56 protein-coding genes and 2 other annotated features (1 of these 58 running past the window's edge) are annotated in these 57,671 nt (G+C 41.5%); of the genes, 12 read left to right on the forward strand and 44 right to left on the reverse strand.

The window, feature by feature from the left end:
* The first annotated feature begins 14 nt into the window (after positions 1 to 14).
* Positions 15 to 1,658 carry a M4 family metallopeptidase gene (locus PFZ69_RS01000; protein WP_442865071.1) on the forward strand — a complete coding sequence of 548 codons (1,644 nt, stop codon included), beginning with the start codon at positions 15 to 17 and terminating at the stop codon, positions 1,656 to 1,658.
* Between the two features lie 100 nt (positions 1,659 to 1,758).
* Positions 1,759 to 2,562: an SDR family NAD(P)-dependent oxidoreductase gene (locus PFZ69_RS01005; RefSeq protein WP_270179178.1), complete on the forward strand. Its 804-nt coding sequence runs from the start codon at positions 1,759 to 1,761 to the stop codon at positions 2,560 to 2,562.
* A gap of 41 nt (positions 2,563 to 2,603) precedes the next feature.
* On the opposite strand, the gene PFZ69_RS01010 is transcribed toward PFZ69_RS01005, so the two are convergent.
* Positions 2,604 to 3,395: an SDR family NAD(P)-dependent oxidoreductase gene (locus PFZ69_RS01010; RefSeq protein WP_270179179.1), complete on the reverse strand. Its 792-nt coding sequence runs from the start codon at positions 3,393 to 3,395 to the stop codon at positions 2,604 to 2,606.
* Positions 3,396 to 3,411: 16 nt separating this feature from the next.
* Positions 3,412 to 4,380 carry an MBL fold metallo-hydrolase gene (locus PFZ69_RS01015; protein ID WP_270179180.1) on the reverse strand — a complete coding sequence of 323 codons (969 nt, stop codon included), beginning with the start codon at positions 4,378 to 4,380 and terminating at the stop codon, positions 3,412 to 3,414.
* A gap of 146 nt (positions 4,381 to 4,526) precedes the next feature.
* Positions 4,527 to 4,737, forward strand: a binding site (T-box leader).
* Positions 4,738 to 4,785: 48 nt separating this feature from the next.
* Between PFZ69_RS01015 and proC the strand changes: the two genes are divergently transcribed.
* On the forward strand, positions 4,786 to 5,622 hold the full coding sequence (proC, locus tag PFZ69_RS01020) for a pyrroline-5-carboxylate reductase (protein ID WP_270179181.1): 837 nt from the start codon (positions 4,786 to 4,788) through the stop codon (positions 5,620 to 5,622).
* Positions 5,623 to 5,636: 14 nt separating this feature from the next.
* Here the strand turns inward: proC and PFZ69_RS01025 are convergent, their stop codons facing one another.
* Positions 5,637 to 5,900: an HPr family phosphocarrier protein gene (locus PFZ69_RS01025; protein ID WP_270179182.1), complete on the reverse strand. Its 264-nt coding sequence runs from the start codon at positions 5,898 to 5,900 to the stop codon at positions 5,637 to 5,639.
* 265 nt (positions 5,901 to 6,165) lie between these two features.
* Here PFZ69_RS01025 and PFZ69_RS01030 point away from each other — a divergent pair, with 265 nt between their 5' ends.
* Positions 6,166 to 6,474 (forward strand): MerR family transcriptional regulator, encoded by a 309-nt coding sequence (locus tag PFZ69_RS01030; protein ID WP_270179183.1) that lies wholly within the window; start codon positions 6,166 to 6,168, stop codon positions 6,472 to 6,474.
* Between the two features lie 107 nt (positions 6,475 to 6,581).
* Entirely contained in the window at positions 6,582 to 6,968 is a 387-nt protein-coding gene (locus PFZ69_RS01035) for a DUF302 domain-containing protein (RefSeq protein ID WP_270179184.1), read from the forward strand.
* A gap of 29 nt (positions 6,969 to 6,997) precedes the next feature.
* On the opposite strand, the gene PFZ69_RS01040 is transcribed toward PFZ69_RS01035, so the two are convergent.
* On the reverse strand, positions 6,998 to 7,324 hold the full coding sequence (locus tag PFZ69_RS01040) for an MGMT family protein (protein ID WP_270179185.1): 327 nt from the start codon (positions 7,322 to 7,324) through the stop codon (positions 6,998 to 7,000).
* Between the two features lie 146 nt (positions 7,325 to 7,470).
* Between PFZ69_RS01040 and PFZ69_RS01045 the strand changes: the two genes are divergently transcribed.
* Both PFZ69_RS01045 and PFZ69_RS01050 read left to right on the forward strand, forming a co-directional pair.
* Positions 7,471 to 9,132, forward strand: a complete 1,662-nt coding sequence (locus PFZ69_RS01045) for a BCCT family transporter (RefSeq protein WP_270179186.1) — start codon at positions 7,471 to 7,473, stop codon at positions 9,130 to 9,132.
* An 81-nt stretch (positions 9,133 to 9,213) separates the two neighbouring features.
* Positions 9,214 to 9,421 (forward strand) — a binding site (T-box leader).
* A gap of 62 nt (positions 9,422 to 9,483) precedes the next feature.
* Positions 9,484 to 10,827 (forward strand): sodium-dependent transporter, encoded by a 1,344-nt coding sequence (locus tag PFZ69_RS01050; protein WP_270179187.1) that lies wholly within the window; start codon positions 9,484 to 9,486, stop codon positions 10,825 to 10,827.
* A gap of 39 nt (positions 10,828 to 10,866) precedes the next feature.
* Here the strand turns inward: PFZ69_RS01050 and PFZ69_RS01055 are convergent, their stop codons facing one another.
* From PFZ69_RS01055 to PFZ69_RS01070, 4 genes are all read right to left on the reverse strand, one after another.
* Positions 10,867 to 12,897, reverse strand: coding sequence for a peptidoglycan D,D-transpeptidase FtsI family protein (locus PFZ69_RS01055; RefSeq protein WP_270179188.1), 2,031 nt, complete (start codon positions 12,895 to 12,897; stop codon positions 10,867 to 10,869).
* A 156-nt stretch (positions 12,898 to 13,053) separates the two neighbouring features.
* Complete coding sequence (gene cls, locus PFZ69_RS01060) at positions 13,054 to 14,499, reverse strand: cardiolipin synthase (RefSeq protein WP_270179189.1); 1,446 nt, start codon at positions 14,497 to 14,499, stop codon at positions 13,054 to 13,056.
* Between the two features lie 205 nt (positions 14,500 to 14,704).
* A complete protein-coding gene (locus PFZ69_RS01065) occupies positions 14,705 to 14,911 on the reverse strand; it encodes a heavy-metal-associated domain-containing protein (protein ID WP_270179190.1) in 207 nt (68 codons plus the stop codon).
* Positions 14,912 to 14,996: 85 nt separating this feature from the next.
* The gene (locus PFZ69_RS01070; RefSeq protein WP_270179191.1) at positions 14,997 to 16,613 is read right to left on the reverse strand and encodes a M20/M25/M40 family metallo-hydrolase; all 1,617 of its coding nucleotides are present in this window, start codon (positions 16,611 to 16,613) and stop codon (positions 14,997 to 14,999) included.
* A gap of 153 nt (positions 16,614 to 16,766) precedes the next feature.
* Here PFZ69_RS01070 and PFZ69_RS01075 point away from each other — a divergent pair, with 153 nt between their 5' ends.
* On the forward strand, positions 16,767 to 17,552 hold the full coding sequence (locus tag PFZ69_RS01075) for a glycerophosphodiester phosphodiesterase (protein WP_270179192.1): 786 nt from the start codon (positions 16,767 to 16,769) through the stop codon (positions 17,550 to 17,552).
* A gap of 71 nt (positions 17,553 to 17,623) precedes the next feature.
* A complete protein-coding gene (namA, locus tag PFZ69_RS01080; protein ID WP_270179193.1) occupies positions 17,624 to 18,643 on the forward strand; it encodes an NADPH dehydrogenase NamA in 1,020 nt (339 codons plus the stop codon).
* An 86-nt stretch (positions 18,644 to 18,729) separates the two neighbouring features.
* Here the strand turns inward: namA and rnz are convergent, their stop codons facing one another.
* A complete protein-coding gene (gene rnz / locus PFZ69_RS01085; protein ID WP_270179194.1) occupies positions 18,730 to 19,650 on the reverse strand; it encodes a ribonuclease Z in 921 nt (306 codons plus the stop codon).
* Between the two features lie 89 nt (positions 19,651 to 19,739).
* Between rnz and PFZ69_RS01090 the strand changes: the two genes are divergently transcribed.
* Positions 19,740 to 20,339: a CPBP family intramembrane glutamic endopeptidase gene (locus tag PFZ69_RS01090; RefSeq protein WP_270179195.1), complete on the forward strand. Its 600-nt coding sequence runs from the start codon at positions 19,740 to 19,742 to the stop codon at positions 20,337 to 20,339.
* 154 nt (positions 20,340 to 20,493) lie between these two features.
* On the opposite strand, the gene PFZ69_RS01095 is transcribed toward PFZ69_RS01090, so the two are convergent.
* The 6 genes from PFZ69_RS01095 to PFZ69_RS01120 all read right to left on the reverse strand — a co-directional run bounded on the left by PFZ69_RS01095 (position 20,494) and on the right by PFZ69_RS01120 (position 27,701).
* The gene (locus tag PFZ69_RS01095) at positions 20,494 to 21,771 is read right to left on the reverse strand and encodes a DNA polymerase IV (RefSeq protein ID WP_270179196.1); all 1,278 of its coding nucleotides are present in this window, start codon (positions 21,769 to 21,771) and stop codon (positions 20,494 to 20,496) included.
* Between the two features lie 96 nt (positions 21,772 to 21,867).
* Complete coding sequence (locus tag PFZ69_RS01100) at positions 21,868 to 22,356, reverse strand: MarR family winged helix-turn-helix transcriptional regulator (protein ID WP_270179197.1); 489 nt, start codon at positions 22,354 to 22,356, stop codon at positions 21,868 to 21,870.
* Between the two features lie 141 nt (positions 22,357 to 22,497).
* On the reverse strand, positions 22,498 to 23,616 hold the full coding sequence (locus tag PFZ69_RS01105) for a M20/M25/M40 family metallo-hydrolase (RefSeq protein WP_270179198.1): 1,119 nt from the start codon (positions 23,614 to 23,616) through the stop codon (positions 22,498 to 22,500).
* A 25-nt stretch (positions 23,617 to 23,641) separates the two neighbouring features.
* Entirely contained in the window at positions 23,642 to 25,189 is a 1,548-nt protein-coding gene (locus tag PFZ69_RS01110) for an acyl-CoA carboxylase subunit beta (RefSeq protein ID WP_270179199.1), read from the reverse strand.
* The gene (mce, locus tag PFZ69_RS01115) at positions 25,189 to 26,025 is read right to left on the reverse strand and encodes a methylmalonyl-CoA epimerase (RefSeq protein ID WP_270179200.1); all 837 of its coding nucleotides are present in this window, start codon (positions 26,023 to 26,025) and stop codon (positions 25,189 to 25,191) included. The genes PFZ69_RS01110 and mce overlap by 1 nt, the downstream gene beginning before the upstream one ends.
* 17 nt (positions 26,026 to 26,042) lie before the next feature.
* Positions 26,043 to 27,701 (reverse strand): acyl-CoA mutase large subunit family protein, encoded by a 1,659-nt coding sequence (locus PFZ69_RS01120; protein WP_270179201.1) that lies wholly within the window; start codon positions 27,699 to 27,701, stop codon positions 26,043 to 26,045.
* A 201-nt stretch (positions 27,702 to 27,902) separates the two neighbouring features.
* On the opposite strand from PFZ69_RS01120, the gene prli42 reads away from it, so the two are divergent.
* Complete coding sequence (gene prli42 / locus PFZ69_RS01125) at positions 27,903 to 27,995, forward strand: stressosome-associated protein Prli42 (RefSeq protein ID WP_270179202.1); 93 nt, start codon at positions 27,903 to 27,905, stop codon at positions 27,993 to 27,995.
* A gap of 26 nt (positions 27,996 to 28,021) precedes the next feature.
* Here the strand turns inward: prli42 and PFZ69_RS01130 are convergent, their stop codons facing one another.
* From PFZ69_RS01130 to PFZ69_RS01180, 11 genes are all read right to left on the reverse strand, one after another.
* Positions 28,022 to 28,534: a L,D-transpeptidase gene (locus PFZ69_RS01130; RefSeq protein ID WP_270180585.1), complete on the reverse strand. Its 513-nt coding sequence runs from the start codon at positions 28,532 to 28,534 to the stop codon at positions 28,022 to 28,024.
* Positions 28,535 to 28,600: 66 nt separating this feature from the next.
* Entirely contained in the window at positions 28,601 to 29,569 is a 969-nt protein-coding gene (locus PFZ69_RS01135) for an aromatic acid exporter family protein (protein ID WP_270179203.1), read from the reverse strand.
* A gap of 122 nt (positions 29,570 to 29,691) precedes the next feature.
* Positions 29,692 to 30,120, reverse strand: coding sequence for a BrxA/BrxB family bacilliredoxin (locus PFZ69_RS01140; RefSeq protein ID WP_270179204.1), 429 nt, complete (start codon positions 30,118 to 30,120; stop codon positions 29,692 to 29,694).
* Positions 30,121 to 30,247: 127 nt separating this feature from the next.
* Positions 30,248 to 31,549, reverse strand: a complete 1,302-nt coding sequence (locus PFZ69_RS01145; protein ID WP_270179205.1) for a dihydrolipoamide acetyltransferase family protein — start codon at positions 31,547 to 31,549, stop codon at positions 30,248 to 30,250.
* Positions 31,550 to 31,575: 26 nt separating this feature from the next.
* Positions 31,576 to 32,559 (reverse strand): alpha-ketoacid dehydrogenase subunit beta, encoded by a 984-nt coding sequence (locus tag PFZ69_RS01150; protein ID WP_270179206.1) that lies wholly within the window; start codon positions 32,557 to 32,559, stop codon positions 31,576 to 31,578.
* 12 nt (positions 32,560 to 32,571) lie between these two features.
* Complete coding sequence (locus tag PFZ69_RS01155; RefSeq protein ID WP_270179207.1) at positions 32,572 to 33,573, reverse strand: thiamine pyrophosphate-dependent dehydrogenase E1 component subunit alpha; 1,002 nt, start codon at positions 33,571 to 33,573, stop codon at positions 32,572 to 32,574.
* A 27-nt stretch (positions 33,574 to 33,600) separates the two neighbouring features.
* Complete coding sequence (gene lpdA / locus PFZ69_RS01160) at positions 33,601 to 35,022, reverse strand: dihydrolipoyl dehydrogenase (protein ID WP_270179208.1); 1,422 nt, start codon at positions 35,020 to 35,022, stop codon at positions 33,601 to 33,603.
* A gap of 24 nt (positions 35,023 to 35,046) precedes the next feature.
* Positions 35,047 to 36,156: a butyrate kinase gene (gene buk, locus PFZ69_RS01165; protein WP_270179209.1), complete on the reverse strand. Its 1,110-nt coding sequence runs from the start codon at positions 36,154 to 36,156 to the stop codon at positions 35,047 to 35,049.
* 13 nt (positions 36,157 to 36,169) lie between these two features.
* Entirely contained in the window at positions 36,170 to 37,267 is a 1,098-nt protein-coding gene (gene bcd / locus PFZ69_RS01170; RefSeq protein WP_270179210.1) for a branched-chain amino acid dehydrogenase, read from the reverse strand.
* Positions 37,268 to 37,291: 24 nt separating this feature from the next.
* Positions 37,292 to 38,191, reverse strand: coding sequence for a phosphate butyryltransferase (gene yqiS / locus PFZ69_RS01175; protein WP_270179211.1), 900 nt, complete (start codon positions 38,189 to 38,191; stop codon positions 37,292 to 37,294).
* A 135-nt stretch (positions 38,192 to 38,326) separates the two neighbouring features.
* Entirely contained in the window at positions 38,327 to 40,378 is a 2,052-nt protein-coding gene (locus tag PFZ69_RS01180; RefSeq protein ID WP_270179212.1) for a sigma 54-interacting transcriptional regulator, read from the reverse strand.
* 186 nt (positions 40,379 to 40,564) lie between these two features.
* On the opposite strand from PFZ69_RS01180, the gene PFZ69_RS01185 reads away from it, so the two are divergent.
* The gene (locus tag PFZ69_RS01185; protein ID WP_270179213.1) at positions 40,565 to 40,819 is read left to right on the forward strand and encodes a DUF2627 domain-containing protein; all 255 of its coding nucleotides are present in this window, start codon (positions 40,565 to 40,567) and stop codon (positions 40,817 to 40,819) included.
* Between the two features lie 23 nt (positions 40,820 to 40,842).
* Here the strand turns inward: PFZ69_RS01185 and spo0A are convergent, their stop codons facing one another.
* The 18 genes from spo0A to spoIIIAE all read right to left on the reverse strand — a co-directional run.
* Positions 40,843 to 41,643 carry a sporulation transcription factor Spo0A gene (gene spo0A, locus PFZ69_RS01190; protein WP_270179214.1) on the reverse strand — a complete coding sequence of 267 codons (801 nt, stop codon included), beginning with the start codon at positions 41,641 to 41,643 and terminating at the stop codon, positions 40,843 to 40,845.
* A gap of 241 nt (positions 41,644 to 41,884) precedes the next feature.
* Positions 41,885 to 43,180, reverse strand: coding sequence for a SpoIVB peptidase (gene spoIVB / locus PFZ69_RS01195; RefSeq protein WP_270179215.1), 1,296 nt, complete (start codon positions 43,178 to 43,180; stop codon positions 41,885 to 41,887).
* 124 nt (positions 43,181 to 43,304) lie between these two features.
* Positions 43,305 to 44,993, reverse strand: coding sequence for a DNA repair protein RecN (gene recN, locus PFZ69_RS01200; RefSeq protein ID WP_270179216.1), 1,689 nt, complete (start codon positions 44,991 to 44,993; stop codon positions 43,305 to 43,307).
* A gap of 27 nt (positions 44,994 to 45,020) precedes the next feature.
* A complete protein-coding gene (ahrC, locus tag PFZ69_RS01205) occupies positions 45,021 to 45,470 on the reverse strand; it encodes a transcriptional regulator AhrC/ArgR (protein WP_270179217.1) in 450 nt (149 codons plus the stop codon).
* 151 nt (positions 45,471 to 45,621) lie between these two features.
* Complete coding sequence (locus PFZ69_RS01210) at positions 45,622 to 46,428, reverse strand: TlyA family RNA methyltransferase (protein WP_270179218.1); 807 nt, start codon at positions 46,426 to 46,428, stop codon at positions 45,622 to 45,624.
* Positions 46,429 to 46,434: 6 nt separating this feature from the next.
* Positions 46,435 to 48,327, reverse strand: coding sequence for a 1-deoxy-D-xylulose-5-phosphate synthase (gene dxs, locus PFZ69_RS01215; RefSeq protein WP_270179219.1), 1,893 nt, complete (start codon positions 48,325 to 48,327; stop codon positions 46,435 to 46,437).
* A gap of 29 nt (positions 48,328 to 48,356) precedes the next feature.
* Positions 48,357 to 48,956: a hypothetical protein gene (locus tag PFZ69_RS01220; protein WP_270179220.1), complete on the reverse strand. Its 600-nt coding sequence runs from the start codon at positions 48,954 to 48,956 to the stop codon at positions 48,357 to 48,359.
* A 756-nt stretch (positions 48,957 to 49,712) separates the two neighbouring features.
* A complete protein-coding gene (locus tag PFZ69_RS01225; protein WP_270179221.1) occupies positions 49,713 to 50,594 on the reverse strand; it encodes a polyprenyl synthetase family protein in 882 nt (293 codons plus the stop codon).
* On the reverse strand, positions 50,591 to 50,839 hold the full coding sequence (locus PFZ69_RS01230; protein ID WP_442865072.1) for an exodeoxyribonuclease VII small subunit: 249 nt from the start codon (positions 50,837 to 50,839) through the stop codon (positions 50,591 to 50,593). The genes PFZ69_RS01225 and PFZ69_RS01230 overlap by 4 nt, the downstream gene beginning before the upstream one ends.
* On the reverse strand, positions 50,826 to 52,184 hold the full coding sequence (gene xseA, locus PFZ69_RS01235; RefSeq protein ID WP_270179223.1) for an exodeoxyribonuclease VII large subunit: 1,359 nt from the start codon (positions 52,182 to 52,184) through the stop codon (positions 50,826 to 50,828). Before xseA ends, PFZ69_RS01230 begins: the two co-directional genes overlap by 14 nt.
* Positions 52,185 to 52,212: 28 nt before the next feature.
* Positions 52,213 to 52,599, reverse strand: a complete 387-nt coding sequence (gene nusB / locus PFZ69_RS01240; RefSeq protein ID WP_270179224.1) for a transcription antitermination factor NusB — start codon at positions 52,597 to 52,599, stop codon at positions 52,213 to 52,215.
* Between the two features lie 129 nt (positions 52,600 to 52,728).
* On the reverse strand, positions 52,729 to 53,124 hold the full coding sequence (locus tag PFZ69_RS01245) for an Asp23/Gls24 family envelope stress response protein (RefSeq protein WP_270179225.1): 396 nt from the start codon (positions 53,122 to 53,124) through the stop codon (positions 52,729 to 52,731).
* An 11-nt stretch (positions 53,125 to 53,135) separates the two neighbouring features.
* Positions 53,136 to 54,503, reverse strand: coding sequence for an acetyl-CoA carboxylase biotin carboxylase subunit (gene accC / locus PFZ69_RS01250; protein ID WP_270179226.1), 1,368 nt, complete (start codon positions 54,501 to 54,503; stop codon positions 53,136 to 53,138).
* Between the two features lie 12 nt (positions 54,504 to 54,515).
* Positions 54,516 to 55,004 carry an acetyl-CoA carboxylase biotin carboxyl carrier protein gene (accB, locus tag PFZ69_RS01255; protein ID WP_270179227.1) on the reverse strand — a complete coding sequence of 163 codons (489 nt, stop codon included), beginning with the start codon at positions 55,002 to 55,004 and terminating at the stop codon, positions 54,516 to 54,518.
* Between the two features lie 328 nt (positions 55,005 to 55,332).
* Complete coding sequence (locus PFZ69_RS01260) at positions 55,333 to 55,884, reverse strand: SpoIIIAH-like family protein (RefSeq protein ID WP_270179228.1); 552 nt, start codon at positions 55,882 to 55,884, stop codon at positions 55,333 to 55,335.
* Between the two features lies 1 nt (position 55,885).
* A complete protein-coding gene (gene spoIIIAG / locus PFZ69_RS01265; protein WP_270179229.1) occupies positions 55,886 to 56,521 on the reverse strand; it encodes a stage III sporulation protein AG in 636 nt (211 codons plus the stop codon).
* A gap of 5 nt (positions 56,522 to 56,526) precedes the next feature.
* Positions 56,527 to 57,126 (reverse strand): stage III sporulation protein AF, encoded by a 600-nt coding sequence (gene spoIIIAF, locus PFZ69_RS01270; protein ID WP_270179230.1) that lies wholly within the window; start codon positions 57,124 to 57,126, stop codon positions 56,527 to 56,529.
* Positions 57,127 to 57,137: 11 nt separating this feature from the next.
* Positions 57,138 to 57,671 carry the 3' end of a stage III sporulation protein AE gene (gene spoIIIAE, locus PFZ69_RS01275; protein ID WP_270179231.1) on the reverse strand. The gene runs 651 nt beyond the window's last position, so only the last 534 of its 1,185 coding nucleotides appear in the window; the start codon falls outside the window, past its right edge — the gene reads right to left on this strand; it ends in the stop codon at positions 57,138 to 57,140.

Here is a 57,671-nt window from a genome sequence, read left to right on the forward strand (position 1 = left end):
AAAGGAGGATTCAAATGAGAAAGAAAAAACTTTTAGCATTAGGATTATCTGCAGGGCTTGTAGGAAGCATGCTTGCACCACCCTCATCGTTAGCAACTAACGTACATAACAAAAAAGAAACACCATCGTTTGTATCAGGCCAGTTAACAAAGGCCTCCGCAAAAAATCCAAACGAGGTGCTGTTCGATTACTTAAACGAAAACAAAGATTACTACAACTTCAGCGGAAAGACAGCCGAGCAATCCTTTGAAATTTTATCGCGTGAGAAAGATGATCTCGGGTTTACCGTATTTCGTCTCCAACAGTTACATGAGGGGACGCCAGTTTACGGCTCTACCCAAACGGTTCACGTAAATAAAGATGGCGTATTAACAGCTGTCTCAGGGCAAGTCATTTCAGATCTAGAATCAAAGAAAGAACTAAAGAAGGCAGCTAAATTTAAAAAGCAAGATGCAATTAAAAAAGCGGAGGAAGCTCTTGGTTTCACGCCTGATTACGAACAAAAACCAGAGTCAGACCTTGTCGTATATCCACAGGGGCATACTGCTAGTTACGCCTATCATGTAACACTTAACTTCCTATCCCCTGAGCCAGGAAATTGGAATTATCTTATCGATGCTGTGACAGGAGAAGTGCTAACAAGCTTCAACGCGATTCACGAAGCCAAAAAACAAGGTGTCGGCAAACCGGGCGGCGGTGGTGATATCACTGGCACGACAACAACCGGGACAGGCACTGGAGTCCTTGGTGATACGAAGTCATTCAACACACTCCTCTCTTCATCAACCTATTACTTAAAAGATACGACGAGAGGTGGAGGCGTCTTTACCTATGATGCATCGAATCGAACAAAACTACCTGGGTCCCTTTGGTCAGATTCAGATAATCAGTACCATGCGAGCTATGATGCCGCTGCAGTAGATGCACATTACTACGCAGGAGCAACGTATGATTATTTCAAACAAGTCTTTAATAGAGACAGTTATGATGGTAACGGCGCACCGCTAAAATCGACTGTACACTACGGCAGAGACTACAATAACGCTTTCTGGAATGGTAGTCAGATGGTTTATGGAGACGGTGACGGCTCTACATTCGTTTCTCTATCAGGCGGAGAGGACGTCGTGGCGCACGAACTAACTCACGCGGTTACGGACACTACTGCCGATTTGATCTATCAAAATGAGTCTGGAGCTTTGAACGAATCGATGTCTGATGTATTCGGAACGCTTGTTGAATTTCATGATAACAATAACCCCGATTGGCTAATCGGAGAAGATATTTATACCCCTGGGACATCTGGTGATGCGCTTCGATCTATGGCAGATCCTACTCAATTCGGAGATCCAGCTCATTACTCAGAACGCTATACGGGGACACAGGATAATGGTGGTGTACACATCAACAGCGGAATCATGAACAAAGCCGCTTACCTACTGAGCGAAGGTGGAACATTTTATGGCGTGACCGTATCAGGTATCGGTAAGGACAAGCTCGGTGACATCTATTACCGCACGTTAACGCAATATTTAACAGCTTCTTCCGACTTCAGTCATATGCGTTCTTCAGCAGTACAAGCTGCTACAGATTTGTACGGTGCAAGTAGTTCAGAAGTACAATCCGTTAAACAAGCATTCGACGCTGTCGGCGTACAGTAAGGCATTTTCAGGTAGCTTTTCTTAAAGCTACCTGTTTTCATGTTTTAGTAAAGAGATAGCGGGAATGATGACGTTAAATTATTTGCAAGGAGGATAACACATGCAGCTATTCAAGGAAGACGCTTTAAATAACCAACATATCTTGATCACTGGAGCTACCGGTGGAATCGGATATGTGACAGCGAAAGTAGCGGTACAAACAGGTGCAGCCGTAACGATTACAGGACGTAATGAAAAAAAGCTTTCAGAATTACAAAAAGAATGCGAGGAACTAGTGGAGAGTACAAACGTCACGAGTATTGTTGCTGACCTAACGAACGCAGAAGATCGTTCGCATCTTATCAAGAAAGCTGCAAAGGAAAACGGACCGATCACTGGACTCGTAAATTCAGCAGGTATTGGCGGTGGAGATACGCTAGATCACTTACAGGAAGAAGATTTACGTAACGTGATGGAGCTGAACTACACTGCTACAGTGCTTCTTACGCAGCTCGTTTATAACCACATGCGTAACGAGGGTAAAAAAGGTGGAATCGTGAACCTCTCTTCACTTTCAGGATTAAGAGGTACATACGGAAACACAGCATACAGCGCATCAAAATTCGCAATAACTGGATTCACACAATCATTCGCCCACGAAGCGATCAAGCACGGCATTCGCGTTAACGCCGTATGCCCTGGATTTGTCGACACCGAAATGGGAAGAAATGCAATAGAAGCTAAAGGAAAGCGGGAAGGTAAAAGTTACGAAGAAGAATTACAAGCGGTTGAAGAAGGATTACCTTCTGGACGAATCACGCAGCCAGAAGAAGTAGCAAACAGCATCATCTACCTCTTATCGAGCGCATCCGAAAACATTATTGGAGAGTCATTAAAGATCTCTGGTGGTAGTGTGATGAGATAAAACAAAACAAGGAAGCATCAAAAGGATTGATGCTTCCTTGTTTATTTCTGATTAAAAAATCGTCCGCCCACTTTTTCAATTAGACCAGGGGCTGCGTGATAAATCTTCGCTCCGGCATTCATCCACCCAGGAAGGTTCACTTCTCGTTTGCCTTTTTCAATAGCTGATAAGATCTCACCCGAAACCTTTTCAGGAGTCAGCATCATTTTTTCTACGTTCTTTGTATAATTGCCACTGCTGTCAGCCACTTCAAAGAAATTAGTCTTAATCGGCCCAGGATTGACGGTCATTACGTTGATTCCATAAGGCTTCATCTCTAACCTTAAGCTATTTGAAAACCCAAGGACCGCATGCTTTGTAGCGGAGTAAGCAGCTGATTTAGGTGTCGCGATTTTTCCAGCTTGTGAAGCAACATTGATGACTAGGCCTTTTTTCGCTTCTACCATGCCTGGTAAAACATTCGCGCAAAATCTCATCAATCCTATGACGTTCACATCGAACATCGTCTCGATTTCTTTCATATCGGCATCGACGAAATTGTCAAACTTACCGAAGCCAGCGTTATTGATCAGAATGTCGATCGGAGGCATTTCTTTTAATAATTGAGGAAGGAGTTGATCAACTCTCTCCCCATCTCCAACATCCATCGGCCATACGGCAGGAGGATAGCCACCTTCCGATTCAATTTGCTCTTTCAACCTAAGCAACGTTTCCTCGGTTCGCGCGACGAGGATAAGTCTTGCGCCTTCTTTAGCTAAATCCAGAGCTAACTGGCGGCCTATTCCACTTGAAGCCCCGGTTATAAGTATAACTTTGTTCTTAATATTCTTCATGACTCTCTCCTAACGATTATTGATGTCTATAGAGATCGACTTCTCCACTTTTAACTTGAGTTATCATCCCTTCAGATTGTAAGTAATCTAACTGACCGATGGTCTCAGAAAGAGTAAGACCAATCTGCTTCTTATAAATACCTGGAAACAGCTTTTGACAAACTTGAAAAGCGGTTAGCGGCTCTTGTTTTAATAACGCTCCAACTTTCTTGGCTCGTTCTTCCTGCTGTCGCAGACGATCCTTGATTAACACCTCGACATCTTCAATCGGATCACCGTGGCCTGTATAAACAAAAGACGGTGCTAATTCTAGCGTTTTGTAATACGATTCGCGCTGTTGCAGCAGTGGCTTCGGACGATTTGGCTCCCCGTTGTACGGAGGCTCCAGTATAGGATTCGATGAGATATTCTTAATGAGGTGATCCCCTGCTATCATCGTTCCAGTCTGTTCATGGAGAAGAGAAATATGACTCTGTGCATGACCAGGAGTTTCGATTACCTTCCATCCCTTACAGCCAGGAACCTCATCGCCTTCAGTAAGGTGGACATCACACGTAGCCCGATCTGTAAAGGAGAGATATTCTTTTACATCATGGACATGATGTAAAAAACGATCATGGACGCCCGCACTTTGATAGATGCCTCTCATAAACATCTCGTGCTCTTGCAAAAAGCTATCTTTCATTTCAAGCCAACGATCATTTTTCCAGTGACCAAGCACGTTCTTACCCATCTCTCTCATCAATCCCGCTAACCCGATATGATCAGGGTGATGATGTGTTAAAATCACTTGATCAACGTCTTCCAAAGAAAACCCATGGTCCTTCAGCTGCGATACAAGAACTTCTTTCGCTCGTGATGTTCTGGGACCTGTATCAACCAGTGTTACCGCATCACCCTTGATTAAAAAACAATTCACAGGCCCGACTAAAAATGGCGTCGGTACTGTGAAGGAGAGTATTTCATCTGCCATCGTCGCATTCATCGCTCCACCGCCTATCCTTGATTTCCTAACTCCATTCTACTCTTCATCCTACTTTTTGTCATTATATCAGTATAATTAAGTCAGAAAATTATAAAAACTCATTGACAATTTTTTTAATTCGTAGCATACTATGTAAAACTAAACGACCTTTAGCTACGAACGGGAATAGTAGAAGTAAAAGCATAGTTCAGAGAGAGGAATCCAAGGGCTGAAAGATTCCTTACTACCTGCAAACTTTGAACCTACCCATGAGCTAGCTGTGGAAACACGGCCGTCCCCCCACGTTATAGGGGTTTTGAGGATATCTTAGATATCAAATGAAGGTGGTACCACGGATTACGCCCATTCGTCCTTTAACTATAGGATGAGTGGGCGTTTTAGATTGAAAGGAGAGGAAAGGGTATCATGAACTCGCTGCACATAGGTTTTCTCGGAGCCGGATCGATGGCCGAATCGATGATCGAAGGTATGATTGCAAAAACATTCATTACGCCAGAGCAAATCATACTGCTAAACCGCATCGATATCAAAAGACTTGAAGATTTACAAGTCAAATATAACGTTGAGACGACGCAGGACTATGAAAACATCGTAACGAAGTCGGACGTTATCATTCTGGCTATGAAACCAAAAGATGCCGAGAATGCACTTATGAGCTTAAAGCCTTATGTTACGGAAAATCACCTGATCATATCTGTTATTGCCGGGATTACAACAACCTATATTGAAGCGTGCATTGGACCGAACATACCAGTGATAAGAGCGATGCCAAATACATCTGCAGCAATCGGCCTTTCTGCTACAGCTATTTCATCTGGACACTATAGCAACACTGAACAGGAGAGTTTTGCTGCGAGTCTATTCGAAACGATCGGCACCATCGTTCATGTGTCAGAAGATCAACTAGACACGGTGACAGGTTTATCTGGAAGCGGCCCTGCATATTTTTACTACATGGTCGAATGTATGGAGAGAGCAGCGAACCTGAATGGATTAGATAAAGAAACCGCTCGTGACTTAATTATCCAAACGATGACAGGTGCTGCAATGATGTTGAGCCAAACGAAGCAATCCCCTTCTCTTCTTAGGGAGAAAGTGACCAGCCCTGGTGGAACTACTCATGCCGGACTGTCGATTTTAAAAAACTATAAGTTCGACGAAGCCGTTCTAGAAAGCATCACAGGTGCTAGAAAACGTTCAGAAGAACTCGGTCACTCACTCATTAAAGAAAAGAGAGTGTAAGCACGACTGCCATGTTATATCGTTCTTTTTTGAAGTTCTAAGAAATAATTACTTAACGTCTCTAATGCCTCTTTACTATCTGTACCGACAGCGATAACAACTAGTGATCCTCTGTAACCATTCAAAGCACTCATGCTCAATAAGCTCTTAACATTTAAAGTGGTATTAGAGATTTCAACAACGATGTAGCTTGAAAAAAGGTTTGCAGTCTTTACCACATGCATCAAAAAGGCTGTCGTTATCTTTTCAGTTAATAGAAAGGTTTGTTGAGACTTCAATTAGCCACCTCCTAATAAAAATCCGTACAACCGTTTGCACAATTTTATTCTCCCACCTTTGTGACTGTTTCTCAAGGTGCATGACACCTTTTCTGACACACTCTTTCAAACCAACTCATACAATATGTTAGATATTCTAACACCCTTCTGACGAATCGTTGTCGTGTATGCTATACTAAATAGAAGATTATGAGTTTGATAGATGAATTTTATAGTATATGAAACCATTACAACAATATGAACGAGAGCGTGGGAGTGAATAATAATGTCTTACAAAGAGAAAAAAGTTCTTCCGATCGGATCAGTCAGTGAATTAACAGGTTTATCACTCCGCAAAATCCGGTATTACGAAGAAAGAGGATTAATTCTTCCTGAACGATCAGGCGGAGGCACGAGAAAGTTTTCATTTAACGATGTGGAAAAACTCATGGACATCGCAAACCAAATTGAAGATGGCATGCAAACGTTCGAAATAAAGAAAATGTACAAAAAAGATAAGCAAAAGGATAAAGGTAAGATTAGAGATGAGATGATTCGCGGACAGCTTAATGCTGCGTTTAAAATGTCTAAATAAGTTCATTTAAGTAGTCGTGTCATTTCTTTTAATATTGTCCGTTTAATCTATACGTTACAGGGTATAGAACGAGTAGATGCAAAACGTACAAGAAGGGAGATTTCATAGTGAGTTTTCATTACACAATTGACACGACGAAGACGATTGATAAAGCAGTGGAGGATTTAAGTGCTTCATTACAAGAAGAAAGTTTCGGGGTGCTTTGGGACTTTGATTTAACTTCAAAGCTCCAGGAAAAAGGAATGGAATTCAATACACCTTTTCGCGTATTAGAGGTATGTAACCCGAAGGAAGCTGATCGTGTTCTTAAAGAAAATAAAACCGTAGGGTATTTTCTTCCATGTAAAATCGTCGTTTATGAAGATAATGGCCTAACAAAAATAGGCATGCCGAAACCAACCACCTTGCTCGATCTAACTGAAGATGATCGACTTAAAGGCATCGGTCTAGACATTGAAGACCGATTGATCTCTTGTATCGAAAACAGTAAATAGCTAATAGAAATGACTCCCTACCAAGGGAGTCATTTTTCATGTGCTTCTTCATCCGGGTGATGCTGGTATTTATTCAAGCTCACCTTATTATTCTCAGAAAACGTTATTCCTTCGTCTTCTAAAGCTACTCGTTGTATGAACACGCCTTCTTCTTCACGTAAACCGATTTCCCCTTTTGCATTGATCACTCGATGCCATGGTAACCCATGCTTCTTACTCATAGAATGTAGGATCCGAACGACTTGTCTTGCACCTCTCGGACTCCCCGCTATCCTGGCGATTTGACCGTATGTCATCACACGTCCTCGCGGAATTTCTTTTATAATGCGAACTGCGTTTTCAGTAAACCTTTCCACAAAGCTCCCTCACTTTAACCTAACGATTTCTTCTCCATCATAACAAATATCTCTTCATTTCACCGCTCTCCCACTCACCTGCGAATAAAATGCACAAGTTAACTAAAACTAAAACGGCACAAGTTCTCGTAAAGGAGTTAAAGTTGATGAACAAACGGTTAATCGATTGGCCTACGTTTTTCGGAGCGCTATTCTTGTTGTTACTAGTAACTGTTCCACTCGTTCTTTTTCCTGAAGCTGGTAAAGTGGTCGTTGATAAAGCAAATACATTTATGACGACAAGGTTTGGTGTCCTCTATTTACTTGTTGGACTCGGAATATTTTTATTCTTGATATATGTTGCATTTAGTGAGAATGGCCGGGTACGACTCGGAGACGAAGGTGAACGCCCGGAATTTAATAACTTTTCATGGGCGGGGATGCTTTTTTGTGCAGGTATAGGTTCGAGTATTCTTTACTGGGCAACGATTGAATGGGCTTATTACTTTCAAGGGCCACCATTTGGACTTGAACCAGGTACGAAGGACGCCATACTGTGGGCTAGTACATACGGTATCTTTCACTGGGGACCGATCGCATGGGCAATCTATACATTACCAGCTCTACCCATCGCGTATTTCTATTACGTTAGAAAAAAGCCTGTCCTTAAAATAAGCGAGGCGACGAGACCTTTAATCGGAAATCTTGCTGACGGACCTTTAGGTACAATCATCGATGTATTATTCATGTTTGGACTACTAGGTGGTGCGGGAACTACTCTCGCTCTTGGGACGCCGATGATTGCTGAAGGGATCAATATGTTGACAGGACTCCCTGTAAACATGGTCTTAAAGACAATGATACTCGTTCTCGTCACTTTAATCTTTGCAATAAGCGCCTATTCTGGCCTTAGAAAAGGAATAAAAGTTCTTTCTGACTTGAACCTCGTTTTAGCCATATTCCTATTGCTATTCGTATTGATCTTCGGACCAACACGATTTCTCGTTGAGACAACAACGAATAGTATCGGTCTCTTGATGGATAACTTCTTTCATATGAGCACGTGGACAGAGCCGTATAATACTCTTGGTCCATATGAAAAGACCGGTTTCCCTGAAAGCTGGACAGTGTTTTACTGGGCATGGTGGCTCGTTTACGCTCCGTTTGTTGGGCTTTTCGTAGCAAAGATCTCTAGAGGACGTTCAATTAAACAGATGATTCTTGGTACGATTTCATACGGAACTTTCGGAAGCTTGTTGTTTTTCGGTATCCTTGGAAACTACGGGCTTCACATGCAACTTACAGGTAAATTCGATGTGATCAGCGTATTGAACGATGAAGGAGCACCAAGAGCAATTCTAGAAACGATCGGACAGCTCCCATTACCGTGGCTGATGATCTTTGTATTTACGGTGCTAGCGATTATCTTTCTTGCGACAACATTTGATTCGAGTTCCTATATTCTCGCTTCGGTAGTACAAAAAGAAGTGGAAGATGAGCCGATACGTTGGAACAGACTATTCTGGGCATTCGCATTATGTTTGATGCCACTCACGTTAATGTTCATAGGCGGCCTCGGTACACTTCAAACCGCAAGTATCGTTGGAGGGTTTCCACTACTCTTTATCATGATTATGCTCGGCTGGTCATTTATGAGAGCATCTTCTCAAGACATTAGAGCTTCTGAGCACTATGAGCCAAAAGTGTATTCATTAAATTACAAAAAAATATTACAAACGCTAAGAAGAAAAAAGAAAGACAGAAAGCAAAAAGGACCTGTGGACGCTCATTTCGAGGAAGAAGATCACAACAAGGATGAACAGGATTAAGCGAAATATAAGAGATTTAAGAAAAAACATGATTGACACTCCCTCTTGTTCATGATAAAAATTGTATAACCAACTACACATGAAATTGCTTTGAAGGAAACTTAGTAGCCTCCCTTTCCCTGGAAAAGAGAGCCGATGGTCGCTGCGAATCGGTGCATAAAGGAACGGTGAATTTCATTTCTGGAGCTTCTTTTGCTTCGGCAAAAGACGGTGAAGATCGTTAAACATACAAAGTGGTGAGATTTTTCTCACAACCAGGGTGGTACCGCGATATTCAATCGTCCCTACGGATTCCGTAGGGACGATTTTTTATTGCAGCGAGTCTTTACCCATGAATGAAAGGAGAAAAGTATGAGTCAGAAAGAACAATGGTCATCAAGACTGAGCTTTATTTTAGCTGCTGCAGGATCCGCAATCGGCCTCGGCGCAATTTGGAAATTCCCTTATACAGCTGGACAAAACGGAGGAGGCGCATTTTTCCTCATCTTTATTTTATTTACTTTAATACTAGGACTACCTCTTCTTCTTGCTGAGTTCTCGATTGGTCGAACCGCTCAAAGCAATGCGGTAGATTCCTACAAGACGATCGCCCCTCAGTCAAAATGGTATCGCGTCGGTATTCTAGGTATGGTTACTTCGTTTATTTTACTTTCTTTCTATAGCGTTGTTGGCGGATGGATCATCGTTTATCTCTATAAGGCGATAACCGGGCAAATGTATGGACTATCCTCTGATGAATACATGCAGATTTTTGGATCAACGATCGCAAATCCACTTATCAGTGTTGGTGTCCAGCTCCTCTTTATTTTGATGACGATATTCGTCGTTTCAAGAGGAGTAGAGAAAGGGATTGAAAAGGCAAGCAAAATCATGATGCCAGCACTTTTCATTCTTTTTATCATTTTAGTGCTAAGAGCTGTCACACTCGATGGAGCAATGGAAGGCATACAATTTTTACTACAGCCTGACTTCACGAAAGTAACGTCTCAAACCATCCTAGAAGCAATGGGACAATCGTTCTTTACACTGAGCGTCGGCGTCTCTGTTATGGTGACGTACAGCTCTTATTTACCAAAAACTCAAAGTTTACCACGTTCAGCGATGTCGATCGTGTCTTTGAATATTCTTATCGTGCTACTAGCCGGGCTCGCAATTTTCCCAGCAGTCTTTTCGTTTGGACTTGAACCAGGTGCTGGTCCCGTACTGTTGTTCAATGTATTACCGACTGTCTTCAGTCAACTGCCGTTCGGCATGCTGTTTTTCATTGCGTTTTTAGTACTTTTCTTATTTGCAGCACTGACATCTGCATTTTCAATGCTTGAAATTATCGTATCTGTTATTTCAAAAGGAGATTTAGAAAAGCGTAAAAAATGGGCGTGGATCATCGGTCTTGCTATCTTTGTTGTAGGAGTTCCTTCCGCCCTCTCATACGGTGTACTAGGAGATGTAACGCTATTTGGAAAAACCATTTTTGACCTTGCTGATTATACAGTCAGCAACATCTTACTCCCTCTAGGCTCATTATTGATCGCAATTTTCGTTCCACTAAAAATGAAAAAGACGGATTTATATGAGGAGCTTAAACGTGGAGGAGGACTTAAAAAAGGACTGTTCGAAACGTGGTATTATCTTATCCGTTTCGGTGCGCCACTCTTAATCCTTGCCGTTATGCTTGATGCATTAGGACTTATTTAACAAACAACCCCTCACCACGTTGGTGAGGGGTTGTTAATTTCACTCTTCCTCTTCAGCATTACTTTCAGGGGCTGAAGGCTTAGGCTTATCTTTCAGATCAAAATATGCGTCAAAAAGTTGTCTTCCGATACGTGTATTCACATGATTACCATCATCGTTCATGTTCGGAACGATGACAGAGATGGCGATCTCAGGATTATCGTATGGCGCAAAACCAACAAATGAGAGATTATAGCGATCATCCTTCACCTGTGCAGTCCCAGTTTTCCCCGCATGTGAATAACTTGTACCACTAAATTCATTTCTTGCCGTTCCTCTGTTCCCATTCGTTACAAGCCGTAAGCCATTTCGGACTCTATCGATATCGCTGTTGCTCATCTGTATGGTGTTTAACACATTCGTATCGAACTGCTCAACAACAATGTTTGAAAGTCCACTCACGTTTGATGGCTCATGAACTTCTTTTAGAAAGTGTGGCTGAATTCGGTTTCCACCATTGGCGATTGTGGAAATGTATTGAGCCATTTGCAAAGGCGTATACGTATCGAACTGTCCAATCATCAAGTCCATAAGTTTACCAAGAACATTATATCCACCGTTGATTCCAGACGTTTCGATCGGCATATCGATTCCTGTTTTCTTTCCAAGCCCAAACTGATTAAAATTGTACCTGACCGTGTCATAAGCACTGGGATTCCATGGAATTCCACCCGTATTCGGCTGATAGTCGTAGCCCGCAATCATCATCGCGATCCGGAACATGTACACGTTAGAAGAGCGTTCGAGTGCGGTTAAATCGTTAACGTATCCCATGTTCGTGTAAGAAGCTTTTGTTGGTGTCATAGGGATTTGGATGGGTGTATCGTATAGAACCGTTCCATGCCCGATAACTCCAGTCTCATACCCCGTTAAAACAGATGCACCTTTGACAGCAGACCCCATTTCGTACGCTTCTGAAAGCGTGCCATAGGAATACTCGATATAGTCATTTTCACTCGAGTCGTATTTCGTTCCACCAAATGCTAAGATGTCGCCTGTCATCGGGTCCATCGCTATGGCATAAGCGCGATCAGCGCTAGGATTGCCACTCGCTCTCGCCCCTCGTAGCTCGTTTGCAAGAATAGATTCAAGCTCCTTCTGCAAATCAATATCCACCGTTAGTACAAGATCGTTTCCTCGCTTACCAGGTGTTACGACCGGTTCGCCAATCGGTTTACCAGATTTGTCGGTAATATATTTTTTTTTTGCTTTTTGACCTTTTAATAATTCTTCATATTCTTTTTCAAGGTAACTGACCCCTACAAGATCGTTATGATCGTAACCTCTCATTTTATAGGTATCGATATTTTCTTGAGGAATCTGCCCAAGGTTTCCGAACATCGTTTCAAGGGTGTTGCCATAAGGATAAATACGCTCAGCGTCCGCTTGGATGTCTACACCTGGAAGGATATCTAGATTTTCACTCACAGTCGCGATTTCTTCACGTGTAAGACCCTTTTTTATCGATTGAGAAGACAGCGCATAGCCTGTGTCCATCTCACGTTTGATCGCAGCAACCTTCATTTCTTCTGGATCTTCGGTTATTTCCTTCAAATCTTTCTCATCGATGCGATCAATTTGTAGCTGGTAGGCGTCTTTCGGTTGGAGCTCGCCCCATTCCTTGTCAGAGAGCTTTGCCTTCGCTTTGTCAGGCTGCGTTAAAATCCAGTAGTCTTTCAGGTCTCGTTCCGTAACGTTGTCCGTTTCTACTTCAATAAAGTTCGCTAGCTTTCTCGCTACCTCTAACCTTTCGTTCGATTTGGTATTCTGAGTACGAATATATGTAAGGGTAAACGTAGGTTCATTATCTACAAGGACTCTACCATAACGATCAAACATCTTCCCTCTTGGCGCAGATGATTTCGCCGTCACGTTCTCTGTTTGTTCCGTCAGTCGCTCAAAATCTTCACCCTGTACGATTTGAATGACACCTAACCGCAACACAAGAGCAGAAAACAAAAGAAAAACACAGAGGAATAGTATATTTAATCGAAAAGGCACATGTGTCTTTTTTATGTTTTTCTTTATCAATTCGTGCCTCTCCCTTCAATATTTTCCTTATCTTCCCAATCATTTTAACACATCATCTTGTCATGTTGTTCTACAGAGTTTGAATTATTTAAATTTTTCATGAACATTTTTTGTATAAAAAAGAGGCACCATAAATGGTACCTCTCATACGGCTTACTATAGAATTGGAGAAAGCAATCTTGATATAGATTCTTTAAACCTTATCCACGTTGAGCGATCGTAATATCCTTCCGCTGTCAATTCATCACTTTTACTCATATCTTCTAAGAACGTTTTTTCTAGCTGCTTGGCGATATGTTCATTATAAATAAAGGCGTTCACTTCAAAATTCAGCTTAAAGCTTCTTACGTCGATATTCGCTGTCCCTACGGATGATATTTCACCATCTACCGAAATGGTCTTTGCATGGATAAAACCGTTTTGGTAAATGTAGATCCTTGCTCCTGCTTTTAAGAGCTCACCAACATATGAATACGTTGCCCAGTAAACAAACATATGATCAGGCTTATTCGGTATCATGAGTCTGACATCAACTCCACTTAGAGCCGCAATCCGAAGCGCATCGAGCAAACTTGCATCAGGAATAAAATACGGTGTCTGAATGTAAACCGTTCTTTTGGCTGAGGAGATTAATTTGATATAGCCGTTTTTGATCTGCTCCCATTCTGAGTCTGGACCACAGCTTACGATCTGTACGCCAGCGTCTCCAATCGTCGGTAAAACAGGAAAGTAATTTGCTTCGTATCCCACTTTATTACGCGCTGCATGGTTCCAATCAAGAAGGAACCTCGTCTGCATGGCATGAGTTGCACTTCCTTCCATTCGAAGATGCGTGTCTCTCCAATAGCCAAACTTCTTGTTAAGGCCAAGGTATTCATCACCAACGTTAAACCCACCTACATAGCCGATACGGCCATCTATAATAACAAGTTTTCTATGATTGCGATAGTTCAAACGTGGGTTTACATATGGTATTCGTGAAGGGAAGAACACTTCGACTTCTCCGCCAGCCTCAATCAGCTCTCGGAAAAAACGTTTCCTTGTTCTTCTTGAGCCCATCTCATCGTAAAGAACCCTGACTTTAACACCTTCTCGTGCTTTTTCGGTTAGCTTTTGAGCAATTTTTCTTCCAAGATTATCTTTGCGAAAGATATAATACTGAAAATGGATATGATCTTTCGCATTCTCAATATCACGTAAGACAGCTTCAAACTTTTCTTCACCATCCGTAAACACTTTTATATCGTTATCTTGTGTAAGCACAGCATCATCGTTAACAAGGTGCATGTAGATAATGTCCTTGTGCCTCGCAATTTCTTCGTGGCGAAAAGGGTAGATGCCTTCTTTAATCTCACTGACCTGTTCTTGGATAAGGTCTTCGATGCCTACTTTTTTAATGTTCTCCCAATCAAAGAGCCTCCGTCTACTTAAGTTTTGTCCAAAAATTAAGTACATAATAAAGCCTAGGAGAGGGATAAAAAGTAATACCATCAACCAGGCCCATGTTGCACCAGCATCTTTTCGCTCAAGAAAAATAACGACGGCTGCTAACACTAAGTTAAGAACAAACAGAATTCCAAGTAAAATAGATATGATATTCATAACGGTATCTCCTTTGAACAACCACTTAACGAAAGGCGGTTGGAAACATCATCTTACAGTTTACATGAATTACCTGTTTATTTTAAGACATATTTAATCCACTTTTATAAATAAACCGGAACCATCCAGCTTAGTTAACGCAGATGACGTCTCAAAAAAACCAGCCAAACCTCAGCTGGTCGATCGACACTATTGAGTTGGAGCTTTAATTCACTTCATACCCTCTCTTTTTGATGGTAGAAGTGAGCTCATTTACGCTTACTTCCTTTTCATCATATGCTACGACGCCTTTCCCTTCATCAAGGTAAACTTCAACAGCAACCACGCCGGTTAAGTCGAGTAATGCACTTCGAATAGAAGACTTACATTGATGACTGGTCATTCCCTTAATGACAAATGTCGTTTCCTTCACCCTCTTCACACCTCTCTTATTAAAACGATACTCCCTTTTCATTAAAGTATACCCATACGTTTGTTAATAAGACAGTCGTGTGACATTACCGCAGCAATTGTTTAATCGTGAATGGAAGCATATCTAATAGTGTTTCGAATGAGTATGTTAATTCTAACCTTTCAGTCCATTTGTGTGCATCTTTCCCTTTAGGTCCAAGGTTCATGACAGGCACTTTTAATTGCTCGAGTGCTTCCAATGGAAGGTTATATGATTGTCCAAACAACGGCATGTTATCACTCAATGGTTTAATTGTTTCTTTTGTCCTTTCAAGGCCAACGAAGCTAAGATCAGATAGTCCCGGGAAATAGTTCTGATGCTTCAATACAACATTGTGCTTGTTCGCGCTATATGAGATGACCTCTTTGATCGTTTCTTGGATAAACGTATCATTACGCGAAGAGACTGCAGGATAGAAAGGCGGATTGTAAAATAGGATGATCATCGGCCCATCCTCCTTGCATAGAGAAGCGAGGTCAAACACCATTCTCGTTGATAAATCTCGGTCACCTAGATCTTTATAGTTCGCCATGATATAGTCCTGTCGCCTTTTAATTTCAGGCTCTCCGAAAAGTTCTACTGCTCTATTAAGCAATTGATGGTAGGAGAGGACGCGTACGTGGAATGGTTCAGGTCGAAAGGACTGAAGCTTAGAGAATGAACGAGCTCGATCTAAATAGTGGGTCTCGATTCGCTTAGCTGCTTTTTCTGCAGACTTAAATAATTTATCGGTTATCTCCTGAATACTGCTCTCCATTCCAAGCACATTAAAAAGCGTGACACCTACATGGGGAATCTGTACAGAATACTCTTCCTTCAAATCTTTTTGCATCAAATTTGTAGGAGGCGGCGTGACTTCCCCTTCAACAATTTCACTAAAATCCTGATTTAGCTCGAGCTCCCTTGTAACTTCTGCAGCCATATAATTTGCATTCAATCCAGAAAATGGCTCACCTACATGCGTTTCTTGCCCAAAACAGAAGAATCCCGGAAGCAATTTTCCGATCGATCCTGAGTAGACATACATATTCTGGTCGCCCGGATATTTAGTGAACACCGGCTCTGAGTTTAAGCAGGCTGTATACTTCAAATCATATTGTTCTGCAAGTTCGACAAGAATAGGAACAGCTTCGATCATGCCAATCGAATTCGCTTCTTCATCTGGTACAGTCAAGAGTAGAATATTGCCATCGAATTCTCCAAGGCTGGCTTTTTCTAACATACTCATTTGTAGAGCTAAACCAGATTTCATATCCATGACTCCACGTCCGAACAACCATTCTCCATGATTGAGGTCTTGTTGGACATCAAGTGGCAGCTTATCGCTATTTTTATAAAATTCTTCAGTTAGATCATACGGGCTGAACGCAAGGTTCTTCCACTGTCCATAATCTTCAACGTCGACAACATCAAAGTGGCTGATCAAGATAACAGTTTTCCTCGATGTTCCATTCTTTACTAGACCAGTTACAAAAAAACGGCCATCACTTGTTGGGTGAAGAGCAAGCTGCTCGGGATTTTTCTTAAAGTAAGGGAGGTCTTGCAGCTGTAGATGGATATATTCGGCAAGTGCTATTTCAGGATAAGATCCTGTGACGCTTTGGTGATCAACTAGTCTTGTTAACAAGTAAAGTAGCGTCTCTTTTGTTTGCCATTTTCCCATGAGAATGCCCTCCTTCATCTCTCTATCGTTTTGCAAATGAAACCCGTTTTTGGTAGGTTATATGAGAATCGAAAGACTTTTTAAAACATTTAAACTGTATATAATATTTTATACATACTGCTCTCGAAAAGACCAGCAAGAATGGAGGAAAACATGACGATTATCTTTGCACACCGAGGCGCAAGTAAACAGTGTCCAGAGAATACGATGAGTGCATTTAAACGAGCTGTTGAGCTAGGTGCCGGAGGGATTGAACTTGACATCCAGCTTTCTAGTGACCACGTGCCTGTCGTCATTCATGACAGGACGTTAAAGCGTACAGCTTCCGGTCGAAGCATCGTTACCGAAACATCGTTTTCAGACTTAAGAAAGCACGATGCTGGAAGCTGGTTTTCACCATCGTTCAAAGGAGAAGTAATCCCTTCACTCGAAGAAGTACTGATTTTCGCAAACGAGTTCCCTGACCTGTGGTTAAACATTGAGCTAAAGTATTATAGTGATACGAATACGGAGCTCGTAGAAAAAAGCGTACCACTCATTAAGAAACATCGTTCAGAAAAAAACACCGTCATATCAAGCTTTGCACACAACCGGCTCGTCGATGTTCATAAGCTATGGTCGAAAGTGGAAACGGCTCCGATCTATAAGGCAAACTTAGAGGAACCGTGGGACTACGCAAAACAAATAAAAGCAAAAGCAATTCACCCTCAATTCCGTGCTGTTAATCGAGCACTTACAAAAGCATCACAGGCTCATGGAATTAATGTAAGACCCTATACCATTAACGATGAACGGCTCATCAAACAGTTCTTGGAATGGGAAGCGGATGGCATCATTACAGACGTTCCAGATGTTGCACTAAAAATTATGAAGAACGAGCATATCCCTCAAGAAAGACGCAAGTGGTGGAAGGTGCTCTGGCAATACATTGTAAGGTAATCCTGATCTCAGATTTATTAATTGATCCGTGCTATACTTCAAATATTGTAATGAAAAGGAGCGAAAATGAAATGACAGCAGCACTATTTACCCCTTATTCGATCAAAAACGTTACATTTGCAAACCGAATCGTTATGAGTCCTATGTGTATGTATTCCTGCGAAGCGCAGGATGGGAAGGCTACGGATTTTCATTATACGCATTATACATCACGAGCGATGGGGAAAGTAGGACTCATCTTCACTGAAGCCGCTGCAGTTACGAAGCAAGGGCGTATTTCACCTGAAGACTTAGGAATCTGGAGCGATGAGCATATCGAAGGTCTCAAGAAAATTGTTCACCTCTCACAGGAACATGGAGCAAAGGTAGGTATTCAAATTGCACATGCAGGACGAAAAGCTAGGGTCGATGGCCCCATTCTTGCTCCATCGGCAATTCCATTCGACGATGGCATGAAAACCCCTGAAGAAATGACCAAGCAGCAGATCAATGAAACGATCGATGCCTTTAGGGAAGGTGCTAGACGTGCGAAAGAAGCTGGCTTCGATGTCATTGAGCTACACGGCGCTCACGGTTATTTAATCAGTGAATTCCTATCCCCTCTTACGAATAACCGAAATGACGAATATGGCGGCTCACGTGAAAACCGTTATACGTTCCTACAGAGAACCATCGATTCAGTTAAAGAAGTGTGGGACGGCCCGTTGTTTGTTCGTATTTCTGCAGATGAGTATAACGAAGAAGGAAATAAGATCGATGACTTTATTTATTTTGCATCTGAAATGAAGAAGCAAGGCGTGGATCTCGTCGACTGTAGCACTGGTGGAATCGTGCCTGCAAAGATTAATCCGTATCCTGGATACCAAGTTACGCATTCTGAACAAATTCGTCATGGCGCTAAGATCGCTACTGGCGCAGTTGGATTGATCACTCACCCGCTTCAAGCTGAAGAAATCATTCAAAACGGACGAGCAGACCTCGTGTTTTTAGCGAGAGAGCTACTACGTGACCCATACTGGCCAAGAAAAGCTTCAGTTGAGCTGAATGCCGAACTTGAACCACCTAAGCAATATGAACGCGGTTGGAATTAATTTCACTAAAGATATACAAAAGACCCTAAGAAGCAGTGATTTCACCTGCTACTTAGGGTCTTTTACTAAAAGGAAACTTCTTCCACTCACTTGTTACGCTGTTTGATGGTTATCGAACTATGGTCCATCACGATCTGAGTGTTCGGAAATATTTCTTTCGCTTCCTCTACCATTCGATCGAGATCTTCTTCTTGATACCGTGAACTAATGTGAGTAAGTGCGAGCTGACTAACTTCTGCATCGCGCGCAATTTTCGCTGCTTCTACAGTAGTAGAATGAAAATAATCGTAAGCAAGTGTTTCTTTCTCATTCGAGAACGTTGCTTCATGTACAAGTAAATCTGCTCTGCGCGCTAATGTAATGGTTTTTTGACTATACCGAGTATCTCCACAGATTACGATACAACGACCACTTATAGGCGGCCCCGTAACCTCTTCTGGTGTTATCGTTTTTCCATCATGTTCGATCTGACCACCTGCTTTTAATATTCGATAAGATGGCCCTGGTTGAACGCCTAGCTTTTTAAGTTTCCTTACATCTAATCGTCCTGGTTTGTTGGATTCTTGAATTCTATACCCGAAACTAGTTATGCCGTGCTCTAGTAGAGCTACTTGGATTGTATAGTCGTCAATATGAATTTCAGTATCCTCATTAACCTCGATGACGGTAAGAGGGTAACGAAGGTATGTACCACTTACTTTTAAGGAAGCTTGTATAAATTCTTCTAGCCCTGCTGGTCCATAGATCGTTAGTTCGGATTCTCCGCTCTGGAAGGAGCGACTCCCAAGTAGACCTGGCAAGCCGAAAATGTGATCGCCATGTAAATGCGTAATAAAAATCTTTGTAATTTTACTCAACGTGATAGTTGAGGTCAATATTTGATGCTGTGTAGCCTCACCACAGTCGAAAAGCCATATCTCTCCGCTTTCAAGACGCAGAGCCGATGAGCTCACGTTTCGTTTCGTGGATGGTACGCCAGCACCGGTACCAAGAAATAGAAGCTCCACTTAACTCTCTCCTTTCGAACACCTTTTGTCGCAAATCGATGTTTTATCCTTTAAACTAGTTAGTATACTACAATCCTAGGAGTACACTCATGCTTAGAAATAGAAAGGTTATTATTTCGATCATCATTGCTCATTTGCTGCTTTTCTCAAGTTTCTTCCTGCTTTCTGACTTGTTCTTTTGGCAAGCTTTCACTTTATCCTTATTCCTATTGATCTTGTACTCATATCGATCTGCATCATGGAAAAAGGTCACATATAATCACGTTCTCATCGGTGTTGGAAGTGGTGTCCTTCTCTACCTTATCTTTTATATAGGGAAGCAAATAATGCTCATGTTGTTCCCTGATATGATCGCAAGTTTGCAATCGTTGTATAACCTGATTTCACCAAAAGAAACGTGGCATTACATAAGTCTTATTCTAATCATCATCCCTGGAGAAGAGTTATTTTGGCGAGGGTTTGTACAAGGTAAAATGGATAAAACTCAAAGTACTTCTTCAATTCTATTGGCTACTGTACTGTATGCGAGTGCACACATCTATGCAGGCACGTTTTTATTGATAGTCGCTGCTCTACTAGCAGGCTTTACTTGGGGATACCTCTATAATCGAACGAGAACGATGACTGTTCCGATTTTGTCACACCTCGTATTTGACTTGATGCTTCTCGTTTTCTTTCCTCTTCTTTGACCGTTTCATCTCATGCATGAGGTTCTTTTTGAAAGCATAAGAACCTCTTCTTTTTCTACTCTATATTGTGTGCAACTCGTTCGCATACCCATGTTAAAGTAGGAAGCAAGCGTTCAAAATTTGATAAGAGAATTGCCTGAAACCAAAAAGAATTCTATTTCTTATTCTTATATTTCCAAAGAAAATCTCGATCTAGACTTGTTCCTCTTCTTTTTTCATCACGTAGTTTGTGACTTCCGTCTTTTTGCAGCTGATTTCCCTTTAGCAATGAACCCTCACCGAATTTCTTTCTGATCGAACCGATCGTGTCATATAGGTCAGCTCGCTTAGAATCTTCCTCAAAGGAAAACAGATCGAGCTGTACTGTCGCTTCATCACGGTCGACGAGCTGTTGACCAGTTATGCCTAGCAAGCGGATCGGCTGACCAGACCAGTTCTTTGAAAAAAGGTATTTTGCTGCCTCTAAGATGTCTGCTGATTTCGAGATTGGGTTTTGTAATTTCCTGCTTCTCGTAATCGTTGTCCTGTCACTATAGCGAATGGTTAACTGCACATTGAAACTTAAAACACCTTTTTGCTCCATCCGTTTTGCGACTGAGTCTGAAAGATTTGTGAGCGCAGTATACACTCTTTGGCGATCCACTAAGTCTTCTGGGAAAGTAGAAGAATTGCCTACGCTTTTAAAATCGTCGATCGCATCGGGGTCTACTGGCCGATCGTCGATACCATTTGCGCGCTCGTGCAACCTTTTCCCATTAATCCCGAGCTTGATTTCGAGTTGCACCGGGTTTGCTTTCGCGAGCTCCCCTATCGTCGTGATGTTTAATTCTTTAAGTTTCTCTTTCGTTTTCTTACCAACTCCATGCATTTCTCCAACATCAAGCGGCCAAAGGATTTCGTCGATCTGTCTTTTACGTAATATAGTGATACCAAGCGGCTTTTTCATATCGGAAGCCATCTTTGCTAAGAATTTATTAGGTGCAATGCCGATGCTGCATGGAATGCCAATTTCTTTAAAAATCCGTCTTTGAATCTCCTCTGCAATCGACACCGGATTGGTTCCCTTGCAATCGTCTGTGATATCTAGATACCCTTCATCGATCGAGACGGGTTGAACAAGTGGCGTATACGATTCTAGAAGCTCGAAAATTTGCAGGGAAGTTTGCCGATATAGCGGAAAGTTTGGTGGCATTACTAAAAGCTCTGGGCAGTGCTTCCTCGCCTCCCATAGTGGCATTGTCGTCTTTACCCCCATTTTTCGAGCTTCATAGCTACTCGTTACAACGATTCCCTTTCTTTCTTCAACATTACCCGCGATAGCAAGCGGCTTTCCTCGAAGGTCTGGGTTATGAGCCGCTTCAACAGAAGCATAGAAACTGTTCATATCGACATGAAAAATAATTCTCCCACCGCTTTTATTGAATTGACTCATTAACACCAGCCTCCTTCCTCTTTAGGATGATCTGAAAACCATAAGCTATCACGAGCGATAAACCTCTGCAAAAAAAAGACAGGAAAAGTTCCCGTCTTACAAATCACGCTCTTTCTGCTTTTCGATCCAATTGACGAACTCACTACCATGAAAGTGTTTGTTAAATTCAAGCTGAAATTGATAAAGCTCATCTAGAAATGCTGCATGTTCAGCAGAACGTCTACGATATTCATCTATGTATTCTCCAACAGAATACGAGTATTTCGTACTTGCGTCAATCTTCGTTAAACCTGATTCTGTTAATTTAACATAAGATATTCTTCGATCGCTAGCTTTCTTTTCTATTGCGACGAACCCTTTATTTTTTAAGCGTTTTAAAACTTGCATCACAGTAGAAACGTCCCAAAGCCCTACTTCAGATATTCTCGTTATCGTTACCTCTGTTTCGGTGTATACGATCCACATCACATGCTGTTCTGCCTGTGTAAGACCAATTTCTCTTGCGTTTTTTTGCCATTCATTTTCGAGTACTTTGTATGTTCCTCTCATGTAGTTTAATAGTTTGTGAGTTCGAATAGAGTCCATGATTAACACCACTTCCAATATATTGTTAAATTATCACGAATATAGTTTAACATATTTTAACTTTACATTTTCCAATTTAATAGTAAAAAGGCTGCCTAGACTAGCTAGACAACCTTAAACCGTAACTAAATTGTGAAGAATTTACCCTTTTGCTACTTCTTTAATGATCGCAACAACTGCTTCAGAGACTTTTATCAATTCTTTCACAGGCATACGCTCATTTGTCGTGTGGATCTCTTCATATCCTACTGCAAGATTAACTGTAGGTATACCATGACCCGCAATGATATTCGCGTCACTTCCACCACCGCTCGTTAATAGTTCAGGCGAGCGACCAATCTCGTTCATCGCTCTCTTCGCAACTTCAACTACATGATCTCCCTCACCAAATTTAAAGCCTGGGTACATGACTTGGATATCAAGGTCCACCGATCCACCCATTTCTTCTGCAGTTGTTTCGAAAGCTTTTTTCATTTTCTCCACTTGAGCTTCCATTTTTTCTGGCACGAGTGAACGGGCTTCCGCTAACACTTCAACGTAGTCACATACGATGTTTGTTTGCGATCCACCTTCAAAACGACCAATATTTGCAGTGGTTTCATCATCAAGTCGACCAAGCGGCATTTTGGCAACAGACTTAGAAGCAATCGTAATTGCAGAAACACCTTTTTCTGGCGCAACACCAGCGTGCGCAGTCTTACCGTGAATTTTTGCTAGGATCTTTGCTTGAGTTGGAGCAGCTGTAATGATTTTACCAACTTCTCCGTCACTGTCTAACGCATAGCCATATTTTGCAATAAGCTTTTCGGGATCAAGTACTTTTGCACCTTGCAGTCCAGATTCTTCTCCAACGGTGATGATGAATTGGATTGTCCCGTGCTGGATGTTTTGCTCTTTTAGAACACGGATTGCTTCAAACATAGCTGCTAAGCCCGTCTTATCATCCGCTCCTAGGATCGTCGTTCCATCAGTACGAACATATCCATCTTCTACAGTTGGCTTAACTCCTTGTCCTGGAACAACAGTATCCATATGAGAAGTGAAGTATATACTATCGGCTTCCACGTTACCCTTCAGTGTACAAATAAGGTTACCCGCTTCGTGTTCTGTTTTTTCAGCAGCATCATCTTCTTCTACTTCGACACCTAGAGAAGTGAATTTTTCTTTTAAAATGGCTGCGATGCGCTTTTCTTTTTTTGTTTCTGAATCAATCTGTACGAGTTCTAAAAACTCATCGAGTAAACGTTGCTCATTAATCATGGTGTATGCCTCCTATACCACTTGATTATAATGGAATATTTCCATGTTTCTTCTTAGGACGCTCGTCTTTTTTATTCCGCATTAATTCCAATGCTTCAAGAAGCTTGATTCGAGTTTCTCTAGGGTCGATCACGTCGTCTACCATGCCACGAGAAGCAGCTATGTACGGGTTTGCAAACTTTTCGCGATACTCTTGAATCTTTGCAGCTCTCGTTTCTTCTGGGTTATCACTTTCATTGATTTCCCTTGAGAAGATGACGTTCGCCGCTCCCTCAGGACCCATGACTGCTATTTCTGCATTTGGCCAAGCGTAAACTAAGTCTGCACCTATCGATTTAGAATTCAATGCTACATACGCCCCACCATATGCTTTTCTAAGAATTACAGTGATCTTCGGAACGGTTGCTTCTGAATAAGAATAAAGAATCTTCGCTCCGTGGCGAATAATCCCGCCGTGCTCCTGTTTGATTCCTGGGAAAAAGCCCGTTACGTCCTCAAATGTAATGAGAGGGATATTGAAAGAATCACAAAAGCGTATGAAGCGTGATAATTTATCTGAAGAATCAATGTCGAGACCGCCAGCCATCACTTTAGGCTGGTTACAAATCATACCGACTGTTTCACCTTTCAGTCTTGCAAATCCAATTACGATATTCTTAGCGAAATGCTGTTGAACCTCAAAAAATGAACCAGGGTCAACAACCTCTTCGATAACAGTACGAACATCATAAGGTCGCGTTGAGTCAAAAGGCACGATATCTGCTAAGTCTGCACAGAAATCCTCTCGTTCTGATTCCACCTTAACAGGCGCCTTTTCTTCGTTATTTAAAGGAAGGTAGCTGATTAAACGACGCACATCTGAAAGAACTTCTTCTTCGGTTTTACCCGTGAAGTGAGCATTACCACTTTTAGATCTGTGGACTTTTGCACCACCTAAATCTTCCGCGCTTATCTTCTCTCTCGTCACTGTTTCGATTACCTTAGGCCCAGTAATAAACATTTGGCTCGTATCCTCTACCATAAATACGAAATCTGTTATAGCAGGAGAATACACGGCACCACCTGCACAAGGACCCATGATTACTGAAATCTGTGGGATAACACCGGAATAGATTGAATTACGGTAAAAGATCTGTCCATACCCGTCTAATGATACCACACCCTCTTGAATCCTCGCACCACCTGAGTCGTTTAAGCCGATAATGGGGGCTCCGTTTCTTGCCGCTAAATCCATTACGTTCGCTATTTTCATGGCATGCATTTCTCCGAGAGCGCCACCGAATACTGTAAAGTCTTGCGCAAATAAATAGATCGGGCGACCGTCAACTTTTCCGTAGCCTGTCACAACTCCTTCACCAGGAGCCTTTTGATCAGACATACCAAAGTCCAACGAACGGTGTTCAATGAACGAATTAAGTTCTACAAAAGAACCTTTGTCAACGAGTAGATCGATTCGTTCTCTAGCCGTTAATTTTCCTTTATCATGTTGCTTCCTTATTCGTTCATCTCCGCCACCCATCTCTACTTCTCTTCGACGATCGTACAGTTCATTAATTTTATCGTACATATCCATTATTCCGCCTCCTTTGTATCCTTCTCACATAGTTCGTATAATACTCCCCCAGCTGACTTAGGATGCAAAAAGGCAATATTTGCGCCCCCTGCGCCTTTAACAGGCTTTTCGTGAATAAGCTTGATTCCCCGCTCTGAAAGTTCCTGGAGTCGATCTTCAATGTTGTCAGAAGAAAGTGCGATATGGTGTATGCCTTCACCTCGCTTCTCGATAAAGGAAGCGATAGGACTTTCATCATTTAACGGTTCTAGAAGCTCGATCTTAGATTCACCGATCTTCAAAAAAGCAATCTTAACTTTTTCAGACGGCACTTCCTCAATGGCTTCAAGCTGAAGATGAAGTGAATCAACGTAAAACGGCAGCGCTTGTTCAAGGGAAGAAACTGCGATACCTATGTGATCGATTTTCTTAGGAGGTGTATAGACCTCTTCACTTAGTCCATCTCGTTCCCTAACTGCTTTCTCAATAAAAATAGCCGTTTCTTTTGTGGGAGTTCCTGGGGTAAACACTTTTTGAACTCCTTTTGATTCGAGGAAAGGAATATCTTCCCACGGAATCACCCCTCCTCCGACTACGATTATATCTTCAGCCTCACGATCTTTAAGCATCGATACAATTTCAGGAAACAACTCATTATGAGCTCCTGATAAACAAGAAAGTCCGATCGCATCTACGTCTTCTTGGATGGCAGCTGCTACGATTTGTTGAGGTGTTTGTCTTAGCCCTGTATAGATGACCTCCATCCCATAATCCCGAAGAGCTTGAGCTACCACGAGTGCTCCTCTGTCATGACCGTCTAGTCCTGGTTTTGCAATCAATACACGTATTTTTTTCATAGCATCCCACTCCCCAGTTAAACTCCTGTATATTCTCCAAATTCTTCTCTAAGTACGCCACAAATTTCTCCCACTGTGCAGTAATCTTTCACACACTCTAAAATAAGCGGCATTAAATTGGCATCACCTTTCGCGCCTTCTTTTAATTCTGCTAACCGAGCGCTCACTCGACTAGAATCTCTACGACTTCTAAGTTCTGTTAGTTTTTCGATTTGTTTTCGTTGAAGCTCTGGATCGATACGGTGTAATTCAGGCTTCGGTTCATCTTCTAATGTATATTTGTTCATGCCTACAACGATTTCTTCCCCAGATTCAATCTTCTTCTGCGTTTCATACGCTGCCTGATGTATTTCACGCTGCATATAGCCCTGTTCAACTGCGGACACTGCACCACCCATGTCATCGATCTTCTCGATATAATTAAATACATATTCTTCTAGCTCATCTGTTAACTTTTCAATATAATAAGAGCCGCCTAATGGGTCAACTGTGTCGGTCACACCACTCTCATTTGCAATAATCTGCTGAGTACGAAGTGCAATTCGAGCAGAGTCCTCAGTAGGAAGAGCAAGTGCTTCGTCCTTGGCATTTGTATGAAGGCTCTGCGTCCCACCTAGAACCGCAGCTAAAGCCTGTATCGTAACCCTTACTATATTGTTATCAGGCTGCTGTGCGGTCAGCGTTGAACCAGCAACTTGAGTATGGAAGCGCAGCTGCAAGCTCTTAGCCTTCTTAGCCCCATAGCGTTCCTTCATGATTTTTGACCAAATTCTTCGTGCTGCTCTGAACTTCGCAACCTCTTCTAAAAATTGATTATGCCCGTTGAAAAAGAACGCAAGGCGAGGAGCAAAATCATCAACTGCTAGCCCAGCTTCAATCGCAGCATCTACATAAGCGATACCGTTCGCAATCGTAAACGCAAGCTCCTGAGAAGCTGTAGAACCCGCTTCACGAATATGGTAGCCAGAAATACTGATCGTGTTCCAACGCGGCACATGTTCTGCACAATATGCGAATATATCCGTGATTAACCTCATCGATGGTTTAGGTGGAAAGATGTAAGTTCCTCTTGCAATATACTCCTTCAAAATATCGTTCTGTATCGTACCTGAAATTTCGCTTTGAGAAACACCCTGCTTTTCAGCTACAGCAATATACATAGCAAGTAATACAGCAGCAGGGGCATTGATGGTCATGGAAGTACTAACTTTGTCTAACGGTATATCTTTTAAAAGCGCTTCCATGTCATCGAGTGAATCGATCGCTACTCCTACTTTCCCCACTTCACCTTTTGCCATCATATCATCAGAGTCATAACCGATTTGCGTTGGTAGATCGAACGCTACTGATAAGCCGGTTTGACCTTGATCTAGTAGATACCTAAAACGAGAATTCGTTTCTTCAGCAGATCCAAATCCTGCGTACTGCCTCATCGTCCACGTTCGCCCTCTGTACATCGTCGGTTGAATACCACGTGTATAAGGGTACTGACCTGGAAAACCAAGTTTCTTCATATATGTTTCATCTAGCACATTTGGGTGAGCAAGACGATCTATTTCGATTCCTGAACTCGTAACAAACTCTTCCTTCTTCTCAGGAAATTTGTTTAATAACTTCTCAGTTAACGCTTTCCATTCTTCGAATTGCTTTTGAAAATCCTTCTGATCTGTTGTCATCCCCATTCCTCCCTGTCTAGTCGCATTATGCCGAAATAAGATGTCTAACTTATATACTATTCTTCATAAAGAAAGCGTTTTCCTTCCTGGATACGAAAAAATTGTAGAATCAGCTCAGAAGTTGTTCGTTTATTAAGCTTGTACCTCCATACAAATACATGTAAAATAACGATAGAATGTTCAATTGAGGGAGGGACTTTCATGCCCCGAAAAACAACGAAGGTCGTTGTATACATCATGATCATCTCGATGCTACTAAGCTTATTTGCTGGAGCTACAGCGATGTTATTTTAAAAAATATAAAAACAGAAGGTGCTGTCTTAGTGTAAGACAGCACCTTCTGTTTTTTGTTTCGAAAGAGCACCAACTTTTATTGCTAACGTTTCAAAGGATTCAGGGCTCGTTGTGATCAAAACTTTTGTTCCGATCGGTACCTCTTCGAACAGCTTTTCAATCTCTTCATTATGAAGTCTCACGCAGCCTGCTGTTACATACTTTCCGATCGATGAAGGTTTATTCGTACCGTGTAATCCATATATTCTTCCATCTGTATCCTCCGCATCAAAACCGATCCATCTCGTTCCTAACGGGTTTTGTTTATCACCGCCGGCAATGTTTTTCTTTCGATAATAAGGATTTACAGCCTTTACAACGATCGTGAATGTGCCTTCTGGGGTCAACTCATTACTTTTACCGGTAGCTACAGGTAAAACTTTCTCGATCCTTCCTTGTTGAATGAATGCGACTTGATTCGTCTTCTTGTTTACAATAATATATGGATCCCCAACTATGGTGTCACCAAGCGGGAAGATGACCGACATCGTAAGCAACATTGTGAAAAAGAACGATCCCAAGAAAAACCCCCCTTTTTCTTCTTAGGATGCATCGTTGCAATGAAATCATTCGTCCTTTGAAAAAGCTCCTGGCTTTAAGTACCGCTTTAATAATAGATACTGTTCGATCTCGTTCAAGAAATGGTGAAGGGCAGAACGTGTTTCAAACTCTGATCGATCTGATGGTAACGCTGAATTTCTAAACTCTTCTCTCATTTCGTATAGCTCATTAAGAAAGACGCTTGCCGTATTTTGCGGCTTTACAGCATGACTTAATTTCTCCATAAACTCAGCCATCTTCTGTCCTTGTATGTAGGTTTGATCAAGAGAAGAAATGATCGGAAGTAACCTTTCTAGTATGAAAAATTGCTTTTCACGCATTTTAAAGTACTTATAATATTTATCATCATCACGCAGCATATGGTTCTCGATATCTTTGAGCGCAATGCTTTTCGCTTCTTGTAGAGCATCTCCGACTTCAAGCATCTCTTTACCATCCCAGGAACTTTCCCCATGTCTAAGATAGACGGCATATTCCATCAAGATCACCGAAAACTTTTCTTCAATCTGTACCCTGTACTTCAACAAATCTTTTTCTAAATTAGGCATATAAAGATTAAATAGCAGCGCCACCCCTATTCCAATCACAATAATCGCTACTTCATTGAAGACGATATCCCAACTTATCGTACCAAAATTATAAATATGAAGAATGATAACTGAACTTGTAATGACGCCTTCCGTCGCTTTTATTGCAACTACTGCTGGAATAAACATAAGTAGCAATAGGGATATACTTAACGGATTGTACCCGATCCCCTCAAAAAATACTGCACTAAACAAAATTCCAAGCAAACAGGCAAGAAACCTTTGCCACGAACTAAGAAACGACCGTTTCGTCGTAGGTTTGATACAGAGTATCGTAAGGATCCCCGCTGAAACATAGTTATCTAGTGAGAATATTTGTGCGATAGTGATCGCTGTTCCTGTACCTATTGCGGTTTTTAATGTTCGATAACCGATTTTCAGTTTCAATTCCTATTCTTCCTTCCACCTCGTTATACTTCCTTAATATCCTACAAAGTCTCATCCTTAAACGGAAACCTTCTAAAATAACAGAAAAAAGGCAACAGGTCCAAGCCTGCCGCCTTCTATTATTAGCAATATTTATTGAAAAGGTATTGAAGCATTCCCACTACTTCTTCCGGGTCGCTTCCTTCGATCTCGTGACGCTCTACCATGTTGATGATCTCTCCATCTTTGAGAAGTGCAAATGAAGGAGAAGATGGTGCGAATCCAGTAAAGTAAGAACGTGCTTTTGCAGTAGCTTCTTTATCTTGGCCTGCGAAAACGGTTACGAGATGATCAGGTGTTTTCTCGTTAGAAACAGCTACTTTGGCTGCAGGACGTGCAACGCCCCCAGCACAGCCGCACACTGAGTTGACCATTACAAGAGTCGTTCCTTTTTTCGCCATAACTTCTTCAACTTCTTCAGAAGTCGTTAGTTCTTGATAGCCAGCAGCTTTAATCTCTTCTCTTGCTGTAGCGACCACATCATTCATAAATAGATTAAAATCCATAGACATTCCATAATTCCTCCCTTAACTCGGTACATCTTACATTATATTGTATCGCGAATGCGTTGAAAATTCCAAGAAACCTTTTTGATTATTAAAGAAAATGGCCGTCTCATCGTTGAGACGGCCGATTTTATTAGTAAACAGAAGTATTTTCTTTAGAAATATTCTCGAGGTTTTGTTTCACACGCGCAAGGAATTTACCACAGATCATACCATCCAACACACGGTGATCTAAAGATAAACATAAGTTGACCATGTGACGAGCGCCAAACATTCCATTATCCATAATAACTGGACGCTGAACGATACTCTCAACTTGAAGAATAGCAGCTTGAGGGTAGTTAATAATCCCCATTGACTGAACAGAACCAAATGATCCTGTGTTATTTACCGTAAAGGTTCCACCTTGCATTTCATCGCCTTTAAGCTTACCTGTTTTTGCTTTTTTAGCAAGCTCTGTTACTTCACGAGCAATGCCTTTGATGGATTTTTCATCAGCGTTTTTAATAACCGGAACAAATAGAGAGTCGTCAGTACCAACTGCAATCGAGATGTTGATGTCTTTCTTCTGAATGATTTTGTCACCAGCCCACATCGAATTCATTTGAGGGAATTCCTTTAAAGCTTCGACAACAGCTTTCACGAAGAAAGCAAAGAATGTTAAGCTATAGCCTTCTTTTTTCTTAAAGTCATCTTTAATACTGTTTCTATATTCAACTAAGTTCGTCACATCGACTTCTACCATCGTCCACGCATGAGGAGCTTCATGCTTACTGCGAAGCATATTGTTAGCGATCGCACGACGAACACCGGTTACAGGAATCTCAATATCACCTTCACCAACAGGAACTTCTGCTGCTTCCTTCTCAGGCGCTGCTTGAGGAGCTTTTGGAGCACTCGGTGCTTCTTGAGGTGCTGCTTGCTTCGGCGCTTCCTTCTCGGCTTTAGGTGAAGGAATTTCACCAGAATCTATAATCTTCTGAAGATCTTTTCTAGTAATTCGTCCACCTTTACCTGTACCGCTTACTTGATCAAGGTCGATGTCGTGCTCTTGTGACATGCGTAATACTGCAGGAGAGTAACGCTTCTTCATCGGTTGATCTTCCTGCTCTTGTTCTTTCTTATCTTCTGAAATATTCTCTATCGCTTTTTGTCCAGTAGAGTCTTCTTGCGTCTCTTCAGCAGAACCTCCACCTTCAATTTCAATATAGCAAACAAGTTCACCGACTTCTAACGTGTCACCTTCATTAGCTACAAGTTCTTTAATCTTGCCTGTAAAAGAAGATGGCACTTCAGCATTTACTTTGTCTGTATTGACTTCCGCGATTGGATCATACTTATTAACAGTATCGCCAACTTCAACTAGCCATTTTTCTATCGTACCTTCAGTGACACTTTCTCCCAACTGAGGCATCAATATTTTCTCAACTGCCATGCTATAACCTCCCTCGAAATACGCTTTTAGTATTCAGCAAGCTCTCGCATTGCTTTTTCAACTTTATCAGGATTGATCATGAAGTACTTCTCCATCGGTGGTGAATAAGGCATTGCCGGAACATCTGGACCTGCAAGGCGCTGTATTGGAGAATCTAAATCGAATAGACACTCTTCAGCAATGATGGCAGATACTTCACTCATGATACTACCTTCTTTGTTGTCTTCTGTTACGAGAAGTACTTTTCCAGTTTTCTTAGCTGCTTCAACGATCGCTTCACGATCTAACGGATATACTGTGCGAAGATCGAGAATATGAGCTGAGATGCCGTCCTTCTCGAGTTTTTCAGCTGCTTGCAAAGCAAAGTGAACACATAGACCATATGTAATAACGGTAATATCTTCACCCTCACGCTTCACGTCTGCTTTACCGATTGGAAGGGTGTAATCTTCTTCAGGCACTTGGCCTTTTATTAAACGGTAAGCACGTTTATGTTCAAAGAATAAGACTGGATCTTCATCTCTGATAGCTGCCTTTAGTAAGCCCTTCGCATCGTATGGAGTAGAAGGCATTACAATTTTCAATCCTGGAACATTTGCAAACAATGCTTCAACAGATTGTGAATGGTACAATGCACCATGGACGCCGCCACCGTAAGGAGCTCTTATCGTGATCGGGCAGCTCCAATCGTTGTTGGAACGGTAACGAATCTTCGCAGCTTCTGAAACGATTTGGTTAACAGCTGGCATAATAAAGTCAGCAAACTGCATCTCAGCAACAGGTCTCATACCGTACATCGCTGCACCAATTCCAACTCCAGCAATCGCAGATTCTGCTAGTGGTGTATCGATCACGCGATGCTCTCCAAACTCATCATAAAGGCCATCTGTCGCTCTGAAAACGCCACCTCTTACACCAACATCTTCTCCAAGTACAAATACCTTCTCATCACGCTGCATTTCTTCTCTTAGTGCTTGTGTGATTGACTGAATATATGAAATGACTGGCATTATTACTCCCCCTTACTCTGCATATACATGCTTCATAGCATCTTCAGCAGGTGCATAATCCGCATTTTCTGCGTATTCCGTAGCTTCATCAACTTCCTTTTTCACACGTTCGTTGATTTCATTTTCAATCTCATCTGTAAGAACACCAGACTCCTTCAAATAAGCAGCAAACGTGATAACAGCGTCTTTCTTCTTAGCTTCTTCAACTTCTTCTCTCGTACGATAAGCGCGATCATCATCATCACTTGAGTGAGGAGTCAAACGATAGGAAACCGTTTCAATAAGTGTTGGTCCTTCTCCACGACGACCTCTTTCAACAGCTTCTTTTGCAGCTTCATATACCGCTAATGGATCGTTTCCATCAACTGTTACACCAGGCATACCATAGCCTATTGCACGATCAGACACTTTTTCACAAGCTAACTGTTTTGAAACAGGAACAGAAATCGCATACTTGTTGTTCTCACATACAAAGAGTACTGGAAGCTTGTGCACACCTGCGAAGTTTGCAGCTTCATGGAAATCACCCTGGTTTGATGAACCTTCACCAAATGAACAGAACGTTACCAAATCTTTTCCTTCCATGCGTCCAGCTAGTGCAAATCCTACAGCATGCGGGACCTGTGTGGTTACAGGTGATGAACCAGTAATAATATTGTTCTTTTTCTGACCAAAATGTCCTGGCATCTGCTTTCCTCCAGAGTTTGGATCCTCTGCTTTAGCAAAACCTGATAGCATTAGGTCTTTTGCAGTCATTCCGAATGTTAAGACAACACCCATATCACGGTAGTACGGTGCTACAAAATCCTTTTCTGGATCCATTGCAAATGCTGTACCTACCTGAGCCGCTTCTTGTCCTTGACATGAAATAACAAAAGGAATCTTTCCTGCGCGGTTTAAAAGCCACATCCGTTCATCAATTTTTCGAGCTAATAACATCGTTTCGTACATTTCTAGTACACGCTCATCAGTTAGCCCTAGAGCTTCGTGACGCTTTTCTGTCTTGTTAGCCATTATTTCTACCTCCTCATTCGAGTTTTATTAAGAATGAATCGCCTTACCATCAACTGCTAATGCTGCTTCACCGATCGCTTCAGAAAGGGTTGGGTGAGGGTGGATCGTATGACCGATCTCCCAAGGTGTTGCATCTAGTACCTTCGCAAGTCCTGCCTCAGAAATCATGTCAGTAACATGAGGACCGATCATATGTACACCTAGAAGGTCATCATTATCTGCATCTGCAACTAATTTTACAAACCCATCTGATTCACCGAAGACAAGCGCTTTACCGATAGCTTTAAAGAGAAACTTACCAGTTTTAACGTTATGACCCTGCTCTTTTGCAGCTTCTTCCGTTAATCCTACGCTAGCCATTTCAGGACTACTGTAGATACAGCTTGGTACTTTTGAATAATCCATTGGTGCAGGATCTTGATCTGCCAAATGTTCAACCGCAGTAATTCCTTCGTGAGACGCAACGTGTGCTAGCTGCATTCCTCCGATCACATCACCGATCGCATAGATGTGAGATTCAGCTGTTTGGAAAAACTCATTCGTTTCAATAACGCCTTTTTCAACTTTAATCGACGTATTTTCAAGTCCGATGTTCTTTACGTTCGCTTCTCTACCTACAGATACGAGCATTTTTTCAGCGTTAAACGTTTTCATTTCACCTTTGTGTTCTGCTTGTACGGAAACACCTTCGCCTTTTTCAAGTGTGTCGCCCATAACCTTAGCACCAGTGAAAAGCTTGATGCCTTTTTTCTTCATCAAACGAGCTGCTTCTTTTGATACTTCATGATCTTCTGTCGGTACGATGCGATCAGCATATTCAAGTACAGTTACTTCAACACCGAAGTCTGATAGCATGGAAGCCCACTCGATACCGATAACACCACCTCCAACGATGATGATCGATGAAGGAAGAGATTCCATACGGAGTGCTTCATCAGAAGTCATGACATATTCTTCATCCACTTCAAGTCCTGGCAATGTTCTAGGCTTTGATCCCGTCGCAACGATGACGTTCTTTGGAATCAACATAGGGTTTTCCTCCCCGTTGTTCATTTCAACGGAAACGGTTCCAGGCATCGGTGAGAAAATAGATGGTCCTAAAATTCTTCCAAACCCTTCGTAAACGTCGATCTTCCCTTGCTTCATAAGATGTTTCACACCATTATGAAGCTGATCTACGATGCTTTGTTTACGTTCTTGAACTTTTTCAAAATCAAGCGCAACTTCTTTTGCCGTCACACCAAATTTTTCACCGTGTTTTGCTGTCGCAAAAACTTCAGCACTTCTTAGCAACGCCTTACTTGGAATACACCCGCGATGAAGACATGTACCTCCAAGCTCGCGTTTTTCTACAATCGCTGTTTTTAAACCGAGTTGAGAGGCACGGATCGCGGCAACATAACCGCCCGTACCTCCACCAATTATGACGAGATCGTACTCTTCAGCCATCCAAATTCTCCTTTTGCGAAAAAATTATTTTAAAACCATCGTACTAACCGTTGTGTTCGGGTACTCTTTCGCATCCTCTTCATTTCTTAGTACGCGCAAGCCACCTTCTGCGAGAGCTTGAAGTTCATTCTCTCCTGGGTGTACCATGACATCTGCAATCCATTTAACATGGTCTGTGATCTGTTTTACGAATTGTTTGCCATAAGCCATTCCACCAGTTAACACGATCGCATCTACTTCACCGCATAAAACCGCACTTGCAGCACCGATTTCCTTGCCGATCTGATATGCCATCGCATCGTAGACAAGCTTAGCTTTTTCGTCACCAGCTTCGATTAATTCTTCTACTTTCACAGCATCATTTGTACCTAAGTAGCCAACGAAACCTGCTTGTCCTACTAGTTTTTTCATGATTTCTTCAGCGTAGTACTCTCCTGAGAAGCACATTGAAACTAAATCACCCACGGGAACTGTGCCCGCTCGTTCAGGTGAAAAAGGCCCCTCTCCATGTAGACCATTGTTAACATCGATCACTTTCCCGTTTTTATGGACGCCAACAGTAATTCCGCCGCCCATATGAGTAACGATCAAATTAAGGTCTTCATATTTCTTGTCTAGCTGTCCAGCAACCCTTCTAGCTACTGCTTTTTGGTTCAAAGCGTGAAAGATACTTTTACGCTCGATTTCTGGAACCCCAGAAAGTCTAGCCACGTCCTGTAGTTCATCAACCACAACAGGATCAACAATAAAGGATGGAATGTTAAGTTGTTCTGCAATCTCAAAGGCGATGATTCCGCCAAGGTTGGAAGCATGCTCACCAGAAAATCCATTTCTTAAATCTTCAAGCATTTGCTCATTAACAGAATAAGTTCCACCTTCTATCGGGCGAAGAAGGCCTCCGCGACCTACTACGGCGGCAAGTCGCGAAATGTTTATCGCTTCTTCATCTAGTGCTTCTAGAATCGTGCTCTTTCTAAATTCATACTGATCGATGATTGTTTCAAATTGATTGATTTCTTCTGCATCATGACGGAGTGTTTTCTCAAACACTGCTCGCTCATTATCAAAAATACCAATCTTTGTTGACGTTGAACCTGGATTGATTACCAGTAGTCGATATTCTTTATCAGTCACTTGAAACCCTCCGTTACTTACGATGACTTAAAATGTGTTGAGAGTTCATCAAGAATTGGCTTCTTGATTGTTTCATTGCTTCGATTCTTTCTTCAGCAAGTCGATCTGCTGCTGCATAAGTAGGAATACCGTCTCGTTTAGAGATTTCGATGACCTTAGCGATATTGTCGTAGATTCCTTCAACACGCTTCATCGCGCGATCGCGGTTATAACCATACAATTCATCAGCAACGTTGATAACTCCACCTGCATTAATCACATAGTCAGGAGCGTATACGATACCCATTTCATGGATTTGGTCCCCGTGTGTCGTTTCACGAAGCTGGTTGTTTGCGGCACCTGCGATTACTTTTGCTTTAATCTTCCCAATCGTATCATCGTTAATGACTGCACCAAGGGCACAAGGAGCAAAAATATCGCAATCCACTGTGTAAATATCATCAATATCTACAGCTTTTGCTCCAAAGTCAGAAACTGCACGATCTACAGATTCTTTGTTGATATCTGTAACAACGAGTTTCGCGCCCTCTTCATGAAGATGTTTACAAAGGTTATAAGCTACGTTACCGACTCCTTGAACAGCTACAGTCTTACCTTCAAGTGAATCCGTACCGAAAGCTTCTTTCGCTGCAGCTTTCATACCAACATAAACACCATAAGCAGTTACAGGAGATGGGTTACCTGAAGAACCGAAAGCAGGAGAAATTCCTGTTACGTATTCCGTTTCCTCATGAATCGTATCCATGTCATGAACCGTTGTACCAACGTCTTCAGCGGTGATGTAACGACCATTCAAGCCTTGGATATAACGTCCGAATGCTCTAAACATTGCTTCGTTCTTATCTTTTCTAGGGTCACCGATGATAACTGTCTTTCCTCCACCTAAGTTCAAACCTGCTGCTGCGTTTTTGTAGGTCATCCCTTTCGCTAATCGGAGAGCATCTTCAAAAGCATCTGCTTCTGAATCATATGTCCACATTCTTGTTCCACCTAGTGCTGGTCCAAGAGTCGTATCATGGATAGCAATAATCGCTTTTAAACCTGATGCTTTATCCTGACACACAACAACCTGCTCATAATCATAAGTTTCCATATATTTGAATAGTTCCATTTAAATCTTCCTCCCTGATCGTTCTTATTTATTGGTAGAGCTTACTGCTAGAGCGATACTATAAACTTTACTTTCTGCATCATCAGATCGTGAAGTTAATACGATTGGAGCTTTAGCTCCTGCGATGATACCCCCGACCTTCGCATTAGCGAAATAGACAAGAGATTTATATAGTGCATTGCCTACTTCAATTGAAGGCACTAGCAAGATATCAGCAAATCCAGCTACTTCACTCTTTATCCCTTTGTGACTTGCGGATTTAGCTGAAATAGCATTATCCAAAGCAAGTGGGCCATCGACCACACAGTTCTTTATTTGACCTCTAACGCTCATCTGACTTAAAGCGGCAGCGTCGAGGGTTGCTTGCATCGATGGGTTAATGACTTCTACCGCTGCAAGAGGTGCAACTTTCGGTGTTTTTATACCGATCGAAGTAGCTACTTCTACTGCATTGTTTACGATATCAACCTTCTGCTGAAGGTCAGGTGCTATATTCATGCCAGAATCAGTAACAAAAATCATTCTGTCATACCCAGGCACATCAAACGCCGCAAGATGCGAAAGACTTTTGCCTTTTCTAAGGCCATACTCTTTGTTTAACACTTCTTTTAAAATGGTTGAAGTCGAAACCATCCCTTTCATCAGGACATCGGCTTCACCATTTCTGACAGCGGTTACAGCTGATTTGCATGAGTCCTTATCATCTGAGGAATGCACGACGCGTACATCTTCAGAATGAGTGAGATCTTTCTTTTCTAATATGGACATGATTTGTTTTTCATCGCCATAGAGAATAAATGAAGCGAGCTTTTGATTTACAGCCATTCTCACAGCTTCGATCACTTCTTCATCTGCAGCTGCTGCTAAAGCCACTACTTTGTTCGTTTGCTCAGTAGCTTCCTTCAATAAGTTGTTTAGGTTCATGATGTCTCTCCCTTCGTGTGCACCACATTATATAATGCAATTTTCATGCCAAGTTTAAAAAGGTATTAGATCGCGCATTTTCCCCACCATCACCATGCAACCTTTTGCAAAGTGCGCAAATCCTTGCATGCCACTTTATTCAACCCCATGTTTCTCCATCTTATAATAGAGGTTTCTTAAAGAGACTCCTAGTGCTTTGGCAGTAGCCGTTTTGTTTCCGCCATAATATTGAAGGGTTTGGTCAATCGTTTTCCTTTCAAACTCATCCACTAGTTGTGACAGAGACTTCTCAGGAGTTCTTTCAACCGAGAGAAGATCAGCGTTTTTCGTCTCACTTAATAACGATGGGATATGAGACAGTTGGATAACTGACTCAGCTGCATCCATATGGATGACAACTCTTCCTAATACATTTTCAAGCTCTCTCACATTCCCCGGCCATTCATATTGCTTGAGATACTCTAACGCTTTAGGAGTAATGCCTTCAACGTTTCTCCCGTAGTCCTGATTAATCTTGGCTATCAAATGGTCTGATAGAAAGCCTATATCTTCTTTCCGTTGCCTAAGTGGTGGTATTTGTATCGGCATGCGATTCAATCGATAATATAAATCTTCCCTAAATGAACCATCCATTATTCTCTTTTCAAGTTTTGCATTCGTAGCAGCGATTATTCTGACATTGATCGATATCGGATTCGTACCACCTACACGAACGATTTCTTTCTCTTGTAGAACACGCAACAGTTTCACTTGTGTACTTAGAGATAGTTCACCGATTTCGTCGAGAAAAATGCTCCCGCCGTTCGCTTCTTCAAACAGACCTCTTCTTCCGCCCTGTCTTGCTCCTGAAAAAGCACCATCTTCATAACCGAAAAGCTCACTTTCAAGCAAGGATTCAGCGATTGCAGCACAATTAACTCTTACAAACTTGTTGAACTTTCGATCGCTTGCATTATGTATCGCGTGCGCGAATAATTCTTTGCCTGTCCCAGATTCCCCCCTCAGCAACACAGTTGCTGGCGTTGAGGCGGCGAGCTTTGCTTGTTGTATAGAGAACGACATTTCTTCAGAGCTTCCAATAATGTCTTCAAACGAATATTTCGCTTCAAGGGTTCGAATGATTTGTCTTGCTCTTTGAAGTTGATTGTTTAACGAGTGCAGTTCAGATACGTCATGGATGACTCCTACACTTCCTTTTAATCGCCCATCAACGATTACTGGGGAAACATTAACAACCACATCACGCTTCTTTGGACCGACTTTCATTTGAACGCCACGGACAGGTTTTCTAGAGCTCAATACACGCATGTGCATGCTTTCACCTTCAGATATGTCTGTTGTTGCTGGCTTTCCGATCACTTCGTCTTCATCTAATCCGGTCAATCTCGAGTAAGCAGGATTGATCATCAACCCTCTTCCATTTTCATCAACAACAGATATCGCTTCATCAGATGATTGGATAATTGCCTTTAACATAGACTGAATGCTTTTTAAGTTCGTAACTTCTTGAGCCATTTCTTCGATTGCAGTCATATCTCGAAAGACTGCCATCGCTCCAACACGAGACCCATTGCTGTCTAATAATGGTATCCTCGTTGTTATAATTTTCTTTCCGTTTGGTAAAAGCTGTTCCTGATTCACTTCGGAGTGTCCACTGGCCAGGACCCTAGGGAGTCGACTCGTCGCCATCAACGAGCCTACTGGCTTACCAATAGCTTCTTCTTTACTAATACCGGTTACTTTTTCTGCGCTCCTATTAAACAGCGTCACACATTCATCTTTATCTATCGCGATCATTCCATCATGTGTGGAATCGAGTATGATTTCTTGTAATTTCGATTGATGTCGGAGCGTATCGATCAACAATTCTTTTTCTTCGATCAGGTGCAATACGACGTTTGCAACTGCTCCTGGAATGAGTACAGTTTTCTTACTGCGTTTTTCACGTATTTCTTTAAAAACACTGTCTCTCCCTGTTGCTTCAATAATGACATCGATTTCAAAATGGGATAATGGAATCGTCCAGTCATTATAAACCTTTATTCCTGCCTCTTTAGCTGTAATCATACCAGGTGCGTTTTCATTAAGGTCCACAACCGCTACGACATTCATCATCTTTGTTTCTCGAAGGATATTTAGTAACGCGTTACCACCGTTCCCAGCTCCAACGATCATACATTTGCGCAATTATTCATCACCTGCATTTCTCACATGCAATATATTTCATACTTATCATACAACTAAATATCAGTTTTGACAAATCATGCATGGTTCGTTTCGAAAATTTGTCAAAAAGCGTTTACAACTGTCATAGACACGAACTGTTTACTTCGCTACAATGTCAATAGTATTTGTAGAAAGGATGCGCACCATATGCGATTATTAGCTCTCCTTATTGTGCTGATCCCCGGATTAATTGGGGTTTATGGAATTAAATTAATGAGAGATGTTGTATTCGGGATAACGATTCCTCCCTTTACTTCGCTCATTTTACAATTTATTTTAGGTTTAGTGTTTTTTCTAGCTGGACTAGCGTTCGTAGGAGGTTTTATCTTCTATCGAGATCGAAAGCGGAATAAAGTTCAACAGCGATTTTCTTCAAATAGACATAAAAAAACAAAGTCCTGATCGACTTTGTTTTTTTATGCTTATTATCTTGTGTGTGAATAGTTTTCCGAATTATGTTCGATTCTGAGTTTATCTGCAACCATTGCGATAAATTCACTGTTCGTTGGTTTTGCCTTTGACATGCTGACTGTATAACCAAACAGGTTAGATATCGATTCAACGTTCCCTCTACTCCAAGCGACTTCGATCGCGTGACGGATTGCACGCTCAACCCTAGAAGAAGTCGTATTAAACTTTTTCGCAATATCAGGATATAGAACTTTTGTGATCGACCCGAGCAATTCAATGTCATTGTATACCATCGTAATTGCTTCTCTTAAGTACATATAACCTTTGATATGTGCAGGTACCCCAATCTCATGGATGATACTCGTAATGCTCGCATCTAGGTTTCTAGGCTTGTTTTCTCTAGCTGGACGTTTATAAGATTGTGTGCTGTTCGTAAATGTCGTTTTCTTACCGCTTACCTGCCTCACATGACTAGCAAGGTTATCCATATCGAACGGTTTAAGTATAAAATACGAAGCTCCAAGATCGACCGCCTTCTTCGTTACATCTTCTTGTCCAAATGCCGTCAACATGATTACGCTGCACGTATAATTCATTTCTCGTAAACGTTCAAGAACAGCTAGTCCGTCGAGGTGGGGCATAATGATATCAAGAACTAACACATCAGGCTCTTCTTCTTCGAGTACCTCAAGACATTCTTGGCCATTGAACGCAGTCCCTACAACTTCAATATCCTCCTGTCGAGACATATATTCCTCAATTAAGTTAACTAATTCCCGATTATCATCTGCTAGGCAAACTTTAATTTTTTGCACGGCTCCGTCTCTCCTTCCCAAGTTTGGTTACCGTTATATAGAAATTCAACGGGCCACATAATTTTCCTCTAAAATTTCTAAAAACATTTAAATTTAATACAAATCCTGCATTTATCTCTTTAATTCTTCAGCTTACTTCATTATTCTACATTTTCTGAATACTCTATTACTTTTGTCGAATTTTCTTCATACAAAGTATATCATGCTTATATAACGAAAGAAAGCGAACATTGAGCTTTTTTTAGCTCGCTGTTCGCTGACCATTACGATCTTCTTTATAAATATTGATGCCTGCTTCTTCAAGCATCCATTCTATGTGAACCCCATAACCAGATGTTGAGTCATTTACAAACACGTGCGTTACTGCTCCGATAACTTTCCCGTCTTGAATAATCGGGCTTCCACTCATTCCTTGTACAATGCCACCGGTTTCCTTTAACAATTCAGGATCAGTAACTTTTATGACCATTCCTTTAGTAGCAGGAAACTTCTGTGGAATAGAGCTAACCACTTCAACATCGTATGCTTTTACTTCGCTACCTTTCACAACAGTCAGGATTTTAGCCGGTCCTTCTTTCACCTGATGTGATAATGCGATCGGCATCGGTCTATCGTACATGCCATTCTTAACTTGATTGTTCATTTCACCAAAGATACCGAATGGACTGTTACGAGTTATCGTTCCTAACTTATGATCGGTATTTGAAAATCTGGCTAGTTTTTCACCAGGATGCCCATTGCTCCCTTTTTCAATCGAAGTAACTGAAGAGCTATAGATCTCACCATGATGCACAACGATCGGTTTCTTTGTGTCCATGTCCGATATTACATGACCTAGAGCACCGTATTTCTTACTGTCTGGATGATAGAACGTTAAGGTACCTACTCCTGCAGCAGAATCTCTAATATAAAGTCCGATTCGATACTTTGAGTCCGATTTGTCCTTAACAGGAACCAATTTTTTGTTTAGTTCCTTATTTTCACGTACAATCGTTACTTTTAAAGCATTACCATCTTGTCCAACTTTTTTTACAATCGTTCCTATGTCACTCATTTTTTGGACGGATTGACCATTGATTTTCGTAATGATATCTCCCACTTGAATATCAGCTACTTCGCCGGGGGAACGGTCTCCTTTAGTTGTATGAATAAGGTGATGCCCTACAACGAGTACACCACGGGTATTCAGCTTCACACCTATCGATTGTCCACCAGGTATTACTTTAAAATCAGGAAGGACTTTAACACCTACTTGCTTGATAGGAAACGTACCTACTGTAAAATCAAGTATATCTGAACCACTGCTTACACCTTTAACTGTAATCTGATCTGAATTTTTGTTAACACTAATCACGTCAGGATTTTTTACAGTTGAAGCGGTGGTCATAACAGATGAGATGTCAGTTTGATCTCCTTCAAACAAAACGATTTCATCTGGAATCGAAAGAAATAATTGAACTGGATTTGAAAATCCAAAAGCAATTATTAAACCAAGGAGAACTGCACCAATCACTTTTCTAATTATCTGTGTCTTCAAACCTTCACTCTCCTCGCTCTTGCCCACACCTCCAACATGGCTGTACTTATAATTTTGCCTTACCAGACGGTTATTATAACCGATAAAAATGAAAATGCTATCCTTAGTTGGATAGCATTTCATCTTATGTTTTTATTTGATCAGCCTGCAATAATAATTCTTTTGCATGCTTCTTCGTTAATTCAGTCATCTCAGCACCTGAAATCATTCTTCCAAGTTCTTCTACCTTTTCATCAGTGCTTAATTTTCCAACGCTCGTTTTCGTTCTACCTTCTCCTGTTTCCTCTTTAGAAATATATAAGTGATGATCAGCCATCGCTGCTACTTGAGGAAGGTGCGTGATGACTAAAACTTGAGAACCTGAAGAAAGACGTTGGATTTTTTCCGCCATCGCCTGAGCAACTCGTCCACTTACACCAGTATCGACTTCATCAAATATGATGGATGTGATTCCCTGATGTTTTGAAAAAATCGATTTGAGAGCTAGCATGATCCTCGATAATTCTCCACCTGAAGCGGTCTTCGAAAGTTGTTTTAAAGGCTCACCTGGGTTCGTTGATATCATGAAGTCGATGTCATCTTTACCAGACATGTGGAACTCCTGTTTTCCAGTCACATTAAAGTTGATAGCAAATTCTGTCTTCTCCATATATAGATCTTGTAATTCTTCATGAATAGCGCTAACAAGTTTGTCGGCAATTTGCTTCCGAAGCTTTGTTAAGTTATCAGCCTCAACCCTTAAATCCGCCGTTATGTCAGCTAAACCATTTTCAAGCTCTACAATTCGGTCTTCACTGTGAGTTAATTTATCGACTTCATCTTCGATCGAAGCAGCGTACTCTAGGATTTCTTCGACAGACTCACCGTACTTTCTCTTTAACCCTTGTATTTCGTTTAAACGTTCTTCAACGAAATTTAGTCTCGTCGGGTCAAATTCGAGTTGATCTCTATATGAATTAATTTTGCCTAACGTTTCTTCTAAAAGGTAAAATTGATTTGCCACTTCTTCATGGTACTCTTTTAACTCTTCATCAAGATCTGAGACCGTTTCGAGTTGGGACATTGCTAAGCCTAACCAGTCTAGACCTTTGTTATCCCCCTGGAGTGAATGATAAACATCCTGAAGTGCACCAAACAACTTTTCAAAATTCCCTAAACGGAGCTTTTCCTCCATGAGATCTTCATCTTCATTCGGGATTAATTCCGCTTTTGTAATCTCTTCAAGCTGATATTGAATCAAATCAAGTCTCTGTGCCATTTGCTGTTCGTTTTCAGTCAAATGCTTCAGCTGTTCTCGAACTTTTTTGTAGCGGTTGTATATCCCTCGATATTCTTCCAAGGCTGGACCAATCGAACGTTCTCCAAAATTATCAAGCAAAGAAAGATACTTATCAGGTTGCATAAGGTCTTGGTGTTCATGTTGACCATGGATATCGATCAATGATTGACCAATCTCTCGCAAGATTCCAAGCGTAACGAGCTTGCCATTCACTCGACAGATACTCTTCCCTGCACTGGATATATCTCTTCTCAACACCACCATATCATCCAATACTTCGATTCCGACATCTTCTAGCTTTTGTATCGATGGGTGGTTTTCGTCAATATGAAACAAACCCTCAATTTCTGCTTTTTTTGTGCCATATCTTACGAATTCAGCAGATCCTCGACCACCAACCAGTAAGCCGATCGCATCGATAATAATGGATTTTCCTGCTCCGGTTTCTCCAGTAAGCACAGTTAGGCCACGGTCAAACGATACAGTTACCGCTTCAATGATCGCGAAATTGCGAATAGATAATTCGGCTAACATATTCTCCCACCTTCAAAGATCATCATATTACAACATATCGATAAAGCGTTGAGAAATCAGAGGGGCATGTTCAGGCTTCTTACAAATAATTAAGATTGTATCATCCCCACTGATATTTCCCATTATTTCTTCCCAATCTAAATTGTCGATCAATGCTCCTATAGCGTTCGCATTTCCTGGTAACGTCTTCATAACGATTAAATGATCAGCATCATCAATACTAATGAAAGCATCAGTTAACGTTCTTTTTAGTTTTTGCAGAGGATTAAATCGCTGATCGGCTGGAAGACTGTACTTATACCTACCATCAATCGTAGGTACTTTTACGAGATGGAGTTCTTTTATATCTCTTGAAACAGTCGCCTGTGTAACATTAAACCCTGCACTTTTTAAACAATAAACAAGCTCGTCCTGAGTTTCTACGTCCTGATTGGCTATTAGCTCTCGGATTTTTATATGGCGTTGACCTTTATTCATTTAAAACCCTCCAAAAAAATACACATATGTAACGTCAGCCTTATTATATAGCCCTATCCTCTTTTTGTATAGGCATACATAAATATTCATTTGAAACGCACGCTATTTTCGTAACCAGATCGATTAAAAAAAGGATACACGTATGTATCCTTCAAAGTTGATTGTGTGCCTGATCGACTACTTCAACTACATTTACTTCTTCTAAACCTTCATGAACCTGTTTCCATCCAAGGTGCAAAAGAAACTCAATATTCCCTTCCCCACCTGTAATAGGAGAGAACGAAAGCCCTTTGACTTGATAACCAGATTCAGTCACAAATTCGACCATATCTTCTAATACTCTTTGGTGTACTTTTTTGTCTCGGACGATTCCTTTTTTTCCTACGTCGTCTCTTCCAGCTTCAAACTGTGGTTTGACAAGTGCGACAACTTCCCCACTCGTTTCAAAGATCGTCTTCAAGACAGGAAGGATAATTTTAAGAGAAATAAACGAGACATCGATGGAAGCAAATTCAGGTAATCCACTTGTAAAGTCATCTTTCGTACAATATCGAAAGTTTGTTCTTTCCATGACTACCACTCTGTCATCTACACGAAGTTTCCATGCCAGCTGATTGTATCCAACGTCGAGTGCATAAACTGTTGAAGCCCCGTTTTGTAAGGCACAATCTGTAAAACCACCTGTTGAAGAACCGATATCAAGGACGACCTTATTCCTTAAATCAAGCTCAAATGTCTCGATTGCTTTCTCTAACTTGAGACCGCCTCGCCCAACATAACGGAGTGTGTCGCCTTTGACATGGAGAACAATATCATCGTTAACTTTGACTCCTGGCTTATCTAATCGCTCGGATTCAGAATACACCAAACCCGCCATAATCGCTCTCTTTGCTTTTTCTCTTGTATCGATCAGCCCTCGATTAACAAGGAGCACATCTAGTCTTTCTTTTTTTGCCATGTTACTCTATGCCCTCTTTTGCTTTGCTGGTAATATTTTCTTTGCCTTTTCAGCAATATCTTCCGCAGTCAACCCAATTTCTTTCAACAGTTCTCCTACACTTCCGTGCTCAATATACGTATCAGGAATACCCATTCTCTCAATCGTTCCATGCTGGTAACCACTGTCATTTACATACTCTAAAACAGCACTTCCGAAACCACCTTGCAAAATCGATTCCTCAACAGTAAGCATCGGGATACCTTCTTGGATAAGCTCTGACATCATTTTCTCATCAAGTGGTTTGATGAAGCGCGCATTGATGACTCTTGCTGAAATGCCTTCCTTTTCCAATTGCTCGGCTGCTTTTAATAAATCTTGTAGGGTAGGACCGAATGAAAGAAGTGCAATATCAGATCCTTCTCTTAACACTTCCCAAGAACCGATCGGTATTTCTTTTAGTTCTTTATCCATTGAAACCCCGATGCCATTTCCACGAGGGTAGCGAATTGCAATAGGACCACTATTATATTTGTATCCTGTGTAGACCATGTTCTGTAGCTCATTCTCGTCTTTCGCCATCATTAAGACCATGTTTGGTAGGTGACGAAGGAATGAGATGTCGAATACACCTTGATGAGTTTCACCGTCAGCACCGACTAGGCCAGATCTGTCTATAGCGATCAATACATTCAGGTTTTGACGGCAAACATCATGAACTAATTGGTCATATGCACGTTGTAAAAACGTAGAGTAAATAGACAGTACAGGTTTTAATTCTTGAGTAGCAAGTCCCGCAGCCATCGTTGTTGCATGCTGCTCTGCGATCCCTACATCAAACAATCTGTCTGGAAATTGATTCTCGAATGCTTCCCACTTAGACCCAACTGTCATAGCAGGGGTAATAACTGAGATCCGATCATCTTTTTCAGCTAGTTTTCGAACCGTTTCACTAACTACCTTGCTGTAACCAGGGGCAGCAGCTTTAGGCTTGATTTGCTCTCCAGCTTCGATTTTGTATGGACTCACACCGTGCCACGTCCCAATTTGATCGTTTTCAGCGGGGTGATAGCCTTTTCCTTTTTTAGTCAGAACGTGAACGATCACTGGTCCTTTTGTTTTCTTGGCATAGTTAATATTTTCCATAAGAGCGTCCACGTCATGACCATCCACCGGACCGAGATACGTAAAACCTAGCTCTTCAAAAAAGATTCCAGAAACTAAAAGGTATTTCATTGCATCCTTCACACGTTCAGCTGTGGAAGCTAATGCGCCACCGAACGCGGGAATTCTCTTCAATAAGTATTCAAGTTCCTCTTTTGCTTTATGATATTTACCAGCAGTCCTCATTTTCCCAAGAACATTGTGGAGTGCACCAACGTTAGGGGCAATGGACATTTCATTATCATTCAATATGACGAGCATATCTTTTTGTTCGTGACCAATATGGTTGAGTGCTTCTAGAGCCATTCCACCCGTTAATGCACCATCACCGATGATCGCCACGACATTTTCGTCTGTTCCTTTAATATCGCGGGCAGCCGCCATTCCCATAGCTGCAGAGAGAGAAGTCGAACTATGACCAGTTTCCCATACATCATGTTCACTTTCATTCCGTTTTGGAAACCCACAGAGTCCTTTATATTTTCTGAGAGTATCGAATTGCGTACTTCTACCTGTCAAAATCTTATGGACGTACGCTTGATGTCCTACATCCCAAAGAAATTTATCTTTCGGACTATCAAAGATTTTGTGTAACACGATCGTGAGCTCTACGACACCAAGATTCGGTCCTAAGTGTCCCCCTGTTACGGAAAGTTTGTTAATCAAGAACTCCCTAATATCTTCTGCTAACTCTGTCATTTGTTCAACGTTATATTTTTTTAAAAATTTCGGATTCTCGATTTTTTCCAAATCCATGGGAATGTCCTCCCCTTCTATATTTCGATTTACGCTTGCTTCTTTTTCTTCTTGGACTGTTTTGCAACCATCTTGATTTTGAACGTTTTTTCAATTAAGTATAAGAATCGACCTACTTGAAAGATGATTTGTGTAGAAAAATGAATTGCAAACGTTTTACCGAGGGCTTTTCCCCCTACAGTCAAGGCAGCGACAACACTGGTAAATACTACTGATACTATATATTGAAACAGAGATCCTTCGTCATGTCCAAGTTGAAGTGTCAACTGAACGACAACGGCAGCTGCTGCAGTACCACTTATGATACCCGAAATGTCCCCGATCACGTCATTACAGAAACTTGCCACGCGGTCTGCGTTTCGTGTAATGAAGATAGCATGCTTTGCTCCAGTCAGTCGTTCCGCTGCCATCGCATGGAACGGCACTTCATTGGCAGCAGTGGAAGCTACTCCTATTGTATCAAAAAATATTCCTATAAGAACGATCAGTAAAACGACGACCATTCCGAGTGCCCAGGTTACGCCACTCAAAACAGCTGTTGATATGATTGAAAAAATAGCCGCTAACACAAGTGTGATAACGGCAATCGCTAAACTCCAGTTTATGGACTTTGATATCGAAGCTTTCATCTTTACTCCTTGTGAATATGAAATAAAAAGAGGTGTTCAGCATAACAGGTGAAACATGAGGAAGTTCAATTCCCTCATCCTGTCAAGTGAACAACCTCGTCGTTATGTATCGCAGAGTGGTCACTTAAAGAGTAAAGACTGCGGCTTAGGTCCAGTAGGTTTTCCCAAACGGATACCTGAACGTCGCCGTCCAGGCGGTTTCCCTTTACATCCGTCTTAGCGTGTCACCATTGGCTAGACTGGATTACCACTTAGTCCGCACTATAATCCCCTTTAAGTGTCACTCGGAACAGTCTAGGAGTTTTCCTCAACAGTCCTGGTCAATTCCTAGCCTCTTTTGCAGAGCAGATTTCATATGGGTGGTAGAAAAAGCATGCTGGCCTAGCAACGCCTTTCCAATAAACCATAATCCCCTCTAGCTCCACTCAAGGCAGGCTACGCTGTTCAGCCGCATCCCTGGCGACTGAAACAGGTTCATACCCCATTTCATAGCTGGCGGCGTTAACCGCGCAAGCTACAAGAATAGGCCTCCGCGGAAGCAGGGTCAACGCCCACATGCCTTTGTGGATCGCCCTGCGACCTTAACTCCCAGCATCGACCCAAGTCTGGGCGACTCAAGCCAACACCAGGAACTTCATCGATGTGCCCTATGGCGGATTTTTAGGCCCGCCTTCAGAATAGCCGGACTGACTAGAATACTGCACCACTCAGTCTATTTGTATTATACCACAATACTTATATATTCTCAATTTTGTTCTAATGATCTCTTTCTATAATAAATTTAGCAAGAGAACGCAACCGATCTGTACCTACCCCAACTTGTGCTAAATGCAGTAGCGCCTCATCATAGTGAGAGGCTAGTTTATTTTTTGCACCTTCCAAAGTAAGAAGCTTTGGATAGGTACTCTTTTTATTCGTTTCATCGCTTCCAGGTAACTTCCCAATCTTTTCCTGGTCACCCTCAACGTCTAAAATGTCATCGCTAATTTGAAAAGCAAGTCCTAAATGTTCTCCAAATTGTTTTAAATGAGACATTTGTTCATCAGTTGCATCTCCGATTACCGCACCCGCTAGAATCGAGTATACAAGCAGTTTTCCTGTCTTATGATGGTGGATGTATTCAAGCTCTTCAAGAGTGAGCTCTTGTTCTTCACCAGAAAGATCGGCTATCTGTCCGCCAACCATCCCGCTAGGACCAGCAGCACGTGCCATAAGTGTTATTAACTTCACTTTCTGATCGTCTCGTAACAATGAATCGCTAATAACCTCAAAGCTCTGTGTAAGTAATGCATCTCCTGCAAGGATTGCTATAGCCTCACCAAACACTTTGTGATTAGTTGGCTTTCCCCGTCTCAAGTCATCATCATCCATAGCAGGGAGGTCATCATGGATCAGCGAATACGTATGAATCATTTCTACGGCGCTCGCAGCATGAAATGCTTTTTCTTTCGAAGCGCCAAACGCTTCTGCTGTTGCCAACATAAGAATAGGTCGAATCCGCTTCCCTCCTGCATCTACAGAGTATAGCATCGCCTCTTTCAACTCACTCGGCATTTCTAGTTGTGAGATGAACCCATTCAACTCTCCATCGATTAATTTCTTACATTCTTTCATGTAAGTAGTCAAATCTGACGTCACGCCTCATCCTCCTGAACCGAGAAGCGTTTAATCTCTCCATTCTCACCAACGATCTGATCCATTTTCCCTTCGATCGACTGTAACTTATCATGACAAAGGTTCGATAAGTTCATCCCTTCTTGAAAGAGTGAAATTGCTTTTTCGAGTGGAACATTCCCTTCTTCAAGAGAGCCAACGATTTCTTCAAGTTTCTGCATCGCTTCTTCAAACGTAACGTTTTCGTATTTTTCTTCATTCTTCTCCATGTGAATCATTCTCCTCCAATCCCCATACGTGAGCATCTATCTTTCCATCAGTCATCTGAACCTTTATAACATCACCAGGCTCAACTTGCTTAACTGACTTCACTAACTTGTCTTCTTTGTATGCAAGGCTGTAGCCACGCTTCATGATTTTCAACGGGCTGAGTGCATCCAGCTTACCCGTTGCATGTGCAAAATCCCTTTGCTTGCCTTGAACAACCCTAGACATCTCTTTATATAACGATGAACGTAGGTCTTCAAGTCCCTTCGCAGATTCTCTTACCAATTGCTCTGGGTGCTTTTTAAGAAGCTGTGTATGATTTCGTTCAACACGCTCTTTCGTGTAGTCGATCTGGCGTTTCATCGTCTTACGAAGCCGCTCGACTTGTAAATCAAGCTCCTGCTCTTTTTGACTTAACAATTGGTTCGGATAGCGAAAGGCATACGATCTTTGAAGGCGTAAAAGTCGTTCTTGTTCACTTTGCTTCTTTTCTTTCATGACTCTAATGAGTCTATGTACCCTCTGTTCCAGACGTTCTTCCAGCTCTACCATGCTAGGAACTGCTAGCTCAGCTGCGCCAGTAGGAGTAGGTGCTCTTAAGTCTGAAACAAAATCTGAAATGGTGTAATCCGTTTCATGTCCAACAGCAGAAATAACAGGGATTTTCGAAAGAGAGATGCTTCTAGCAACGTCTTCTTCATTAAAAGCCCATAGCTCTTCGATCGATCCGCCACCTCGACCCACAATTAATACGTCGATCATTTCCATCGAGTTTGCCATCTCTATCGCTCTGACGATAGAGTCTTTGGCATTCACACCTTGAACGAGAACAGGAAAAACAGTGATTCGTGCAGAGGGATAACGACGCTTAATCGTTGTGAAGATATCTCTGATTGCAGCTCCAGTAGGAGAAGTGATGACACCTATTTCAGAAGGATATCGAGGTATCGGTTTTTTTCGATCAACTGAGAATAAACCTTCAAACTCTAACTTCTTCTTCAGTTCTTCATAAGCTAGATAAAGGTTTCCTATGCCATCAGGTTGCATCTCCCTAGCATACAATTGATACTGTCCGTATGGTTCAAAGACTGAAATCTCACCTCTGATCAATACCTTCATACCATTCTCAGGTTTAAATTTCATATGACGGTTATTGCCAGCGAACATAACGGACTGCACTCTAGATTTGTCATCTTTAACAGTAAAATATAAATGCCCTCTACTATGCAGCTTCACATTAGAAAGTTCTCCTCTAAGCCATACATCCTGTAGTGCAGGCTCATTGTCGATCATTCTTTTCACATGCCTTGTTAGAGCAGTTACTGTAATATATCGATCTGTTACCAATCTTCCCCCTCCTTCCACCGCAAACTTGTTAAGCTTTTTGAATCATTTTAGACAAAACGCCATTAACGAATCGTCCAGACTCATCTCCACCAAACATCTTAGCAAGTTCTACAGCTTCATTCAGACTTACATTAACTGGAATATCTTCTCTTGCAGTCATTTCATAGCAGGCCATCCTTAATACGGATCGATCCACGTTTCCAATTCTGTTAAAGTTCCAGTTAACGAGATTGGCTTTTATTTTTTCATCTATTTCCTCTAGGTTTTCAAGCGTTCCAAAGACAAGCTCAGATAAAAACTCGTCACCTTCTCCATCGCTTAATACGTGTTCCAGCGCCTCTTTCGGATCGGTGTCTGTCACATCTATTTGAAACAACGCCTGTATGGCCTTTTCTCTTGCATGTCTTCTTTTCATTGCTATACCCCTTTTACGCTAATATTGCTATACCAATAGATGATAGCATATTGTAATAGACAAATACAGGTTTTCCAATTGTGAATCTCTCTAAAAACAAAAAAGCAGTGGGGATCAGATCCCCTCTGCTTATTCTTCATCTTCTGTTTCTTTTTTATCAAATGTGATACCGACTACACTTACATTGACTGCACTGATTTCTAGAGCAGTCATCGTAAGAAGAGCTTGTCGAATGTTTTCTTGAATTTGCTGACATACTTCAGGGATTGAGAGTCCATAGCTCACAACTACGAAAGCATCAAGAATGATGCCATCTTCGCCAAGCTCAACTCTTACTCCTTTGCGATGGTCTTTTCTACCAAAGCGCTCAACGACACCAGAGGCAAAGTTCCCTCTCATCTCAGCTACACCATCTACTTCCGATGCGGCGATACTTCCGATGACCTCGATGACTTCCGGAGATATTTCGACTTTTCCAAGCCCTGTATCGTGCTCTTCCATTTCAAAAGATTGAACTTCATTCATTTATGAACACCTCACTTAGAATTAGTAGTTTTTTCAGTTAGATCATATTTCTCGAGAAACTTTGTGTTAAAGTCGCCGCTTACAAATTTCTCGTGGTTCATGAGTCGCATATGGAAAGGTATCGTGGTCTTAACACCATCTACCACAAATTCACCAAGTGCACGCTTCATTCTCGAGATCGCTTCTTCTCTAGTTTCTCCATACGTAATCAGTTTAGCAACCATGGAGTCATAAAACGGCAGAATATCATAGCCCGGATATACCGCTGAATCAACGCGTACACCGAAGCCGCCTGGCGGTAAATACATATGCACGTTACCAGGAGAAGGCATGAAGTTCTTGTCAGGATCTTCTGCATTAATTCTACATTCGATCGAGAAGCCTTTAAAGGTAACATCCTCTTGTTTAAAGCTCAATTCTTCGTTTGAAGCTACTTTAATCTGTTCTTTAATCAAGTCAACTCCAGTAACCATTTCTGTTACAGGGTGTTCAACTTGAATTCTAGTATTCATTTCCATGAAGTAAAAGTTCCCTGTTGGTTCGAAAATAAACTCAACGGTTCCAGCTCCAGAATAATTAACAGCTTTTGCAGCTTTAACGGCTGCATCCCCCATTTTTTCTCTGATCTTACTATCGAGACCTGGAGATGGTGTTTCTTCTACTAGCTTTTGAAGACGTCTTTGGATCGAACAGTCTCTCTCACCTAAGTGGATCGCGTTTCCATGATTATCTGCTAATACTTGGATCTCCACATGGCGAAAGTCTTCGATGAATTTTTCAATATAAACCCCAGGGTTTCCAAATGCAGTGGAAGCTTCCTGTTGCGTAATATTGATTCCTTTGACTAGGTCTTTTTCATCTTTCGCGATACGAATTCCCTTTCCTCCACCACCAGCAGTAGCTTTGATGATGACAGGGTATCCCATTTCATTAGCCAAAGCGACACCTTCATCTGCGTCCTTGATGACACCTTCAGAACCAGGAACGATCGGTACTCCCGCTTCCTTCATCGTTGTACGTGCAACATCTTTTGTGCCCATACGACTGATTGCTTCAGGGCTTGGTCCGATGAACGTAATATTGCATTCACGGCACAGTTCAGCAAAGTCTGCATTTTCAGCAAGGAAACCATATCCTGGATGGATTGCATCTACACCTGTTACAGTTGCGATGCTCATAATGTTCGTGAAGTTCAAATAGCTATCTTTGGCTGCAGTCGGTCCAATACAATAAGCTTCATCAGCAAGTCTTACGTGCAATGCTTCCTTATCGGCCTGGGAATATACTGCTACTGTTTCAATGTCCATCTCTTCACAAGCACGAATAATTCGTACAGCAATTTCTCCTCGGTTAGCAACGAGTATCTTTTTAATAGTCATATGCGTACCGCCTTATTCTTTCACTAGGAACAGAGGCTGTCCGTATTCAACCAGCTGTCCGTCCTCTACTAGTACTTCAACGATTTCCCCTTTAACTTCTGCTTCGATTTCATTAAAGAGCTTCATAGCTTCAATAATGCATACGATGCTTTCTTCAGACACTTTTTCCCCAACATTTACGTACGCATCTGAATCGGGATTAGGACGAGCATAGAACGTACCAACCATCGGAGATTCAATCTTATGTAATGAGTCGTCAACTTGCTGATCTGCTGATTCTTCTTTTGCTTGCTCTTTAACAGGAGCTTTCGCTTCTGGTTGAGGTGCTGCTACAGGTGCTTCCTGCATAACAGGCTGTTGAACTGCTTGCGGCGCTTGAGCATATTGAACGTCGTTCTTCTTTAAAACTACCTTAGAACCTTCATTTTCATATTCAAATTCATCAATACTCGACTCATCAATTAATTTAATCAATTCGCGGATTTCTTGAACTTTTAACAAAATCTACACTCCCTATCATTTACAATTGTTTTTTATAATGAGGCGTTTTTGAACCATGCCTCGTTTACTACTGATTATACCATAGATATTCTGCTCAATAGTATTTCCTACTAATAGCAGAAAGAATACACCCCATGATTTAAGACCATTATATATGAGCAGGTCATAAGCCCATTTATCATAACATATCCTATTGGTCGATGGTAGTTTAGCTAAATCAGTCTTCTATTTAGCGTAACAAATTACGTAATCGTTTTCATTAAGGAAACTAAAAAACGATATAAATGTAACCAAAATAAAAAAGGTGGAGTCTCCTCCACCTTTCACGTTACTTTACTGGCTGGAATTCAACTGCGATTCGCTGCTGATTTCCTAGCTGTTCTTGAGCCAAAACCATGATGTTGTTGGCTTCTTCATTCGATAGCTGTTCGGCTTTAACGATGACCCTCACTTTGTTATCAGCCAGTGTATATACAATCGCATCGCTGTATCCTTCTGATTTTATTAAATTTTCGAGGACAGATTCTTTTTGTGATAAAGCTAGTAATTCTTGACGTTGTTCATGAGCTTCGTTCCTTAAATCCGTTGAAGCTTCGCTTGCAATCACTGCAGTATATTCCTCAATTGCGGCGTCTCGTTCTTCCTGAATATCTAACCTAAGTGCTGCAAACGTTTCATCGCTTGAGACGCTCGATGTTACCATATCTTCATCTGCATTTGTTTCTTTCGCATCTTCTTTCTTAGATTCCTCCTGGCTCTGTTCTTGATCATCTACAAAAGCCACGTTTTCAGAATTAGGTGTCATGATATAATAAGCCGATAGAACGATAATCAAACTAAGCATTGTAAGAAGCCAGACAGTTTGCTTTTTCAAGACCATATTATGAATCCCCCTTTTCGGTTTTCGGAAGTACCATAACCCTATGACTCTTCACATCTAACAACCTTGTTACTGCATCTACAATCATCTTTTTCGTTTGAGCACTTTCTGCACCTTCAGCCACAACGACCACACCACGTACGACTGGCTTTCTAGTTGAAACAACGATAGGACCTTGACCCTGATCATTTTGTATTACGACCACTTGCTCCTCGCTGGATTGTTCCTCGATTTTCCTAGATCCACCTTCGTTCGGTGTTTCATAAGTATATTTATCTGTAGAAGTGCGATTCTTCTCTACTATTTTTTCTTCGGTGGAATCCAAGTTTACGATTACAGTAGCGTTCGATACTCCTTTCACCTCATCCAGCGCTTCTTTCAACTGTGTTTCATAATGGTTTTCATATTCTGCAATCGTTGATGGATTTGAAGCTTTCTGACCAAATGCAGGTTCACTTTCATTCGAAGCAGTTTTATCTGACGTAACCACCTGTGCTGGACCTGGCGATGCGAAGAAGTTTTCGGTAAACATGAAGAGTATCCCTACCCCCACTGCTATAACAAGATATAAAAGCGGCATTCCTTTTTTCTTCTTCGGCTTTTTTAATTGATCGAGCCAACTTGACTTACTTTCCATGGCACCTACTCACCCCCCTCCACCTCAACTCCAACTTGATTCGGATAAAGCTGCCATTCATCTGCTAAAAAATAAGCTACTTTCTTGGCATCTGCATTCAATTCTTCCTCTTCGCTCTCAGAAAACGATATCGATACCGCTTCAATATCATTCACCGCTGTCTCTTCACTGTATTCTTTAACTTTGACTGCTATTTGATCGATATTTTTCTCGCCTTCAACTTCCCCTAAAGCTAACGCAAGATCGCTAATCTCTAAATTAAATTGTTCCCTCAACTCCTTTTCAACTTGACTTTTCAATTGGACAGCCATTTGTTCTTCAATATATGCAGAGTTTGAAGCTTGTATTTCACTTTTCTTTGTTTCGATGCTATTTTCCATCTGGATGCTCGTATTTGAATCCCTGATCGTAACCGATCTAAGCATTGCGTCAAAGTCTTCCGTAAATATCTTAAGCAAAGGTGAAAGGATAACTGCCATCAACATGAGTCCAATCACCATCTTCACGTACCGTTGCATATTAGAATTCGGTAACAACAGTTCAAGAACAGTTGCAATCAGGATAAGCAAGATAATGTTTGTTACCCACCCTGTAATAATATCCATCCAATCCCCCCTCAACGAACCATTAAAGTGATATTTCCTGAAGCAATAATGATCGTTACGGCTAAGAAAAACATGAGAGATACAATTGATAGTGCTGCAAAAATAAATAGTACACTTTTTGAAATAACGTTTAGAGATTGAATCATAGGACCGCCACCTAAAGGCTGGATGACTGCTGCAGCGATATTATAGATCAGCGCTAGAGCAAGTACTTTTAATGCCGGAAAAGCACAAAGCATGAGCAGAATAACAACCCCTGCTAGTCCAACAGTATTTTTTAATAGAACCGATGCACTTAGGACTGTATCTGTTGCATCTGTAAACATCCTACCGACAACCGGGATGAAGTTTCCTGTAACGAATTTTGCAGTCCTAATCGTGATTCCGTCAGCAACAGCTGTCGTTGCTCCTTGAACAGATATCACGCCTAGAAATATAGCAAAAAACACTCCCAGTGTTCCGATCGCTATATTTCGAAGTAAATTAGATAACTGTGTAACTTTATAATGTTCGCTAATCGTACTAACGATAGCCAACACCGCCGA

The organism is Alkalihalobacillus sp. CinArs1 (genome assembly GCF_947387515.1).
Lineage (GTDB): Bacteria > Bacillota > Bacilli > Bacillales > Guptibacillaceae > Guptibacillus.

Excerpts from the sequence above, each read along its gene's own strand:
- PFZ69_RS01000 (WP_442865071.1), top strand. The coding sequence starts at position 15 with ATGAGAAAGAAAAAACTTTTAGCATTAGGATTATCTGCAGGGCTTGTA.
- PFZ69_RS01005 (WP_270179178.1), top strand. The coding sequence starts at position 1,759 with ATGCAGCTATTCAAGGAAGACGCTTTAAATAACCAACATATCTTGATC.
- PFZ69_RS01010 (WP_270179179.1), bottom strand. The coding sequence starts at position 3,395 with ATGAAGAATATTAAGAACAAAGTTATACTTATAACCGGGGCTTCAAGT.
- PFZ69_RS01015 (WP_270179180.1), bottom strand. The coding sequence starts at position 4,380 with ATGAATGCGACGATGGCAGATGAAATACTCTCCTTCACAGTACCGACG.
- proC (WP_270179181.1), top strand. The coding sequence starts at position 4,786 with ATGAACTCGCTGCACATAGGTTTTCTCGGAGCCGGATCGATGGCCGAA.
- PFZ69_RS01030 (WP_270179183.1), top strand. The coding sequence starts at position 6,166 with ATGTCTTACAAAGAGAAAAAAGTTCTTCCGATCGGATCAGTCAGTGAA.
- PFZ69_RS01045 (WP_270179186.1), top strand. The coding sequence starts at position 7,471 with ATGAACAAACGGTTAATCGATTGGCCTACGTTTTTCGGAGCGCTATTC.
- PFZ69_RS01050 (WP_270179187.1), top strand. The coding sequence starts at position 9,484 with ATGAGTCAGAAAGAACAATGGTCATCAAGACTGAGCTTTATTTTAGCT.
- cls (WP_270179189.1), bottom strand. The coding sequence starts at position 14,499 with ATGAATATCATATCTATTTTACTTGGAATTCTGTTTGTTCTTAACTTA.
- PFZ69_RS01070 (WP_270179191.1), bottom strand. The coding sequence starts at position 16,613 with ATGGGAAAATGGCAAACAAAAGAGACGCTACTTTACTTGTTAACAAGA.
- PFZ69_RS01075 (WP_270179192.1), top strand. The coding sequence starts at position 16,767 with ATGACGATTATCTTTGCACACCGAGGCGCAAGTAAACAGTGTCCAGAG.
- namA (WP_270179193.1), top strand. The coding sequence starts at position 17,624 with ATGACAGCAGCACTATTTACCCCTTATTCGATCAAAAACGTTACATTT.
- PFZ69_RS01090 (WP_270179195.1), top strand. The coding sequence starts at position 19,740 with ATGCTTAGAAATAGAAAGGTTATTATTTCGATCATCATTGCTCATTTG.
- PFZ69_RS01095 (WP_270179196.1), bottom strand. The coding sequence starts at position 21,771 with ATGAGTCAATTCAATAAAAGCGGTGGGAGAATTATTTTTCATGTCGAT.
- PFZ69_RS01100 (WP_270179197.1), bottom strand. The coding sequence starts at position 22,356 with ATGGACTCTATTCGAACTCACAAACTATTAAACTACATGAGAGGAACA.
- PFZ69_RS01105 (WP_270179198.1), bottom strand. The coding sequence starts at position 23,616 with ATGATTAATGAGCAACGTTTACTCGATGAGTTTTTAGAACTCGTACAG.
- PFZ69_RS01110 (WP_270179199.1), bottom strand. The coding sequence starts at position 25,189 with ATGGATATGTACGATAAAATTAATGAACTGTACGATCGTCGAAGAGAA.
- mce (WP_270179200.1), bottom strand. The coding sequence starts at position 26,025 with ATGAAAAAAATACGTGTATTGATTGCAAAACCAGGACTAGACGGTCAT.
- PFZ69_RS01120 (WP_270179201.1), bottom strand. The coding sequence starts at position 27,701 with ATGACAACAGATCAGAAGGATTTTCAAAAGCAATTCGAAGAATGGAAA.
- prli42 (WP_270179202.1), top strand. The coding sequence starts at position 27,903 with ATGCCCCGAAAAACAACGAAGGTCGTTGTATACATCATGATCATCTCG.
- PFZ69_RS01130 (WP_270180585.1), bottom strand. The coding sequence starts at position 28,534 with ATGTTGCTTACGATGTCGGTCATCTTCCCGCTTGGTGACACCATAGTT.
- PFZ69_RS01140 (WP_270179204.1), bottom strand. The coding sequence starts at position 30,120 with ATGTCTATGGATTTTAATCTATTTATGAATGATGTGGTCGCTACAGCA.
- PFZ69_RS01145 (WP_270179205.1), bottom strand. The coding sequence starts at position 31,549 with ATGGCAGTTGAGAAAATATTGATGCCTCAGTTGGGAGAAAGTGTCACT.
- PFZ69_RS01150 (WP_270179206.1), bottom strand. The coding sequence starts at position 32,559 with ATGCCAGTCATTTCATATATTCAGTCAATCACACAAGCACTAAGAGAA.
- PFZ69_RS01155 (WP_270179207.1), bottom strand. The coding sequence starts at position 33,573 with ATGGCTAACAAGACAGAAAAGCGTCACGAAGCTCTAGGGCTAACTGAT.
- lpdA (WP_270179208.1), bottom strand. The coding sequence starts at position 35,022 with ATGGCTGAAGAGTACGATCTCGTCATAATTGGTGGAGGTACGGGCGGT.
- bcd (WP_270179210.1), bottom strand. The coding sequence starts at position 37,267 with ATGGAACTATTCAAATATATGGAAACTTATGATTATGAGCAGGTTGTT.
- yqiS (WP_270179211.1), bottom strand. The coding sequence starts at position 38,191 with ATGAACCTAAACAACTTATTGAAGGAAGCTACTGAGCAAACGAACAAA.
- PFZ69_RS01185 (WP_270179213.1), top strand. The coding sequence starts at position 40,565 with ATGCGATTATTAGCTCTCCTTATTGTGCTGATCCCCGGATTAATTGGG.
- recN (WP_270179216.1), bottom strand. The coding sequence starts at position 44,993 with ATGTTAGCCGAATTATCTATTCGCAATTTCGCGATCATTGAAGCGGTA.
- ahrC (WP_270179217.1), bottom strand. The coding sequence starts at position 45,470 with ATGAATAAAGGTCAACGCCATATAAAAATCCGAGAGCTAATAGCCAAT.
- PFZ69_RS01210 (WP_270179218.1), bottom strand. The coding sequence starts at position 46,428 with ATGGCAAAAAAAGAAAGACTAGATGTGCTCCTTGTTAATCGAGGGCTG.
- dxs (WP_270179219.1), bottom strand. The coding sequence starts at position 48,327 with ATGGATTTGGAAAAAATCGAGAATCCGAAATTTTTAAAAAAATATAAC.
- PFZ69_RS01220 (WP_270179220.1), bottom strand. The coding sequence starts at position 48,956 with ATGAAAGCTTCGATATCAAAGTCCATAAACTGGAGTTTAGCGATTGCC.
- PFZ69_RS01230 (WP_442865072.1), bottom strand. The coding sequence starts at position 50,839 with ATGGAGAAGAATGAAGAAAAATACGAAAACGTTACGTTTGAAGAAGCG.
- nusB (WP_270179224.1), bottom strand. The coding sequence starts at position 52,599 with ATGAAAAGAAGACATGCAAGAGAAAAGGCCATACAGGCGTTGTTTCAA.
- PFZ69_RS01245 (WP_270179225.1), bottom strand. The coding sequence starts at position 53,124 with ATGAATGAAGTTCAATCTTTTGAAATGGAAGAGCACGATACAGGGCTT.
- accC (WP_270179226.1), bottom strand. The coding sequence starts at position 54,503 with ATGACTATTAAAAAGATACTCGTTGCTAACCGAGGAGAAATTGCTGTA.
- PFZ69_RS01260 (WP_270179228.1), bottom strand. The coding sequence starts at position 55,884 with ATGGTCTTGAAAAAGCAAACTGTCTGGCTTCTTACAATGCTTAGTTTG.
- spoIIIAG (WP_270179229.1), bottom strand. The coding sequence starts at position 56,521 with ATGGAAAGTAAGTCAAGTTGGCTCGATCAATTAAAAAAGCCGAAGAAG.
- spoIIIAF (WP_270179230.1), bottom strand. The coding sequence starts at position 57,126 with ATGGATATTATTACAGGGTGGGTAACAAACATTATCTTGCTTATCCTG.